The 57,671-nt window shown below is 74.5% G+C and carries 46 protein-coding genes and 1 pseudogene (1 of these 47 running past the window's edge); 23 read left to right on the top strand and 24 right to left on the bottom strand.

What is annotated here, in order from left to right; translation table 11 throughout:
• Together IPL61_06990 and IPL61_06995 are read right to left on the bottom strand one after the other, a co-directional pair.
• The coding region (locus IPL61_06990; protein MBK9031068.1) for a sigma-54-dependent Fis family transcriptional regulator at positions 1-1,745 on the bottom strand (1,745 nt) is incomplete at its 3' end.
• Complete coding sequence (locus IPL61_06995; protein MBK9031069.1) at positions 1,742-3,187, bottom strand: serine/threonine protein kinase; 1,446 nt, start codon at positions 3,185-3,187, stop codon at positions 1,742-1,744. The genes IPL61_06995 and IPL61_06990, both read right to left, overlap by 4 nt.
• Positions 3,188-3,324: 137 nt before the next feature.
• Here IPL61_06995 and IPL61_07000 point away from each other — a divergent pair, with 137 nt between their 5' ends.
• From IPL61_07000 to IPL61_07010, 3 genes are all read left to right on the top strand, one after another.
• Positions 3,325-4,695: a hypothetical protein gene (locus IPL61_07000; protein ID MBK9031070.1), complete on the top strand. Its 1,371-nt coding sequence runs from the start codon at positions 3,325-3,327 to the stop codon at positions 4,693-4,695.
• A 388-nt stretch (positions 4,696-5,083) separates the two neighbouring features.
• A complete protein-coding gene (locus tag IPL61_07005; protein MBK9031071.1) occupies positions 5,084-5,476 on the top strand; it encodes a hypothetical protein in 393 nt (130 codons plus the stop codon).
• A 50-nt stretch (positions 5,477-5,526) separates the two neighbouring features.
• Positions 5,527-7,062 carry a GNAT family N-acetyltransferase gene (locus IPL61_07010; GenBank protein MBK9031072.1) on the top strand — a complete coding sequence of 512 codons (1,536 nt, stop codon included), beginning with the start codon at positions 5,527-5,529 and terminating at the stop codon, positions 7,060-7,062.
• Between the two features lie 225 nt (positions 7,063-7,287).
• Here IPL61_07010 and IPL61_07015 read toward each other — a convergent pair whose 3' ends face one another.
• From IPL61_07015 to IPL61_07035, 5 genes are all read right to left on the bottom strand, one after another.
• Complete coding sequence (locus IPL61_07015; GenBank protein ID MBK9031073.1) at positions 7,288-9,300, bottom strand: PEP/pyruvate-binding domain-containing protein; 2,013 nt, start codon at positions 9,298-9,300, stop codon at positions 7,288-7,290.
• Between the two features lie 47 nt (positions 9,301-9,347).
• Positions 9,348-9,740: an HNH endonuclease gene (locus IPL61_07020; protein ID MBK9031074.1), complete on the bottom strand. Its 393-nt coding sequence runs from the start codon at positions 9,738-9,740 to the stop codon at positions 9,348-9,350.
• Entirely contained in the window at positions 9,737-11,794 is a 2,058-nt protein-coding gene (locus tag IPL61_07025; GenBank protein MBK9031075.1) for a hypothetical protein, read from the bottom strand. The genes IPL61_07020 and IPL61_07025 overlap by 4 nt, the downstream gene beginning before the upstream one ends.
• On the bottom strand, positions 11,791-12,777 hold the full coding sequence (locus IPL61_07030; protein MBK9031076.1) for a hypothetical protein: 987 nt from the start codon (positions 12,775-12,777) through the stop codon (positions 11,791-11,793). Before IPL61_07030 ends, IPL61_07025 begins: the two co-directional genes overlap by 4 nt.
• Positions 12,778-12,849: 72 nt before the next feature.
• Positions 12,850-13,386: a DUF1232 domain-containing protein gene (locus IPL61_07035; protein MBK9031077.1), complete on the bottom strand. Its 537-nt coding sequence runs from the start codon at positions 13,384-13,386 to the stop codon at positions 12,850-12,852.
• A 70-nt stretch (positions 13,387-13,456) separates the two neighbouring features.
• Between IPL61_07035 and IPL61_07040 the strand changes: the two genes are divergently transcribed.
• The 3 genes from IPL61_07040 to IPL61_07050 all read left to right on the top strand — a co-directional run bounded on the left by IPL61_07040 (position 13,457) and on the right by IPL61_07050 (position 19,036).
• The gene (locus IPL61_07040) at positions 13,457-14,395 is read left to right on the top strand and encodes a malate dehydrogenase (protein ID MBK9031078.1); all 939 of its coding nucleotides are present in this window, start codon (positions 13,457-13,459) and stop codon (positions 14,393-14,395) included.
• A gap of 413 nt (positions 14,396-14,808) precedes the next feature.
• Positions 14,809-17,883, top strand: coding sequence for a hypothetical protein (locus IPL61_07045; protein ID MBK9031079.1), 3,075 nt, complete (start codon positions 14,809-14,811; stop codon positions 17,881-17,883).
• A gap of 82 nt (positions 17,884-17,965) precedes the next feature.
• Positions 17,966-19,036, top strand: coding sequence for a hypothetical protein (locus tag IPL61_07050; GenBank protein MBK9031080.1), 1,071 nt, complete (start codon positions 17,966-17,968; stop codon positions 19,034-19,036).
• A gap of 1,291 nt (positions 19,037-20,327) precedes the next feature.
• Here the strand turns inward: IPL61_07050 and IPL61_07055 are convergent.
• Positions 20,328-21,503: pseudogene (locus IPL61_07055) on the bottom strand (NADP-dependent isocitrate dehydrogenase).
• A 296-nt stretch (positions 21,504-21,799) separates the two neighbouring features.
• Between IPL61_07055 and IPL61_07060 the strand changes: the two are divergent.
• A complete protein-coding gene (locus IPL61_07060; GenBank protein ID MBK9031081.1) occupies positions 21,800-22,039 on the top strand; it encodes a VOC family protein in 240 nt (79 codons plus the stop codon).
• 52 nt (positions 22,040-22,091) lie between these two features.
• Complete coding sequence (locus IPL61_07065) at positions 22,092-23,648, top strand: AgmX/PglI C-terminal domain-containing protein (GenBank protein ID MBK9031082.1); 1,557 nt, start codon at positions 22,092-22,094, stop codon at positions 23,646-23,648.
• Positions 23,649-23,705: 57 nt separating this feature from the next.
• Here IPL61_07065 and IPL61_07070 read toward each other — a convergent pair whose 3' ends face one another.
• Positions 23,706-24,401, bottom strand: coding sequence for a VIT family protein (locus tag IPL61_07070; GenBank protein ID MBK9031083.1), 696 nt, complete (start codon positions 24,399-24,401; stop codon positions 23,706-23,708).
• Positions 24,402-24,566: 165 nt separating this feature from the next.
• Here IPL61_07070 and IPL61_07075 point away from each other — a divergent pair, with 165 nt between their 5' ends.
• Positions 24,567-26,420 (top strand): hypothetical protein, encoded by a 1,854-nt coding sequence (locus IPL61_07075; GenBank protein ID MBK9031084.1) that lies wholly within the window; start codon positions 24,567-24,569, stop codon positions 26,418-26,420.
• Between the two features lie 137 nt (positions 26,421-26,557).
• Here the strand turns inward: IPL61_07075 and IPL61_07080 are convergent, their stop codons facing one another.
• Complete coding sequence (locus IPL61_07080; GenBank protein MBK9031085.1) at positions 26,558-28,096, bottom strand: proline--tRNA ligase; 1,539 nt, start codon at positions 28,094-28,096, stop codon at positions 26,558-26,560.
• Positions 28,097-28,186: 90 nt separating this feature from the next.
• Between IPL61_07080 and IPL61_07085 the strand changes: the two genes are divergently transcribed.
• Both IPL61_07085 and IPL61_07090 read left to right on the top strand, forming a co-directional pair.
• On the top strand, positions 28,187-28,732 hold the full coding sequence (locus IPL61_07085; GenBank protein ID MBK9031086.1) for a hypothetical protein: 546 nt from the start codon (positions 28,187-28,189) through the stop codon (positions 28,730-28,732).
• Between the two features lie 64 nt (positions 28,733-28,796).
• Positions 28,797-29,432, top strand: a complete 636-nt coding sequence (locus IPL61_07090) for a hypothetical protein (protein MBK9031087.1) — start codon at positions 28,797-28,799, stop codon at positions 29,430-29,432.
• A gap of 28 nt (positions 29,433-29,460) precedes the next feature.
• On the opposite strand, the gene IPL61_07095 is transcribed toward IPL61_07090, so the two are convergent.
• Positions 29,461-30,381 carry a TonB family protein gene (locus IPL61_07095; GenBank protein ID MBK9031088.1) on the bottom strand — a complete coding sequence of 307 codons (921 nt, stop codon included), beginning with the start codon at positions 30,379-30,381 and terminating at the stop codon, positions 29,461-29,463.
• A 55-nt stretch (positions 30,382-30,436) separates the two neighbouring features.
• Positions 30,437-30,997: a hypothetical protein gene (locus IPL61_07100; GenBank protein ID MBK9031089.1), complete on the bottom strand. Its 561-nt coding sequence runs from the start codon at positions 30,995-30,997 to the stop codon at positions 30,437-30,439.
• A 72-nt stretch (positions 30,998-31,069) separates the two neighbouring features.
• On the opposite strand from IPL61_07100, the gene IPL61_07105 reads away from it, so the two are divergent.
• From IPL61_07105 to sucD, 5 genes are all read left to right on the top strand, one after another.
• Positions 31,070-32,083 (top strand): hypothetical protein, encoded by a 1,014-nt coding sequence (locus tag IPL61_07105; protein ID MBK9031090.1) that lies wholly within the window; start codon positions 31,070-31,072, stop codon positions 32,081-32,083.
• 9 nt (positions 32,084-32,092) lie between these two features.
• The gene (locus IPL61_07110) at positions 32,093-33,235 is read left to right on the top strand and encodes a zinc ribbon domain-containing protein (protein MBK9031091.1); all 1,143 of its coding nucleotides are present in this window, start codon (positions 32,093-32,095) and stop codon (positions 33,233-33,235) included.
• Between the two features lie 145 nt (positions 33,236-33,380).
• A complete protein-coding gene (locus tag IPL61_07115) occupies positions 33,381-33,659 on the top strand; it encodes a hypothetical protein (GenBank protein MBK9031092.1) in 279 nt (92 codons plus the stop codon).
• An 89-nt stretch (positions 33,660-33,748) separates the two neighbouring features.
• Entirely contained in the window at positions 33,749-34,933 is a 1,185-nt protein-coding gene (gene sucC, locus IPL61_07120; protein MBK9031093.1) for an ADP-forming succinate--CoA ligase subunit beta, read from the top strand.
• Entirely contained in the window at positions 34,930-35,814 is an 885-nt protein-coding gene (gene sucD / locus IPL61_07125; GenBank protein ID MBK9031094.1) for a succinate--CoA ligase subunit alpha, read from the top strand. The genes sucC and sucD overlap by 4 nt, the downstream gene beginning before the upstream one ends.
• Before the next feature lie 207 nt (positions 35,815-36,021).
• On the opposite strand, the gene IPL61_07130 is transcribed toward sucD, so the two are convergent.
• Positions 36,022-37,263: an aminotransferase class I/II-fold pyridoxal phosphate-dependent enzyme gene (locus tag IPL61_07130; protein MBK9031095.1), complete on the bottom strand. Its 1,242-nt coding sequence runs from the start codon at positions 37,261-37,263 to the stop codon at positions 36,022-36,024.
• 24 nt (positions 37,264-37,287) lie between these two features.
• Here IPL61_07130 and IPL61_07135 point away from each other — a divergent pair, with 24 nt between their 5' ends.
• The 3 genes from IPL61_07135 (at position 37,288) to IPL61_07145 (ending at position 39,343) form a co-directional block, all read left to right on the top strand.
• Entirely contained in the window at positions 37,288-37,800 is a 513-nt protein-coding gene (locus IPL61_07135; GenBank protein ID MBK9031096.1) for an Lrp/AsnC family transcriptional regulator, read from the top strand.
• Positions 37,801-37,910: 110 nt separating this feature from the next.
• Complete coding sequence (ndk, locus tag IPL61_07140) at positions 37,911-38,342, top strand: nucleoside-diphosphate kinase (GenBank protein MBK9031097.1); 432 nt, start codon at positions 37,911-37,913, stop codon at positions 38,340-38,342.
• A gap of 197 nt (positions 38,343-38,539) precedes the next feature.
• Positions 38,540-39,343: a PD40 domain-containing protein gene (locus tag IPL61_07145; GenBank protein ID MBK9031098.1), complete on the top strand. Its 804-nt coding sequence runs from the start codon at positions 38,540-38,542 to the stop codon at positions 39,341-39,343.
• A gap of 102 nt (positions 39,344-39,445) precedes the next feature.
• Here IPL61_07145 and IPL61_07150 read toward each other — a convergent pair whose 3' ends face one another.
• From IPL61_07150 to IPL61_07190, 9 genes are all read right to left on the bottom strand, one after another.
• On the bottom strand, positions 39,446-39,676 hold the full coding sequence (locus IPL61_07150) for a hypothetical protein (protein ID MBK9031099.1): 231 nt from the start codon (positions 39,674-39,676) through the stop codon (positions 39,446-39,448).
• A gap of 56 nt (positions 39,677-39,732) precedes the next feature.
• On the bottom strand, positions 39,733-40,794 hold the full coding sequence (gene rlmN / locus IPL61_07155; GenBank protein MBK9031100.1) for a 23S rRNA (adenine(2503)-C(2))-methyltransferase RlmN: 1,062 nt from the start codon (positions 40,792-40,794) through the stop codon (positions 39,733-39,735).
• Positions 40,795-40,910: 116 nt separating this feature from the next.
• Positions 40,911-41,873: a hypothetical protein gene (locus IPL61_07160; protein MBK9031101.1), complete on the bottom strand. Its 963-nt coding sequence runs from the start codon at positions 41,871-41,873 to the stop codon at positions 40,911-40,913.
• Between the two features lie 84 nt (positions 41,874-41,957).
• Positions 41,958-43,763 carry a HEAT repeat domain-containing protein gene (locus tag IPL61_07165; protein MBK9031102.1) on the bottom strand — a complete coding sequence of 602 codons (1,806 nt, stop codon included), beginning with the start codon at positions 43,761-43,763 and terminating at the stop codon, positions 41,958-41,960.
• The gene (locus IPL61_07170) at positions 43,760-45,223 is read right to left on the bottom strand and encodes a hypothetical protein (protein MBK9031103.1); all 1,464 of its coding nucleotides are present in this window, start codon (positions 45,221-45,223) and stop codon (positions 43,760-43,762) included. Before IPL61_07170 ends, IPL61_07165 begins: the two co-directional genes overlap by 4 nt.
• 3 nt (positions 45,224-45,226) lie before the next feature.
• Positions 45,227-45,631 carry a hypothetical protein gene (locus IPL61_07175; protein ID MBK9031104.1) on the bottom strand — a complete coding sequence of 135 codons (405 nt, stop codon included), beginning with the start codon at positions 45,629-45,631 and terminating at the stop codon, positions 45,227-45,229.
• A 48-nt stretch (positions 45,632-45,679) separates the two neighbouring features.
• Positions 45,680-46,891, bottom strand: a complete 1,212-nt coding sequence (locus IPL61_07180; GenBank protein MBK9031105.1) for an AAA family ATPase — start codon at positions 46,889-46,891, stop codon at positions 45,680-45,682.
• Positions 46,892-46,911: 20 nt separating this feature from the next.
• A complete protein-coding gene (locus IPL61_07185; GenBank protein ID MBK9031106.1) occupies positions 46,912-48,060 on the bottom strand; it encodes a hypothetical protein in 1,149 nt (382 codons plus the stop codon).
• Positions 48,060-49,580 (bottom strand): hypothetical protein, encoded by a 1,521-nt coding sequence (locus tag IPL61_07190; GenBank protein ID MBK9031107.1) that lies wholly within the window; start codon positions 49,578-49,580, stop codon positions 48,060-48,062. Before IPL61_07190 ends, IPL61_07185 begins: the two co-directional genes overlap by 1 nt.
• Positions 49,581-49,789: 209 nt before the next feature.
• Here IPL61_07190 and IPL61_07195 point away from each other — a divergent pair, with 209 nt between their 5' ends.
• The 4 genes from IPL61_07195 to IPL61_07210 all read left to right on the top strand — a co-directional run bounded on the left by IPL61_07195 (position 49,790) and on the right by IPL61_07210 (position 54,420).
• Positions 49,790-50,986 carry a hypothetical protein gene (locus IPL61_07195; protein MBK9031108.1) on the top strand — a complete coding sequence of 399 codons (1,197 nt, stop codon included), beginning with the start codon at positions 49,790-49,792 and terminating at the stop codon, positions 50,984-50,986.
• Between the two features lie 93 nt (positions 50,987-51,079).
• Entirely contained in the window at positions 51,080-52,585 is a 1,506-nt protein-coding gene (locus IPL61_07200; GenBank protein MBK9031109.1) for a hypothetical protein, read from the top strand.
• Positions 52,586-52,672: 87 nt separating this feature from the next.
• Complete coding sequence (locus IPL61_07205) at positions 52,673-53,266, top strand: DUF615 domain-containing protein (protein MBK9031110.1); 594 nt, start codon at positions 52,673-52,675, stop codon at positions 53,264-53,266.
• Positions 53,267-53,529: 263 nt separating this feature from the next.
• On the top strand, positions 53,530-54,420 hold the full coding sequence (locus IPL61_07210) for a universal stress protein (protein ID MBK9031111.1): 891 nt from the start codon (positions 53,530-53,532) through the stop codon (positions 54,418-54,420).
• 19 nt (positions 54,421-54,439) lie between these two features.
• Here the strand turns inward: IPL61_07210 and IPL61_07215 are convergent, their stop codons facing one another.
• Together IPL61_07215 and IPL61_07220 are read right to left on the bottom strand one after the other, a co-directional pair.
• Complete coding sequence (locus IPL61_07215) at positions 54,440-57,439, bottom strand: hypothetical protein (GenBank protein MBK9031112.1); 3,000 nt, start codon at positions 57,437-57,439, stop codon at positions 54,440-54,442.
• Between the two features lie 226 nt (positions 57,440-57,665).
• Positions 57,666-57,671: the 3' end of a glutamate--cysteine ligase gene (locus IPL61_07220; GenBank protein ID MBK9031113.1), read on the bottom strand. Its footprint extends 1,353 nt past the window's final position; 6 of the gene's 1,359 nt are visible here — the last part of the coding sequence; its start codon lies off the right edge, out of view — the gene reads right to left on this strand; the stop codon is at positions 57,666-57,668.

Below are 57,671 nucleotides of genomic sequence, written 5' to 3' on the forward strand. Positions count from 1 at the left end.
GCCGCCCGTCGATCTACTCGCGCTCGCCGGCGAGGTAGCGGTACAGCGAGCGCGTGCTGATGCCGAGCGCCGCGGCCGCGGCCTCGCGGTTGCCGCCGTGGTGGACCAGCACCGCCGCGCAGTACGCGGCGACGTAGGCGTCGCGGGCCAGGGCCAGCGGACGATCGAGCGGGCCCAGCGCGCCGGCGTCGACCGCCGGCGCCGCGGCGATCACCGCGGCCGGGGCGCTCGGCGGCGGCGGCGCGGTCACCGCGGTCGGCGGCAGGCCCAGGTCGGCGACGCCGATCGTCGGCCCCGCCGCCATCACCGCGGCCCGCCGCATGGCCGCGCGCAGCTCGCGCACGTTGCCGGGCCACCCGTAGGCGGCGAGCGCCGCGCGGGCGTCCGCGCCGAGCAGGTGGCGCGGTCGTGGCGAACGTGGCCTCGGCCTCGGCCAGGAGGCGCTCGGCCAGCAGCAGCACGTCGTCGCCGCGGGCCCGCAGCGGCGGCAGCTCGATCGTCACCTCGCGCACGCGGTACAGCAGATCGGCGCGGAACCGCCCGGCCGCGACCTCGGCGTCGAGATCGCGGTTGGTCGCGCACACCAGCCGGAAGTCGACCGCGCGGGCGACGTCGTCGCCGACCCGCGTGACCTCGCGCTCCTGCAGCACCCGCAAGAGCGCCGCCTGCATCGGCGGCGGCAGCTCGCCGAGCTCGTCGAGGAACAGGGTCGAGCCGGCCGCGGCCTCGATCCGCCCGACCCGATCGCCGTGGGCGCCGGTGAAGCTGCCGCGCTTGTGGCCGAACAGCTCCGACTCGAACAGGTTGGCCGGGATCGCGGCGCAGTTGACCGCGACCAGCGGCCGGCCGGCGCGGCCGCTGGCGGCGTGGAGCGCGCGCGCCACCAGCTCCTTGCCGGTCCCGGTCTCGCCGGTGACCAGCACGCCCAGAGGGGTCGGCCCGACCCGCGCGATCAGCCCGGCCACCGCGGTGATGACCGGCGACGCGCCCAGCGTGGTCGGCGCCGCCGGGCTGCGCCGGAGCTGCGCGATCACCGGCACCGCGAGCGTCGCGGCAACCGCCAGGTCGGCGGCCAGGCGCGCGCCCAGCGGGCGGGTCGGCCGACGTGCGCCCAGGTACAGCGCGCCGGCCACGCGATCGCCCAGCACCATCGGGATCGCGATCACCGAGCGCAGCGCCAGGTTCACCACCGACGGGACGTTGGCCAGGCGCGGATCGTCGTCGGTGTCGGCCACCGCGATCGCCTGGCCGCCGGCCAGGACCTCGGCCAGCACCGTGTCCGACAGGATCGCCGCGCCGTCGGCGACCGCGGCCCCGGTGGCGTCGCGCGCGACCGCGACCGTGTGGCCGCCGCCGTCGCGCAGGACCACCGCGCCGACGTCGCTGCCAGTGGCCGCCACCGCTTGATCCACGAGGCTGGCCAGCGCGCTCGCCGGATCCTCGGCCTGCGCCAGGGCCAGGGCCAGCGCGCCGATCGGCAGCGCGGGGTCGTCGACGCGCATCCGCGTCAGCGTGACGCCGTCGACGACGACCGGCGCGTCGCCGAGCTCGAGCCGCGCGCCGGTGGCCAGCACGGCCACGGTCACCCGCGCGCGATCGCGCTGGACCACCAGCCACTCGTGGGCGACGCCGGCGACGCGCACGTCGGCCGCAGGCGACGAGCCGACGGTCGTGAGCGCGCGCGCGAGCTCGACGGTGCGCGGCGCGGCGCCGGGGACGCGCAGCTCGAGGCGCGGCGCGGTCACGGCCCGCCCGCCGGGCGCGACGGCCGCACGTGGGCCGGCCGGGTCTCGCCGGTGACCGGGGCGGCGCTCGACGTCGGCGCGGCGCGCGCCCCGCCCGCCGCGGCCGCCGGGGCCGGCTGCGACGGCGCCACCGACGCGGGCCGCACGGTCGCCGCGGCCGGATCCGCGGCCGACGCCGACGAGCGCGCGCCGGCCCAGGGCCGCGCCGCGACCAGGCCCACCGCGATCAACAGCGCCAGCGCGCCGGCGGCCAGCCACGGCCAGCGCCGCGCCGGCGCGATCGTCGCCACCGGCGCTGCGCCCGGCGCGCGCGCGTCCGCCGGCGTCGTCACCCGCGCGCCCGCCAGCGCCAGCGCCGGCGCCGGGGCCGCGCCACGGATGGTCCGGGCCTGCGGTCGACCGCCGGCGCTCATCACGCGCTCGAGGATCGCCGCCAGGCGCGGATCGTCGCCGCGATAGCCCAGACCGCGCTCGACCAGGCGCGTGGCCGCGAACCGATCGCCCGCGGCCAGCGCGGCCTCGGCCTGGGTCGCCAGCGCCGCGCAGCGACGGTCGGCGACCTCCGCCGCGTAGCGGATCGGATCGGCCAGCCAGCGCCCGCGCTCGTCGGCCAGCGCCGCGACCGACGTCCAGTCGACCAGGCGCTCGAGCTCCGCCGCCAGCGCCGCACCGTCGGGCGGGCGCCGCGTCGGCTCGGGATCGAGCACGCGCGCGACCAGCGCCGCCAGCGCCTCGCTCACCGCGGGCGCCAGCTCGATCAGGCTGGGCGCGCGCCCGGCCAGGATCGCCGCGACCTCCTCGCTGCCGCGGCGTCGCTGGAACGGACGCCGCCCGGCGATGGCCTCGAACAGCACCACGCCGAGCGCCCACACGTCGCTGGCGGGCGACGGCGTGCGGTCCTCGATCTGCTCGGGTGCCATGTACGGCACCGAGCCGGTCAGCGTGTCCTCGGCGGTGTGGCGGCTGTGCTCGGGCCCGAGCGCGAGGCCCAGGTCGATCACGATCACCGCGCCGTCGCGATCGATCACCAGGTTGTCGGGCTTGAGATCGCGGTGCACCAGGCCAGCGGCGTGGATCGCGCCGACCGCGTGGGCGGCCGCGATCACCAGCGCCAGCGCCGCCTCGGGCACCAGCGGCCCCTGGGCCAGCGCGGTCCGCACCGTCGGGCCGGTCAGCAGCGGCGTCACCAGGTACGGCGCGCCGCCGTCGACGCCGGCGTCGATCAGCCGCACCACGCCGGGGTGCGCGATGCGCCCCAGGCTGGCGACCTCGCGGTGGAACCGCGCGATCGCGTCGCCGCCGAGATCGTCGCGCAGGCGCTTGAGCGCCCAGGGCTGGCCCGCGGCGTCCTTGACCTCGTATACGGTCGACCAGCCGCCCGCGCCGATGGCGCGCGCGATCTGATAGGGCCCGATGCTCGTGCCGGCCGGCGCGGTCGTCACCGCTCGACCCTACCCGATCTGACGCGGCCGAGTCTGGCAGACAATCCTGTCACGACCGCCCCCCCGCCCGCGCAAGTGCGCGAAGCTGGACAGGTCCGCCGTCGGCACGGGCCTTGTAATAGGCGCCCACCACGACCATGAACCGCCTCCGCTTCACCGTGACCCTCCTGGCGATCGCCGCCTGCGACCAGGGCGGCAAGCCCGCCGCGCCGCCGGCCCCAGCCCCCATCGCACCCGTGGCCCCCGCGCCGACCACGCCCACCGCGCCCGCGTCCCCGGCCGAGGCCCCGGCCCCGGCCCCGCCGCCGATCGCCTACACCAGCGCGCCGGGCCCCGCCTACCTCGGCGTCGCCGGCGCCGGGCTCTACCGCCTCGACGGCGGCGCGCTCACCCGGCTGATCGCTCACCGGTACCCCGTCAAGCAGATCGTCGTCGATCGCCAGGGCGCGGTCTACGCCGTGGCCATCGGCGGCATGTGGAAGATCGTCGACGGCAAGCCCCAGCGCCTCGACAGCGACCAGACGACGCTGGTCGATCAGCTCGCGCTCGGCCCCGACGGCGTCCTGTGGGCCACGGACCGCCGCGGGGTGTTGCGCTGGGACGGCGCGTGGACCGAGGAGCCGGCCGAGACCTTCGGCGGCGATCTGATCAACGCGATCGCGGTCGATCACGACGGCCGGGTGTGGGTCGTCCAGAGCGCGGCGCTGTGGCGCCTCGACGGCGACCACTGGAGCAAGCTCGACGTCGGGTTCGCCAGCACCGCCACGCCGTTCTTCTCGGCCATCGCGATCCACGCCGACGGCACGGTCTACGTCGCCGGCAGCGCCGGGACCTTCGCGTTCCGCGACGGCCGCTGGCGCAAGACCGGCCTCGCCACCCGCTACGGCTCGATCGACGAGCTGGTCGCGGGTCCGGCCGGGCACATGGCCGGGACCGGCGGCGTCGGCACGCTCGCGGTCGCCGAGCCCAGCGGCACGACCCGCACCGTCGAGCTCGACGAGGGGCCGGCCCAGGCCCACCGCGGCGACGTGCTCGCGATCGACGGCGGCGGCCGCACCTGGGTCGCCACCGACAACGGCCTGGTGATCTTCGATCGCGACGGCGGCCTGGCCCAGCAGTGGCTGCCGGGCACGGTCGCGGGCGTCACCGGCAAGATCACCGCGCTGGCGGTGGTCGCCGACGGGCCCACGTTGCCGGCGCTGCAGGCCGCCGCCACCGGCGCGATCACCGGCAAGGTCCTGCGCGCGGGCAAGCCGGTCGCGCGCGCGGCGATCGAGCTGTGCGATCAGCCGCTGACGATGTTCAAGGGCACGCCGTGTGAGTCGTCGACCCGCGCCTACCGCGGCACCAGCGCCGCCGACGGCACGTTCCGCATCGACGACGTGCCGGTCGGCACCTACGGCTTCGCGGTCAAGCCAGGCGCGCAGTGGATCATCTTGATCGGCGGCGACTGCTGCACTGCGCTCGAGCCCGGCGCCACGTACGACGTCGGCGCCATCACGCTCTGAGGTCGGTCTCCGGCGCCGGGCTCGGCTCCGGCTCCGACTCCGGCTCCGGCTCCGGTTCCGGCTCCGGTTCCGGCTCCGGCTCCGGCTCCGGCTCCGGTTCCGGCTCCGACTCCGACTCCGGCTCCGGCTCCGGCTCCGGCTCCGGTTCCGACTCCGGCCTCCGGCCCGGCCCGGGGTCGGCTCCGACTCCGGCTCCGGCTCCGGCGCCGGCTCCGGTTCCGACTCCGGCTCCGACTCCGACTCCGGTTCCGGATCCGGCTCCGACTCCGGCTCCGGCTCCTGACTCCGATCCCGATCCCGACCCCGACCCCGCTCCCGATCCCGACTCCGATCCCGATCCCGACTCCCGTTCCCAACCTCGATTCTCCGCTCTCGAAAGGAAACGTCCATGTCCTCGACCGCTCTCGTCGCCACCGCCCCCGCTCCCCTCGCCCTGAGCAACGGCGGCCTCATCGCCGGCAAGCTCAACGTCCGCCTCGGCAAGGTCGAGCTGACCGCCAGCGAGCTGCGGGTCCGCACCATCAGCCGCGTCTACCAGATGTTCGGCCTCATCGGCATGCTGCTGGGCCGCCGGGCCAAGGGCACGCTGGCGCTGACGATCGACCTGGGCCGCGTGCGCACCGTGGCCCGCGGCAAGCACGGCCTCAACAAGAAGATCCTCGACGTCACCGTCGACGATGGCCAGACCCACCGGGTCATCGTCGACGACTTCGATCGCTTCGGCGCCGCGCTGCGCGATCAGCTCGCGCGCCAGGGCGCCGCGGCGTGGCAGGTCGCGTGATCGGTCCGCGCGGCGCGTCCGCGCTGACGATGCGGCTATAGTGGCCGGAGATGGTAGCCAAGACGACCCGCCTCGATGTCCGCCCCCTGCGCAAGACCGACTACGCGGCCGTCGTCGAGCTCCAGCGCCGCTGCTTCCCCGGCATCGAGCCGTGGCTGCGCGAGCAGTTCGAGAGCCAGCTCCAGCTCTTCGGCGAGGGCCAGCTGTGCGTCGAGCTCGACGGCACGGTGGTCGCGACCTCGAGCACGCTGATCGTCGACGAGGAAGACTTCGGCGACTGGCACACGTTCAAGCAGGTCTCCGACGGCGGCTACATCCGCAACCACGACCCGGCCGGCGACACGCTCTACGGCATCGACATCGCGGTCGATCCCAGCAAGCGCGGCCTGCGCCTGGCCCGCCGCCTGTACGACGCGCGCAAGCAGCTCGCGACCGACCACAACCTGCGCGCGATCCTGATCGCCGGCCGCATCCCGGGCTACGGCGCCCACGCCGACCGGATGGCGGCCGACGAGTACGTCGCGAAGGTCGTGTCCAAGGAGCTCAAGGATCCGGTGCTGACGGCCCAGCTCGCCAACGGCTTCGCGATCCGCGCGGTCCTCAACGACTACCTGCCCAGCGACGTCGAGTCGCGCGGCCACGCCGTGTTCATGGAGTGGCTCAACCCCGAGCACCGGCCGTCGAAGGCCCGGGTCCAGGTCCGCTCGGTGCGGGTCAGCGCGGTCCAGTACCAGATGCGCCCGATCCGGACGTTCGACGAGTTCGCCCAGCAGGTCGAGTTCTTCGTCGACACCGCCGGCGAGTACAACATGGACTTCCTGCTGTTCCCGGAGATGGTGACCAACCAGCTCCAGGCCCTGGTCACCGCCGAGCGGCCCGGCCTGACCGCGCGGCGCCTGCACGAGTTCACCGACCGCTACCTCGAGCTGTTCACCAGCATGGCGATCAAGTACGCCGTCAACATCATCGGCGGCAGCCACCTCACCGTCGAGAACGGCAAGCTCTACAACGTCGCGTACCTGTTCCGCCGCGACGGCTCGATCGGCAAGCAGTACAAGCTCCACATCACGCCGTCGGAGGCGCGCTGGTGGGGCGTGTCGCCCGGCAACACCGTCGAGGTGTTCGAGACCGACCGCGGCAAGATCGCGATCCTCATCTGCTACGACGTCGAGTTCCCGGAGGCCGCGCGCATCGCCGCCGCCAAGGGCGCCAACATCCTGTTCGTCCCGTTCAACACCGACATCCGCTCGGGCTACCTGCGGGTGCGCTCGTGCGCGCTGGCCCGGTGCATCGAGAACGGCATGTACGCGGTCCTGGCCGGCCCGGTCGGCAACCTGCCGTTCGTCGAGGGCGCCGACATCCACTACGGCCAGGCGTGCATCCTGACGCCGTCGGATCTGCCGTTCGCGCGCGACGGCGTCGCCGAGGAGGCCACGCCCAACGTCGAGACCATGGTGCTGCACGAGCTCGACGTCGAGGTGCTGCGCCGCAGCCGCCGCACCGGCACCGTCCGCCCCCTGCTCGACCGCCGCGCCGACCTGTACGAGGTCCGGTGGCGCGAGGGCGGCAAGTTCAACAAGATCTGAGTTCCAGAGGGCCTGTCGCCAGGCCCTCCCCCGTCGGGGGCAAGCCCCGACGGGGCCCCCACCCACGACGCGAGACTCCCGGCGCGTCGACCGGTGCTCGACCGAAAAACTTACAAGCGCTGAGGTTCCTGGGAGGCCCGTCGCCAGGTCGCCGCTCCTCGACGCTCGACGCCCGGCGCGTGGACCGGCGCTCGGCCGAACAGGTACGCCCCCGGCGCGGCCACGTCAGCGCACGACGTACGGCCGGGCCTGGACGATGTAGAGCGCGTCGCCGACGAACAGCCACTCGATGTCGAGCGGGGTGTCGGGCGAGAACAGGCCCCAGATCGCGCGCGCGGCCCGGCCCAGCACCTCGGCCCGGGCCTGGGTGATCACCGGCTGGCCCTTCTTCGGGTTCGGCACCTCGCGGACGCCGCCCTGACCGTCGAAGACCAGCATCGTGTCCTCGTCGGAGCGCGACAGGATCCGCAGGCCGCGGTTGTGGACGTCGTAGAGCAGGCTCTCGGGCACCTTCTTGCCCTCGACCACGCGCAGCCCCAGCCCGCTCTTGGCGTTGATCGTGTACGTCGTCGTCTGGCTCGGATCGGTCGGGTGCGCGGTCACGAGCACGCCGGCGGCGGTGGCGTTGACGCCGACCTGCACCAGCACCGCGCCGTAGACCTGGGTGTGGTCGATGCCGAACAGCTGCCGCTCCTCGTAGCCGCGCAGCGTCCAGACGCTGGCCCAGACGTCCTTGATCGCCTGCGCGACCGCGTCGGGCCCCTTGGCGTTGGGGATCGTGTCGTACAGGCCCGCGCCCGAGAACCCGGGCAGATCCTCGGCGTTGGTCGAGCTGCGCACGAACACACCCACCGCCGGATCGCCGCCGGTCAGCTCGCCCAGGCGCCGGCCCAGGAGCGCGGTGAACGCCGGGTCGAGCGGCGCCGCGCTGATCGCCGCGCGCAGGTCGGTCAGGGCCTGCTTGCGGTAGCGCGCGTCGGTGCGGAAGCGATCGTCGGCGAGCAAGGCCGCGATGCGCGCGTCGAGGCCGGCGGCCTCGAGGTGCGCGTCGTAGTACGCGATCGGGACGCCGAACCCGGGCGGCACCGCGAAGCCGGTCAGCTTGCCGGCGACGATCTCGCCGAGGTTCGCCGCCTTGGTGCCGTACGCGCGGGCGTCGACCGCGCGCAGCTGGTCGAGCCCGCGCAGGTCCCTGGCCGCGAGGTCGGCCGGCGGGATCTTGACGGTGCGCGCGGCCTGGGTCCGGGTCGCCCACGCGTCGATCTCGGCCGGCGTGGCCTCGCGCAGCGTGTGGCCGGCGGCGGTGGCCTCGAACACGACGGTCTTGCCGACCAGGGCGGCGTAGGTGACCGCGGCGCCGCGCAGGCCGACGTTGGGGATGCCCCACGCGCGCGCGCGCAGGCTGACGTGGGCCAGCGGCGTCGAGAACGTCTCCGACAGGATGCCGGCCACCGGCGTGATGTCGGGCAGCGACTCGGGCAGGATCACGATCTCGTCGGGCGCGAACGTCAGCTCCTCGAAGTCGGCGCCGGCCGGCACCAGCCGCAGGCGCCCGATCGCCCGGCCCGGGTTGAACGCCTGGTAGGTGGCGCTCTTGTAGAGCTTGTCGTTGGTGATGACCGGCACGCCCTTGAGCTGCTTGGCGACCTGCTCCTGGTAGTCGGAGTCGGGCCGGTACGAGACCTTGTCGCCCAGGTAGAACGTCGCCTTCATCCGGTTGTAGGCGCGGGTGATGTGCGCCGCCGAGGCCTTGTCGCCCTCCCAGAACGCCAGCGTCCACAGGTCCGACGCGAGGTGGTGGACCAGGTAGCACATCATGTAGTTGGGCTTGCCGTACCCGTAGTTGCGGTCGACCTGGCGGTTGAGCGCCTTGGTCTTGGGCGTCTTCAAGAGCTCGCCGAAGATGAAGTCCTTGTGGACCTTGTAGACGTCGACGTCGAAGTAATAGATGGCGTCGGTCTTGGTATCGAGGATGAACTTGGTGAAGCGCTCGCCGCCGATCTCGACCGAGTAGGCCATCATCGTCGCCTCGTCGTCGATCCGATCGGTCCACAGCCGCCGCGGCGCCGGCGCCACCGCGGCCTCGCCGGCGTCGACCTCGGGCGGCGCCGCGTCGACCAGCGCGACCTGCGGGCCGGCGTCGATCACCTGGGGCGGCGGCGGCGCTTGCTTGGTCTTGCACCCGGCGCCGACCACCCACGACAGCACGACCAGCGCGGCCCACGCGATCCTCGACATCGGCCCAGGCTACCCCAACGCCCCGGCGTCCGGATCGAGCGCGCGCCTCAGCCCGGGTGGGCCTCGGCCCAGGCCACGTGGGTCGCCAGCGCGTCGGGCGGCTCGCGCCAACGCTCCTGCCGTCGGGCCCGGAGCGCGTCGACGATCGCGAGCAGGCGCGGGTCGCGCTTGCTGCGGGTGTCGTGGCGCACGCCCTTGCCGCGGTTGCACTGGCCGCACGCCAGCGCCAGGTTGGCCAGCTGGTCGTCGCCGCCGTGGCGCTGCGGCCAGATGTGCTCGATCGTCGCCGCCGAGATCGGCGTGCCGTCGTCGGCGATCGTCAGCGGGCTCTTGCAGTGGATGCAGGCGCCGACCCAGACCGCGGCGGTGCCGTGGCGGCTGGGCTCGAACGTGCGATCGGTCGCGACGATCGCCAGCACCCGCCGCTGCTTGCCGGTCACGGGAAGAAGCAGCCGGGCGGGACCGCCGAGCGGGCGTGGACCGCGTTGTCGGCCATGATCAGCTCGCGCTGCCAGAAGCACAGGTCGTGGGCGAAGCGCAGGTACCCGTACTGGTAGATCGTGCGGTTGGCGTTGCCCTCGATCAGGCGCTGGTCGCGGTCGTGGCGATCCGCGTGGCGGCGGGCCACGACCACCTGGGCCGCGGCCATCGTCGCGGTGGCCTCGTCGAGGGCGGCGGTCGCGGGCGCGGCGTCGCCGCGGGCCGCCAGCACGACGGTCCGGTAGATCGCGGCCACGAACTGGGCCCGCAGCCGCGCCATCGCGACGCCGTCGATGACCTCGGCCGCCCAGCGATCGGTCGCCGGCAGGCGCTCGGTCCGGGCCGCGACCTCGGCCAGCCGGGCCGCGTACGCCTCGAGCTTGGCGCCGACGTCGGCGGCGAACTGCTCGCGCTCGGTCGCCGACAGCGCGGCCACGTCGTCGACGTCGATCCGATCGGGCGCGGCGATGATGCCGGCCGCCGCGCCGCGATCGATCAGCGCGTCGCGCCCGGCCTGGTAGGCGGCCAGGCGGTCGACGATCAGACCGTCGTGCTGGGCCTCGGCCAGCTCGACGATCCGCGCCGGCAGCTCGGGGTGATCGGGCCGGTAGGTGTCCTCGAGTTGGGCCAGCACCGACGTCGGCGGCTCGAAGTCAGCGCGCAGGCCGGCGGCGTCGTTCTGCCAGTAGCCCCACTCCCAGCCGGTCGAGAACAGGAGCTCCTCGCGCAGCGGGCCGTAGCCGCCGGCGGTGGCCGCCGCCGCGATCCGATCGCGATCGAGCTGGCGCGACCGCAGGTACAGCGGCAGGTACGCCGGCACCGAGTTGTCGAACGCGACCCAGTACGCGGTCTCGGGCTTGTACTGGACCCGCAGGCCGGCGCGCAGGCGGTCGAGCAGGAACGTGCGGTGCTCGGCGAAGGTCTGGTGGTGGTAGGCCCCGCCCGCGTCCTCGAACAGGTCGTAGTACATGACCGTGTGCACCTGCGGCACGATCCGCGGGTCGGCGAACTTGACCAGGAAGTAGTAGATCAGGTCCTCGCCCATGTACGTGACCCGCTGCTCGGGCGAGTCGCCGACGTGGATGACCGCCGTGACGTCGGCCTGGGGGCTGCGCGCGTGGAGCTGGGCGTACGCCTCGTCGATCGTCGCGATGAAGGTCGCGGGATCGGCGCCGAAGAACTCGCCGAACGACAGCTCGTAGGTGTCGAACGGCAGCCCGTCGGTCAGGCGCGGCAGGCGCTCGGCGATCTGCTCGGCCGCCGGCCGATCGGGATCGTCGATCAGATCGTAGCCGGCCTGGAGGCTCGACGCGCCGAACAGCTGCAGGCCGATGCCGACCTTGAGCCCGCGCCGGTGCGCGGCGTCGAGCAGCGCGGCGGTGTCGGCCTGCCAGGCGGCGCCGCGGGTCGGCTCGAGGATGTCGTCGAGCGCGACCCACTGGACGAAGTTGCCCCGGTTCTTGACGATCCAGTCGAAGATCCGGCGCGCGCGCACGCCGTCGTCGGTCGGCTCCCACAGCGCGTACAGCGCCTCGATCGGGTGGAGCGTGTGCAGGTGCAGCCCGCGCACGGCCATGGCCGGCTCGCGCACCACGCTCAGCCGCGCCAGCGCCTCGGGATCCGGCGTCGGGCGCGTCGGCGCGTAGGTGTCGAACGGGTGCCGGAACCGGTAGCCGAGGAGCTCGAACACCTCGGCGACGCCGTACTGCGCCCCCAGCCGATCGCTGGCGCGCACGGACCAGCCGCGGTCGTCGCCGGCGATCGGATCGATCCGGTAGCACTCGGCGCAGCCGGCCAGATCGGTCGTGACCTGGATGCGGTACATCGCCGCAGGGGCGGCCTCGCCGGACGCGACCACGGCCAGCCCGTCGGTCGGGATGAAGCCGACGAACTCGTCGAAGGTGGTGACGAGCTCGGGCGGCGCGGCGATCGCGACGACCGCCCGGGTGCCGTCGCTGCACCCCGCCACCAGCGCGAGCGCGACGGCGACCAGGCCAGCGACGCGCGCGGTCACTGGACGTTGATCGGGTAGGTGAAGGAGAAGCTGGCCTTCTTGACCGCCGGGAACGAGACCGCCTTCGCGGCCTTGTCGATGCAGCGGCCGGTGGGCGTGTCGACGAAGTCGCCGGTCTGCTCGTAGGCGGTGATCGCGCCGGCGCCCGAGACCGTGTAGACCAGCTTGGCCTTGCCCGGCACGCCGTAGTCGTCGAAGCAGGTGCGCGCGGCCGCGGCCACGGGCTTGAGCGCCTCCTTGAGATCGTCGGGCGTCAGCCGGGCCGGCAGCGCCGCCTGGGGGTCGACCGGCGTCGGGGCGGTGTCCTCGACGATCTTGCCGCACGCGGCCTGATCGGCGGCGACCGGATCGGCCTTGGGGCTGGCGCACACGATCGCGCCGTCGCACGGCTGGTAGACCCGGTAGCCGAGCACGTCGACCGCGAGCACGCGGTGGCCATCGATCTCGGACAGGCCGGCCTTATCACCCCCGAGCCGCACCACGAACTGGGTGCGGGCCTCGGCGGCGATCCGGGCCCAGCGATCGGCCGCGGCCTGGGTCGGGAACGAGCGCGCCGCCTGGTGCAGGCCGGCGGCGATCGCCACCTCGCCGTTGAAGCGCGGCGCGGCCTTGCTCGCGACCACGTACATGCCGGCGATCGGCCGGACGCACGCGACGCAGCCGGTCAGCGCGAGCAGCGTGGCCTTGGCGTCGGGATCCCAGGGGCTGACGGTGAACGCGCCGGGCTCGGCGTCGACGAGCCAGGTGCCGCTGCGCAGGGCCGCCGCCCGCTGATCGCGCACCGCGCGGCACAGGCGCAGGAGCGGCCCGTCACCCTGGTCGCACGCCGACGTCAGCGCCCAGGCCGCACCCTCGAGGTCGGCCCGGGTCAGCCGCTGGGCGGTCGTGGCCAGCTCGTCGAACGTCTGGTCGGCCCGGGCCGGCGTCGCCGCGAGGGCGACGGCGACGGCAGCAGTAGCGAGTGCGAGTCCCCGAGTGCGCATGGCCGGGTGGTACCGCGGACGGCCGGACCGTGCAACCGACCGCGCGACGGCGCGGCGGCCCGCACCCGGCGGTCACTTGAGCTTGTGGGACAGGTACGCCTTGAGCCGCAGCTCGGCGTCCTCGGCGTCGGTGATCTGCACCGGGACCGCCCTCTTGATCTCGTCCTCGACCTCGGCGTAGAGGGCGACCCGGGCGTCCGCGTCGCTGAGGATCGTGGCCGGCGCCCGCCCGCGCACCGCCGTGTCCGAGAGCTTGCTGGCGTAGCCGCGCAGCTTGTCGAAGGCGGCCTCGCCCAGGAAGTCGCGGATCGCGTCGGCCTCGTTGGCCATGCGCGCCAGGGAGATCTCGTGATCGGCGGCCACCTCGGCGGCGCCGTGGGTCGCCGCGAGCTGCGCGCACACCCGCAGGATCATGACGTCATCGAGGGCGCCGATGCCACCCTCCCAGTCGGGGACGAGGTCCATCCGGGTCACCAGGTAGCCCAGCGCCCCCGCCGCCAGCTTCCGGGCCTCGAGCGGGGCCTCGGACTCGACCAGCGCCTTGAGGGCGGCGACGTCTGCGACGATGGTGTCGGACCACGACTTGAAGGTGTCGATGTGCTTGGCCACGTCCCGACGGTATCCCCTGGCCTCTGGCTTGCCAAGTCGGCGCGGCCGGGGGTATGCACCGACCATCATGATCAAGCGTCCCAAGATCGCCATCGTTGGTGCCGGCGGCAACGTCGGCGCGGCCGTCGCCCAGTGGGCAGTGCAGAAGGAGCTCGGTGACCTGGTCCTCATCGATCTCAAGGCCAACGCCGCCGAAGGGCGCGCGCTCGACCTGACCCAGTGCGGCCCGTGGGAGGGCTTCAACAACTCCTTCGTCGCCACCTCCGAGGCCTCGGCGATGGCCGGCGCCGACGTGGTCGTGATGACCGCCGGCGTCCCGCGCAAGCCCGGGCAGTCGCGCGAGGAGCTCATCAACATCAACGCCGGGATCGTCCGTGACATCTGCAAGAGCGTGAAGGAGCACGCGCCCGACGCGATCCTGATCGTCGTGTCGAACCCGCTCGACGCGATGGTCTTCGTCGCCAAGCAGGTGACCGGCTTCCCGCGCGAGCGCGTGATCGGCTCGGCCGGCGTGCTCGACAGCGCCCGCTTTCGCACCAACCTGGCGCGCGCCGCCGGGGTCTCGGTCGAGGACGTCCAGGCGATCGTGCTCGGCGCCCACACCGACAAGGACATGGTCCCGGTGCTCTCGACCGCGATGATCGGCAACGTCCCGGTCAGCAAGTTCCTGTCCGACGAGCAGCAGGCCGCCGTGGTCGACGCCACCAAGAAGGGCGGCGCGACGCTGACCGGCCTGATCGGCACGTCGGCCTGGCTGGCGCCGGGCGCCGGCACCTGCCTGATGGTCGAGGCGATCGTCCGCAACCAGGGCCGCGTGCTGCCGTGCTCGGTCGAGCTCAACGGCGAGTTCGGCGTGACCGGCGCGTTCGTCGGCGTGCCGGTGAAGCTGACGGCGAAGGGCGCCGAGGCGGTCTACGAGTTCGAGCTGTCGGCGGCGGAGAAGGACGCGTTCGCGAAGTCGGTCGCGGCCAACGTCGAGCTGATGGGCATCGCGAAGAGCTTCCTGTAGCAGCGGGTTCCGGTTCCTGGTCCGACTCCGGTTCCTGGTCCGGATCCGACTCCGGCTCCGGCTCCGGCTCCGGCTCCGACTCCGGTTCCGACTCCGGTTCCGACTCCGGCTCCGGCTCCGACTCCGACTCCGACCCCGGTTCCGGTTCCGGCTCCGGTTCCGACTCCGGTTCCGCCCCCGGCTCCGGCTCCGGCTCCGGCTCCGGCTCCGACTCCGGTTCCGGCTCCGACTCCGGTTCCGACTCCGGCTCCGGCTCCGACTCCGGTTCCGACTCCGGTTCCGGCTCCGGTTCCGGCTCCGGCTCCGGCTTCCGCCGGCGTGCGACAGCCGGCGCGGCTGTCGGCTCGCAGCGCTGCCAGCGGTGGTCGGCGGCGCGGGCAGCGCCGACCGACGGGTCGAGCGTGGACCGATCCATGCGCCGACCGATCGCTGTCACCACGCTGATCCTGGCCGCTCACTGCGGCCCCGCGCCGTCCGCGACCGTCGACCGGTTCGGCTATCGTCGACCGCCAGCGGGGGCCGGAGCCGGGGCGTCGTTCGACGCGCTCGACCGCGCGCTGACGGCCGCGGTGGCCAGGAGCGAGCGGCCGCGGGCCGAGGCGCCGGCGACGCCGCCGATCGCGCTGACGACCTCGGACGGCGCCGGCCTGGCGCTCACGGCGCTGCACGTCGAGACCGCGGTCGTCGGCCCGCTGGCGCTGACCGAGCTGCACCTGACCTTCCACAACCCCGAGCCGCGGGTGCGCGAGGGCCGCTTCACGATCGCGCTGCCGACCGACGCGGCGATCAGCCGGTTCGCGATGAAGAACGAGGCGTGGCTCGAGGCCGAGGCGGTGCCGCGGGCCGAGGCGCGCCGGGTCTACGAGGCCTTCCTCGAGCAGCGGGTCGATCCGGCCCTGCTCGAGCAGGACGCCGGCAACACGTTCTCGGCGCGGGTGTTCCCGATCCCAGCGTCGAGCGACAAGGAGCTGATCATCGCCTACGGCCACGCGCTCACCGACGCGGCGGCGCGGCGGATCGCGCTGGCCGGCCTGCCCGAGGTCGGCGCGCTGACCTGGGCGATCACCGTCGACGGGCACACCGAGCGCGGCCACGCCGAGCGGACCGCGCCCGCCGACCTGCTGCTGCCGCTCGGCGGTGACGGCTCCCCGGCGGTCGCTGGCGCCGACGGCACGTTCGTGGCGCAGCTCGCGCTGCCGACCGCGACCGCGCCCGACCCGCTCGAGGCGGTGACGCTCCTGATCGACACCAGCGCCTCGCGCGCGTCGCTGCTGCGCCGTCAAGCCGACCTCGCGCGCGCGCTCGTCGCCGCCATCGCCCGCGCCACCCCGGCGGCGCCGGTGCGCGTGCTGGCGTTCGATCAGTCGGCCGAGCCGCTGGCGGACGGCCGCGCCGACGAGATCGCCGACACGATCGCGCCGGCGCTGTTCGCCCGCGGCGCGCTCGGGGCCTCGGACCTCGGCGCAGCGCTGGCCGCCGCAAGCGGCGCCGAGCGGGTGATCGTCATCGGCGACGGCGTCGCCACGGCGGGTCGCCGCGCGCCCGACGCGCTCGTGGCCCAGGCCCGCGGGGCCGGGATCGGTCGGCTCGACGCGCTCGTCGTCGGCGACCTCGAGGATCGCGACCTGCTGACGGCCCTGGTCGGCGCCGGCGCGCGCCCGGGCGCGGTCCTCGACGGCGAGGCGCCCGACGCCCTCACGGCGCTGACCGAGCAGCGCACGCGCGACCTGACCGTGACCGTGACCGGCGCGACCGCGTGGTGGCCGACCACTGTCCGGGGCGGCGGCCCCGGCGCGGCCGTGGTGATCGCCGGGCGCCGCGCCCGCGGCGACGACGGCCCCCTGACGATCGCCCTCGGCGACGGCCCGCCCGTGACCGTGCCGGTGATCGCCGCGCCGACGCCGCTGGTCGCGCGCGCGGTGGCGCGGGCGGAGATCGCCGCGCTCGAGCAGCGCCTCGCCGCCCCGGGCGCCACCGACACGGCGCGCGCGGCCGACCGCGCGACCATCGAGCGGCTCGGGCTCGCGCACCGGCTGGTCACCCGCGCCACCTCGCTGCTGGTGCTCGAGTCCGACCAGGACTACGCGCGCTTCTGCCTGCGCCGCGACGCCCTCGCCGACATCCTCACCGTCGAGCGCGGCGCGATCCGGGTGATCGATCGCAGCCCCGGCCGCGCGCCGCCGCCCACCCCCTGCGCCGCGCCGGCGGCGCCCGACCCGCTCGCGGCCACGCTCGGCGCCGCCGCCGGCGCGCAGTTCGACAAGGCCGGCGTGTCGTTCAGCGGCTCCAGCTCGGTCGAGAACACCTACGTCGTCGAGGGCATCAACGCGTCGGGCAACGAGGTGATCGTGATCAGCGACCGCGCGCCGACGATCGACGCCGCGTCGACCCGGACGGGCGTGACGATCACCCAGGAGTACACGCGCAACATCCCGACCGGCCGCACGTTCGGCGCGGTCTACGGCGCGGCCGCCGGCGCGCAGGCCGACGCGCTCGGCAACGTCCACGCGCCGCGCGGGGCCCACCCCGGCCCGACGGTGTTCCCTGAGCCACAGGCGCCGCAGCCGCCACAAGCGCCGCAGCCGCCGCCGTACGAAGGCCGGCTGCTGACGGTGATGACCGACGTGGCCGCGCGCCGCCCGGGCCGGGCGCTGACCGAAGCCCTGGCCTGGTACCTGACCGCCCCCGCGGAGCTCGCGGCGATCGTGGCGCTGGGCGAGGCGCTCGAGGCCCGCGGTGCCCGCGCGTTGGCCGCGCGCGCGTACGGCTCGCTGCTCGATCGCTTCACCGGGCGGGCCGAGCTGGCGCGGTTCGCCGGCGAGCGCCTCGACCGGCTCGGCCCCGTCGGCCGCGCGCTGGCGATCGACGCCTACCGCCAGGCCACGACCGATCGCCCCGACCAGGTGGGCGGTCACCGGCTGCTCGCGCTGGCCCTCGCGCGCGCCGGCCGCCACGCCGAGGCCATCGACGCGCTGATCGCCGCCCTGCCCCACGCGCAGCTCCCGTCGATCGCCACGATCCTGCGGGCCGATCTCGCCGACGTCGCCGCCGCGGCGATCGCGATCGCGCCCGACCAGCGCGCGGCCGTCACCGCGCGGCTCGCCGCGGTCGGCGCCGGGGTCGCGACCGCGCCGTCGCTGCGGATCGTCCTGCACTGGGAGACCGACGCCAACGACGTCGACCTGCACGTCCGCGACCGCGTCGGCGGCCACGCGTTCTTCTCCGACCGCGCGCTGCCGTCGGGCGGCGCCCTGCTCGACGACATCACCACCGGTTTCGGCCCCGAGCAGTTCGCGATCGCCGGCCGCGCCACCGCCGGGCCCTATCGGATCGGCGTCCACTACTACGCGCGCGGGCCGATGGGCCTGGGCCTGGGCACGGTCCAGATCATCCGCCACGACGGCGCCGGCCACCTGGCGATCGACGATCGGCCGTTCGTGCTCGGCGCTGACGGCGTCACGCTCGACCTCGGCGAGGTCGAGCCATGAGCGCGAGCCCGACCGTGACCGAACCGGCGCACGCCGATGATGGCGGTTGTACGGCCTGGTCCTCGGGTGTATCTCACGCGCCATGCGCTCCCCCGCCCTCGCGCTCGCGCTCGTCACCGCCGTCGCGGCCGCCTGCGGCTCGACGCCGGCGTCCGACGACATCGACTTCACCGACGCGCGCGTCGATCGCCCCGACGGCGGCGGCGGGGACACCGACGCGACGCCCGATGGCGGCACCAACGGCGCGCAGTTCCGCCGCTGCGTCGGCCGCTCGTACACGCCCCCGGCCGCGACCGGCTTCACCGCGCTCGGCAGCATCCTGACCGCCGCCAACGGCGCCGCGGTCCACTCGGGCGAGGATCCGATCGGCGCGCCCGGCTCGGCGCCGCACCTGATCGCGCGCTTCCAGTACGGCTCGCTGGCCGCGAACCTCGCCGACGAGCCGGTCGAGGTGGTGATCGACGACTGCGCCGGCTGGCAGGCCCTGGGCACCCACACCACCGCCGCCGACGGCACCGTCGACGTGCCGGTGACGCTGCCGCTGGGCCCCGGCCAGTACGAGGCCCGCTTCACGGTCCTGGGCGACGCCTCGACCACCGTCGGCTACCTGTGGATCCTGCCCGCCGCGACCCACCTCGTCGCGACCGACATCGACGGCACGCTCACCACCAGCGACACCGAGCTGTTCGTCCAGATCCTGTTCGGCAGCTACGTGCCGGCCGCGTACCCGGACGCGACCGCGCTGACCACCGCGCACGCCGCGAAGCACCACGTCATGGTCTACGTCACCGGTCGCCCGGCGTACCTGACCGCGAAGTCGCGCGAGTGGCTGACCGACCTCGGGTTCGCGCCCGGCCCGCTGCGCCTGGCCCCGACCGCCACCGACACGCTGCCGTTCGACGCCAACGTCGGCACGTACAAGCGCGACTACCTCGCCGGCCTGGCCAGCAAGGGCTACCTGCTCGACCTCGCCTACGGCAACGCCACCACCGACATCTTCGCGTACACCGGCGCCGGCCTCCCTGGCGAGCGCCAGTGGATCATCGGCACCAACGGCGGCACGAGCGGCACCCACGCGGTGACCGACTCCTGGACCGCGCGCGTGGCCGAGGTCGGCGCGCTGGCCCCGGTCGTCCAGCCGTTCCAGTTCTGACCCTGGAGCGCGCGTGGCCGAGGTCGGCGCGCTGGCCCCGGTCGTCCAGCCGTTCCAGCTCTGACCCTGGAGCGCGCGTGGCCGAGGTCGGCGCCCAGGCCCCGGTCGTCCCGCCGTTCCAGCGCTGACCCTGGAGCGCGCGTGGCCGAGGTCGGCGCGCTGGCCCCGGTCGTCCCGCCGTTCCAGCGCTGACCCTGGAGCGCGCGTGGCCGAGGTCGGCGCGCTGGCCCCGGTCGTCCCGCCGTTCCAGCGCTGACCCTGGAGCGCGCGTGGCCGAGGCCGGCGCGCTGGCCCCGGTCGTCCCGCCGTTCCACGGCTGCCCCTGGACCGCCCGCGTGGACGCGCCCACGCACGATGCCGGGCAGTTCGGGTCCGCCCCAGGTCAGCCCTGGGGTTAGATCGGATGATGGACACGACGATCGTGGCGGGCTACGCGCTCGCGGCCGGCGGCAACCTGGCGGCCGCGATCTCGGTCCGGTCGCTGGTCGCGATGCAGATCAGCGCCCGGGCGGCCAACGCCGCGCTGACCAAGCTCGCGCGCGCCGACAACCTCGATCGCCTCATCAAGCTCTGCCACGCCGCGCCGGGCTCGTACCTCGACGCGGTCCAGGCCGGCGCCCGGGCCGGCCGCGACGGCGGCGCCACCGACGAGGCCCAGGTCGAGGTCGCGGTGCTCGAGGCGTACGACGCCCGCGGCGCCACGCTGGCGCAGCGCTGGCGACGCCTGACCGAGCGCGGCCTGATGGGCGGCCTGGTCGCGGGCGCCGGCGTCGCCCTGGCCGTCACGTCGGGGCCGTTCACGTCGGCCATCGGGGTCCTGGCGGGCCTGGCCGCGCTCCTCGGGCTGTACCTGGTGGCGCGCGGCGGCGCGCTCGACGTGGCGCTCGCTGGCTGCCGCGCCGACGTGATGCCGGCGGTCGTGCAAGCGGCCGTCCGCGCCATGCCCGGCGCCCGCGCCCCGACGCCGACGCCCTCGCCCTCGACGCCGGCGCGTGAACCCTCGACGCCGGCGCCGCCCGCCCGCGCGTTCGACGCCGACGCCGCGCGCCCGTCGACGGAACGGGCCAGCGCGCGCACGCTCCGGGACGGCGCCTGCCCGCTGTGCGCCCACACGACCGTCCGGACCCTGACCCGCGACGACGCGCGCTTCACGACCTACGTGTGCGCGGCGTGCGGCTTCACGCAGGAGTTCGCCGACCTCACCCGCCTCGCGCCGGCCCCGGGCCCGGTGCCCCCGGGGGGGCCCGGGCCGGGCCGGGCGGGGGCCCGGGGCGGCGGGCGTCCGCCGCCTCGCCATCTCGGCCTTGAGGTTGGTGTCGAGCTGATCGAGGAACTCCTCGGTGGTCTGCCAGGGCTGGTCCTTGCCGATCAGGACGGCCAGGTCCTTGGTCATCTTGCCGCTCTCGACCGTCGCGACGCACACGCGCTCGAGCGCGTCCGCGAACCGGACCACGTCGGGCGTGCCGTCGAACTGGCCGCGGTACTTGAGGCCCTGGGTCCACGCGAAGATCGACGCGATCGGGTTGGTCGAGGTCGGGCGGCCCTTCTGGTGCTCGCGGTAGTGGCGGGTGACCGTGCCGTGGGCGGCCTCGGCCTCGACGGTCTTGCCGTCGGGCGTGAGCAGCACGCTGGTCATCAGGCCGAGCGAGCCGAAGCCCTGGGCGACCGAGTCCGACTGCACGTCCCCGTCGTAGTTCTTGCAGGCCCAGACGAACCCGCCGTCCCACTTCATCGCCGAGGCGACCATGTCGTCGATCAGGCGGTGCTCGTAGGTCACGCCGGCGGCCTTGAACTTGTCGGCGAACTCCTCGTCGAAGACCTTCTGGAACAGGTCCTTGAACCGGCCGTCGTACTTCTTGAGGATCGTGTTCTTGGTCGACAGGTACACCGGCCAGCCGCGGTTGAGCGCGTAGTTCATGCAGCTGCGCGCGAAGCCGATGATCTGCTCGTCGAGGTTGTACATGCCCATCGCGACGCCGCCGCCCGGGAAGTCGAACACCTTGTACTCGACCGGCTTGCCGCCGTCGGCCGGGGTGAAGGTCATCGTCAGCGTGCCGGCGCCGGGCACGAGGAAGTCGGTCGCGCGGTACTGGTCGCCGAACGCGTGGCGGCCGACGACGATCGGCCGGGTCCAGCCCGGCACCAGCCGCGGCACGTTGGCGCAGATGATCGGCTCGCGGAAGATCGTGCCGCCGACGATGTTGCGGATCGTGCCGTTGGGCGACCGCCACATCTCCTTGAGGCCGAACTCCTTCACGCGGGCCTCGTCGGGGGTGATCGTCGCGCACTTGACCGCGACCCCGTACTCCTTGGTCGCGTTGGCGCTGTCGATCGTCACCTGATCGTTGGTGGCGTCGCGGTGCTCGATGCCGAGATCGAAGTACTTGAGGTCGATCTCCAGGTACGGGAGGATCAGCTTGTCCTTGATGAACTGCCAGATGATGCGGGTCATCTCGTCGCCGTCCATCTCGACGACAGGGTTGGTCACCTGATCCGGCCGGCCCCCGGCGGCGTTCCTTTCCCCGCCCCCCCCCCCCCGCGCCCCCCCCCCCCTCCTCCCCCCCCACCCCCCACCCCCCCCCCCCCCCCCGGGCCTCCCCGCCACGGCGCCCCCCCCCCCCGCCCGCGACGGCCGGCCGCTTGCCCGCCGCCTGGGCCCCCGGCGGCGCCCCCCGCCCGCCCGGCCCGCCCCCCCCCCCCCCCGCCGAGCCCGGCCCCGACGAGGATCACCTCGAGGTGACGACCGCGTCGGGCGTGCGGGTCATGCTCGACCGCGAGGCGCTGGTGCGCGGCTTCAGCGACGACTGGGTCGAGCCGCGCGGCCAGCGGGTCGGCCTGGCGCTCCGGTGCGCGACGCCGGCCGAGGTCGACGCGACCTTCGCCGCGGTGGTCGCGGCCGGCTTCACCGGCGCCAAGGCGCCGTGGGACGCGTTCTGGGGCCAGCGCTACGCCCAGGTCGCCGACCCCGACGGCACCAAGGTCGATCTGTTCGCGCCGCTGTGACCGCGCCGCGGCCGAGCGAGCCCGCGTGCTAGCCTCGACGAGGGAGGACTCGATGCCTGGACGCGGCGCGCTGGTCATGACCGTGGTCGCCGCGCTGGCGGCCTGCAAGAGCGACGCCCCGTCGGGCCCGCCCGGCCTCGGCGACCGCGCCGACGCCGCGGCGCTCACCCGGGCGCTGGTCGCGGTCGCCGAGCGGCCACCGACCGAGCGCGCCGCCGCGCTGACCGCCGCGGTGCTGGCGGTGTGCGGCCCCGCGTGCGGGTGCCTCAGCACCACCCCCGGCGCCGCGGCGTGCCCCGCCGCCAACGCCTCGGTCCCGGCCGGCTGGCCCGCGCTCGAGCTCAGCGGCCGCTACCTCGCCGAGCAGCTCGCCGCCGCGCCGACGCGCGCGCGGGGCCCGCTCGCCAGCGCGCTGGCCGGGCTGACGGTGCCGCTGGCCCGCCTCGATCCCGGCGCGATCCACCTGCCGACCGCGGACCACGTCCGGCCGCTGAGCCTGGGGCCGGTGCTCGCCCTCGACGCTCAGGCCCGGTTCACCGTCGGCCGCCACCCGCTGGTCGCGTTCGGCGCCGACGGCGCCCGGGTGCTCGACCCGCCGGCCCCGACGGCGCTCGACGCTGGCGCGATCGCCGACACCGTCGGGCGGGTCGCGCTCGAGCTCGGCGATCCGCCGCCGCCGCCGCCGCCGCTCGACGCCGGCACCGACGACGACCTGCTGGGCGGGTTCGGCCTGAGCGGCACCGGCCCGATGGGCGGCACCGGGTTCGGCACGATCGGCGTCGGCGGCTACGGCCGGATCGGCGGCACCGGGATGGCGCCCATCGAGCGGTTCGCGTTCTCGGCCGATCGCGCGCCCCTGGCCTTCGACCAGCCGGTGGTCGCGGCCGCTGGCGCGCTCGCAGATCACACGCTGATCATGGCGCTCAGCCCGCGCGGCGGCGCGCTGGCGATCGCCACCGCCGCGCGCGTCGACGAGCTGCCGTGGACCTTCCGCCCCGGCGCGCCGATCGCCGTCGTGACCGGCCCCGTGCTGCGCCGCGAGGCCGGCCGGTTCGTGCTCGAGCGCGACGGCGCCGTGCAGGCGATGTGGATGGCGCCGCTGTCCCCCGCGGATCGCGCCGCGCTCCTGGCGGACCTCGCGCCGGTGGCGACCACGCTCACCGTCGAGATCGCCGATCTGACCGTCGCCGACGTGGTCGCGACCCTGGATCTGGTCGCCGACACCACGCCCACCGTGCGGCTGATCCTGCGGCGCCCGTCGTCGCGCGGCTACGGCGGCGGCAGCGGCCCGCAGGTTCGCATGGGGCAGCCGTCGACGGTCGGCGATCTCGACAAGGCGATCATCCGCCGGTACATCAGGCGCAACTTCGCCAAGATCCGGTACTGCTACGAGCGCGAGCTGCTCACCAAGCCCGGGCTCGAGGGCACGATCGCGGCGCGGTTCTTCATCAGCACGACCGGCGCGGTCGCGTCCGTCAGCGCCAGCGGCGTCGATCCCGCGGTCGCGAGCTGCATCGCCCAGGTGATCAAGGGCATCACGTTCCCGCGCCCGAAAGGCGGCGGCGGCGTGCAGGTGGACTACCCGTTCGAGGTCCACCCGACACCCTGACCAGCGCTGGCGCCGACGGTCCGACGACGGTCAGCCCAGGCGACGGTCAGGCGACGGTCACACCACCGTGCCGAACCACGCGCCGATCGCCGCCGACGCGGCCATCGCGACCGCGCCCAGCACGCCGACCCGCGCCGCGCCCCGGAGCATCGGCGCGCCGCCGACCCGCGCGGCCAGGGCGCCGAGCCCCACCAGCGCCGCCAGCGACGCGCCGGTGACGATCACCACCGCCGCGTCCATCGGCACGGCCGCGGCCAGGCCCAGCGGCCAGGCCGCGCCGACCGCGAACGCCGCCGCCGACGAGCCCGCCGCTTGCACCGGCCGGGCCGCCCTGGTGTCGGTCAGACCCAGCTCGTCGCGGGCGTGGGCGCCGAGCGCGTCGTGGGCCATGAGCTGGATCGCGACCTGATCGGCCAGCGCCGGATCGAGGCCGCGGCCGACGTAGATGCCGGCCAGCTCGGCGCGCTCGTGGTCCGGCGCCGCCGCCAGCTCGCGGCGCTCGCGGGCCAGGTCCGCGCGCTCGGTGTCGGCCTGGGAGCTGACCGACACGTACTCGCCCGCCGCCATCGACAGCGCGCCGCCGACCAGCCCCGCCATCCCCGCGACCAGCACCGCGCTGCGCCCCGCGTCCGCCGCCGCCACGCCCGCGACCAGGCTCGCCGTCGACAGGAGCCCGTCGTTGGCGCCCAGCACCGCGGCGCGCAGCCAGCCGGTGTGCTGGCTCTTGTGGACCTCGTGATGGCGCGGCGGCATCGCCATCACTTGCCACGGTCCGCCGCCGCTGTCCGCTCCGACCGCCGCGATCCGGACCGCGGCGCCGTGGTATCCTCCAGACGTCTGTGCGCAGCGGGCCCCCCGGCGCGCTGACTGCCCGCGAATCGAGCCCCGCCGCTGCGGCGCGTGGACTACCATCGCGGGATGACGCATGTCGCCCGCTTCGCGGTGTTCGTTCTTCTCGTCGTCGTCGCCGCGTGCGGATCGGTCGGCACCGAGCCCGACGCCGGCGGAGCCATCGACGCGCCCGCCCCGACCGACGCGCCGATCGACGGCACGCCGACCGCGACCCTGCAGGTCGCGCTCGGCGGCAACGGCACCGGCACCGTCACCTCGGCCCCGGCCGGCATCAACTGCGGCGCCGACTGCACCGAGGCGTACCCGATCGGGACCACCGTCGTGCTGACGGCGGTCGCGAGCGGCGGCGGCGCCTTCGTCAGCTGGAGCGGCGGCGGGTGCAGCGGCACCGACACCTGCACCGTGACGCTCACGGCCGACACCAACGTCACCGCCAACTTCGCCCTCAACAACTCACTGGTGGTGGCGCTGGCCGGCACTGGCAGCGGCGTCGTCACCTCGACGCCGGCCGGGATCAACTGCGGCGCCGACTGCGCCGAGGCGTACCCGCCGGCGACCGTCGTCGCGCTCACCGCCGTCCCGGCGGCCGGCTCGACCTTCACCGGCTGGGGCGGCGCGTGCGCGGGCACGGGCGCCTGCATGGTGTCGGTGACGGCCCCGACCGCGGTCACGGCCACCTTCACGCTCAACCAGTACACCCTGACCGTGACCCGCGCGGGGACCGGCACCGGCACGGTGACCTCGACCCCGGCCGGCATCACCTGCGGCGCCGACTGCTCGGAGCTCTATGACCACGGCACCAGCGTGACCTTGACCGCGACCCCGGCCGTGGGCTCGACCTTCACCGGCTGGAGCGGCGCGTGCGCGGGCGTCGGCACCTGCGCCGTCGCGGTGACGGCCGCGACCTCGGTCACCGCTACCTTCGCGCTCAACCAGTACACCCTGACGGTGAGCCGCGGCGGCAACGGCACCGGCACGGTCACCTCGGCCCCGGCCGGCATCACCTGCGGCGGCGACTGCACCGAGATCTACAACCACGGCACCACGGTGGTGCTCACCGCGACGCCGGCGACCGGCTCGACCTTCACCGGCTGGTCGGGCGCGTGCACCGGCATCGGCACCTGCTCGATCGCGATGACCGCCGCCGCCACCGCCACCGCCACGTTCACGCTCAACACCTACACGCTGACCGTGGCCCGGGCCGGCATGGGCAGCGGCACCGTCACCTCGAGCCCGGCCGGCATCACCTGCGGCGCTGACTGCACCGAGGTCTACGCCTACGGCACCAGCGTGGTGCTGACGGCGACGCCGGCGACGGGCTCGACCTTCACCGGCTGGTCGGGCGCGTGCGCCGGCACCGGCCCCTGCAACCTGACCATCACCGCCGCCGCGACCGCGACCGCGACCTTCAGCGCCGGCTGCGTCACCCAGACGGTCGACATCCTCGGCGCGCAGCACGTGACGTTGAACTACGCCAGCACCCAGGCGTGGCGCGACGACTACTTCCGGGCCTACGAAGACACCGGCTACGACCTCACCGGCTGGGTCGGGTTCGATCTGTCGAGCATCCCCGACACCGCCACGATCTCGGCGATGACGCTCTACGCCTACGCGTTCACCGTGGTCAACGCCCCGACCGTGCGGGTCCAGTACAGCGCCGCCAACAGCTGGAGCTCGGCGACGGTCACCACCGCTCAGCTGGTCCGGACCAACGCCCAGGTCGCCAACGCGATCGCGCCGACCGTCAACGCCTGGAACGCCTTCCCCATCATCATCACCAGCCAGAACTGGGCCGCCGACCTGGCGGACAACTGGCTGTCGCTCGGCGTCGACAACACCAACGCGATGTACTCGTACGCGTACTTCCGCGGCGTCACCAACGTCGAGCGCCCGTACGTGCGCATCACCTACTGCAACTGATCGGGCCGCGCCTCGACCGGCCGCCGGCGTAGCGCCGGCCACCCACCGGAACCGCCGCGAGATGCCCCCGCGGGCGAGACCGGAGGCCCGGTCTCGCCCGGGCGACCGGGGTGGCCCCGCCGCGCCGCGCCCCGTCGTCAGTACGCCTTGGCCCAGATGACGCGCTTGGCGCTGGGCTGCCCGGTGAACGGGCACGTGCCGGGCTCGCCGTCGGCGAGCGGGATGCACCGGACGGTGACGCCCAGCTCGTCCTTGATGGTCTTCTCGAGCGCGACGTCGCCGGAGAAGTGGGTCAGCGCGAAGCCGCCGTGGATCGGCGTCGGCGCGTTGGGATCCTGCTGCGCCGGCGGCGTGAAGAACGCGTAGAACTCGTCCTTGGTGTCGATCACGCGGGTGTGCTCGGCCTGGAACGCGCGGGCCCGGGCCAGCAGGCCGTCCTGGATCTCCTGCAGCGTCGCGGCCACGGTCGCGACGAACTCGCCGCGCCCGACCGAGGCCTTGTCCTTGGGCGCCTTGTCGCGGCGGCCGACGAACACCGCGTCCTTGTCGATGTCGCGCGGGCCGACCTCGAGGCGGATCGGCACGCCCTTCTTGATCCACTGCCAGACCTTGTCGCCGCCGCGCAGATCGCGATCGTCGACCTCGACCCGCAGGGTCTGGCCGGCGAAGACCACGCCGCGCAGCTCGGTGCGCAGGGCCTTGCAGTAGTCGAGCACGCGCGGCCGGTCCTCGGGCTTGTGCGCGACCGGCAGGATCACGACGTGGGTCGGCGCCAGCTTGGGCGGGCACACCATGCCGTCGTCGTCGGCGTGGGTCATGATCATCGAGCCGACCAGGCGGGTCGACACGCCCCACGACGTGGTCCAGGCGTGGCCGAGCACGCCCTTGTCGTCGAGGAACTGGATGCCCGAGGCCTTGGCGAAGTTCTGGCCGAGGAAGTGCGAGGTGCCCGCCTGCAGCGCCTTGCGGTCCTGCATCATCGCCTCGATGCAGAAGGTCTGGACCGCGCCGGGGAACCGCTCGCCCGCGGTCTTCTCGCCCTGGATCACCGGCGTCGCCATCCAGTGCTCGGCGAAGTCGGCGTAGACCGCGAGCATCTTCATCGTCTCGTCGACCGCCTCGGCCGGCGTGGCGTGGGCGGTGTGCCCCTCCTGCCACAGGAACTCGGCGGTGCGCAGGAACAGGCGGGTGCGCATCTCCCAGCGGACGACGTTGGCCCACTGGTTGATGAGCAGCGGCAGGTCGCGGTAGCTCTGCACCCACTTCGCGAACATCTCGCCGATGATCGTCTCGGACGTCGGCCGCACCACCAGCGGCTCCTCGAGCTTCGACGCAGGATCCGGCACCAGCCGGCCGTCCTTGGCCACGAGGCGGTGGTGGGTGACGACCGCGCACTCCTTGGCGAAGCCCTCGACGTGCGCGGCCTCCTTCTCGAGGAACGACAGCGGGATGAACAGCGGGAAGTACGCGTTGACGTGGCCGGTGTCCTTGAACATGCCGTCGAGGACGCGCTGCATGTTCTCCCACAGCGCGTAGCCCCACGGCTTGATCACCATGCAGCCGCGGACCGGCGAGTTCTCGGCGAGGTCGGCGGCCTTGACGACCTGCTGGTACCACTCGGCGTAGTCGTCGGAGCGGGTGGGGACGATCGCGGTAGCGGCTTTGGCGGACGACATTGCCGCCATTGCCTACCGCGCCTGCGCCCGGCGCGAAAGGCCCCGGCGGCCCCGGTTGCCGCGCCGGGCCGGCCACGGTACCAACGGTGGGTGCCCTCCGCACCGCCCCCGGGCTGGTTCCGCCCCGCCGCGCCGCGCACGCTCGGCATGCTGGCGATCGTCTTCGGCGTGGTCATCGCGACGTTCAACCTGATGAGCCTGGCCAGCGGCGGCCGGATGTCGGCCGACGACAGCTCGTACCCGGCCGAGGCCGCCGCGGCGTTCAGCGACGCGACCCGCTCGGCCACGACCGGGGTCAGCGTGATCCTGATCGCGATGTCCCTGACCCTGGCCTACGTCGGCGCCGGCCTGCGTCGCTACGAGCGCTGGACCGTGGCCGCGACCGTGCGCTGGAGCGTCGGCGCGATGTGGATCGTCGCGGCGCTGGCGTACGTGTACGGGACGGTCGTCGGCCCGGCCGCCGAGGTGCTGTTCGCCGCGTCGAGCGATCCCGAGCTGGTCAAGATGGAGCCGCTGATGCGCTGGGCCGGGGTGTTCATCGCCCTGGTCTACGCACCGTTCCCGCTGGTGCTGCTGGCCCAGATGCGCCGGCCCGAGGTCGTCAGGGCGATGGATCAGCCGGCGCGACGGCGCTGATCGCCGGGACCAGGCCCGCGCGATCGTCGTTGAGTGTGGGTGCGCAGTGCGCTACCCCTTGGGCATGCACCCCGGTTACCCACCCCCTCCGCCTGGCTACGGCTATCCCCCTGGCTACGGCCCGGCCCCGGGCTACGGCTATCCCGCGGGCCCGACCAAGTCGAACACGCCGCGCACCCTCGGCACGCTGTCGATGGTGTTCGGGGGCATCGTCGCCGCGATCAGCCTGTTCGGCCTGCTGGCCGGCAAGCAGTTCGGCCAGATGGTCAACACCAACCAGGTCGGGCGCGCGGCGTTCGACCGCTACATGGCCGACATCCACAGCGCGTCGATGGCCATGTCGGCGGCGATGCTCGTGATGTCGGTGGCGCTGATCTACATCGGCACCGGCCAGCGCAGCTACCAGCGCTGGGCCGTGCGCGCGTCGGTGTGGTGGGGCGTCGCGGCGCTGGTCTACCTGGGCGTGCAGATGATCGTGCAGTTCACGGTGATCCTGCCGGCCATGGACCGGCTGCTCGACGCCATCTCCAACAGCCGCATCCGCGGCTCGATGGGCGCGATCATGAAGGTCAGCGTGTTCAGCGGCATCCTGTTCTACGCGCCGTTCCCGATCGTCCTGATCTCGTCGTTCCGCAAGCAGGTCAACGTCGACGCGATGGACCAGCCGCCGCTGCCGACCGCCGAGATCCACAAGGGCTGAGCGGCGGCGGCGCCGCCGAGGCCGCCGTTCAGTGGTGCGTGTAGACGAAGTTCACGACCGAGCAGATCGCGACCGCGGTGCCGTTGACGATGTACGGGCGGTAGCGCCAGGCCCCGACGCCCGCGCGCAGGGTCTGGTCGTAGGCCGGGAAGCCCGACGACCTCAGCACGGTCACCGACGACACGCCGCCGGTCGGGTCGACGCACAGCTTCACCGGGACGAGCAGCCTGGTCTTGCCCGACGCGGCGATCTGCGCCTGGGTCGCGGCGTCGGGCAGCAGGTTGCGCTCGCCGCTGATCTGCTGCTGTTGCAGCGCGGTCGGTGGGACGCGCTGGGGCGGCGCCGGCGGCGGCACCACGCCACCGACCACGCCACCGACCACCCCACCGACCACCCCACCGACCACCCCACCCTCGAGGCCACCCTCGACGCCGCCCTCGACGCCGTACTCGAAGTCGCCGTCGGGGCGGATCTCCTTGTCGGGGATGGGCCGCGACAGGTCGACGCGCGTGATCACCAGGTCGCCGCGCCGCGCGCGGAGCTCGAGCGCGACCTGCACGGGGTCGTCATCCAGGTCGCGCACGGTCAGGACGATCGTCCACGCGCGGCGGCCGCCGCGCACGATGGGGGCGCGCGCGCCGTGGAGCTGGACCAGGCACCGGGCCAGGGCCAGCCGCCTGCCTGCGCGCACCTTGCCCTTGCGGCGCACCGCCTTCCCACACACACCGTCGCGCACGTCGTGGACCACGGTCGCGTCCATCAGCGCCACCAGGGCGCCAGGCTCGCCGTGGTCGATCGCCCGCATGACCAGACCGCCCAGCGCGGCGACCTCGGTGGCGGGCGACGGCGGCGGTGGCGGCGGTGGTGGCGGCGCTGGCGCCGGCTGCCCCATCGACGTCGCGGCGGTCGTGGTCACCACGAGCGCCATCATCCATCCGCGGCTGATCATGCCGCGACGATGCCACGCGGCTCCCGGGCGATCCATCCGAACCGCCCCGCCGGGCTCACGGCGACGGACACGGGCGCGCGCCCAGCCGCGCGATCAGCCGGGCCTGCGCTCGATGCTCGGCGGCGACCGCGGCCGGATCGACCAGCACCTCGTCGTCGACGGTGATCGCCCGCAGCACCACGCCGCGATCGGGATCGAGGCGGAAGTGCAGGTGCACGGCCGGGTCCCACGCCATCGAGCCTCCGAACGTGCAGCCCGGCGGCCCGGGGCGGTTGTGGCATCGAGGCGCACCGACCTCGGGGTCGCCGTGCAGCGCCGCGAACATCCAGCCCTTGACCTTGCGCAGCTGGCGGTCGAGCGCGCGCCCGCACAGCCGCCGCTCGATCACCGGCTGCGGATCGCCGGCGCCGTCGAAGTGATCGATGAACACCACGCCGGCGGCGCGGTCGACCAGGCTCGCGAACGGACGCGTGCCCGCGGCCAGCTCGCGCATGAGCGCGCGGGTCACGACCGTCGGCGGCGTCGGCACGTCCGCGGTCGCCGGCGCCGCGCCCGCGAGCACGGCCGCGATCGCGCTCGCGCTCGTCGCCAGCGCAGCTCGGGATCGCGTCGCCATCGTGCCGCTGCAACGCGCGGGTCGCGCGCGCGATTCCCGCGCGGCCGCGGGCGCGTCCTGTACGCTCGGCCCATGGGTCGTGCCGCCGTGCTCGTGTGCTGTCTGGTCGGCTGCGGCCCGTCGTCGCCCGGGGATGGCGATGGCGGCGGCGCCGACGCCCGCGCCGACGCCGCGATCGACGCCGGCGGCGGCGGCGACGGGCTCGAGTGCACGCCACCGCCGGTGGTGCCGGGTCCCGAGGTCCGGCTGGCGCCGCCGTTCGACGCGCTGTACTCGGTCTACGACCTCGGCCCGGTGCCGGGCGTGCCCAACCCGCTCGGCGGCGCGGTCGTCAAGGCCGGCGATCCGTCGAAGCTCTTGATCGCCGGCGCGTCCGAGCGGCCCGAGGGCGCCATCTACGAGATCGGCGTCACCCGCGATCCGTGCGGGCACATCGTCGGCTGGAGCGGCACCGCGACGATGGTCGCCGCGACCCCGTACGTCGACGCCAACCTGCTCTACGTGCGCAGCGATCTGCTGGTCTACACCGAGTGGCCGCAGTTCACCTTCAGCCAGCTCCCCGTCGGCGCCAGCGCGCCGGCGCAGCGCACCGACCTGCGCACGGTCGGCCTGCCGTCGGCGGGCGATCAGGGCCCGGGCGGCGTCGGGCTGGTGCCGCCGGGTCTGGCCGCCGCTGGCGAGCTGCGCCTGGTGACCTGGCCGGCGGGCGCCTGGGTCCACGCCGCCACCACCCCCGCCGGCAACTTGCTGTCGGTGACCGCGATCACCCAGACGGTGACCGTGCCCAACAACCCCGGCGGCTTCGCGTACGTGCCGGCCGGCTCGCCCGGGTTCACGGGCCAGGCGATCATCGTCGCCGAGTGGCGCCAGTCCGGCGTCGCCGACGATCGGGTCGCGGTCTACGACGCCGACGCCGCCGGCGATCCGATCCTCGCGACCCGGCGCGAGTTCATGAGCGCGTTCCCGCGGCCCTGGGGCGCGTACTTCGAGCCGGTCACCGGCGACTACCTGTTCCTGTCGTGGGGCCTCGGCACCGACCGCGTCTACGTCGTGCAGGGCTTCGTGCCGCCGCCGCCGGTGTTGTAGCCTCGGGCCATGGACGCGAGCGCGGCGTGGCCGCCGACCGGGGCCCGGGCCGAGGTGCTGGGGCGGCTGGCCTTGTTGATCGAGCGCGGCGGCGCCGCCCATCTCCTCGACGCGCCGATCGCCCACGCCGGACCGCGCGACTTCCCCGAGCCGTGGCAGCCGAGCGCGGTCGCGGTCGAGCGCGTGCTGGTGCGCCTGCTGTGGCTGGCCCACGTCGATCTCGACGTCGCCCTCGACGACCTACGCCGCTACGAGGTCGCCGATCAGCTGCTGCGCCGCAGCGGGATCTCCTGGGTCGAGACCACCGACGGGGTCGCGCACTTCCAGATCGAGACGATCGGCAACGACGACGTCGCCGGGCTGCTGTGCCACGAGGTCGGCCTGGCCTACGCCGCGTGGATCGCCGGCGCCGCCGCGTACCGCGACGCCGCGCCGACGCCGCCGAGCGAGCGCGACGGCTCGATCGCCGCGATCTACCTGGGCCTGGGCGTCGTCGCCACCAACGCCGCGCTCTACAACCGGGTCGCGAGCAAGCTGGTCGGCCAGGTGTCGGTGTCCGAGACCGACGTCGTCGCCACCGGCGGCCTGGCGCCGGACGAGGCGCTCTACCTGCTCGCGGTCCAGGCCGTGCTGCGCGGCGGCGTCGACGACGCCCACGCCACCCTGCGCGAGGACCTGCGCGCGCGCCTGGCCGCCGACGTGAGCGCGCTGCGCGCCCACCGCGACGAGCTGGCCGAACACCTCGGGCTCGACCTCGGCGCCCCCCGCGCCGCGCTCGCCCGCGACGCCGAGCCGCCGCTGGTCGGTGATCGCCCGGAGCCGTCGAAGGCTCAGCGCCACGCCGGCGAGCGCACCTACCGCATGCGCGAGTCCCAGGTCGGCGTCGGCCTCGGCCAGGGGTTCATGGCCGGCATGGGCTTCGGCGCGGTCGGGTGGTTGGTCGGCCTGGTCGCGCCGGTCGTCGGGGTGATGGTCGCGGTGCCGGTGGTCATCGGCGGCCTGCTCCACCGTCGGGCGGTCGATCGCTGCCCGCGCTGTGCCCACGTGATCCCCGAGGTGGCCACGACCTGCCCCGGCTGCGGCGCCACGGTCGCCGGCCGGGTCGCCAGCGAGCGCGAGATGGCGGTGCGCGAGCTCGAGCGCGACGACTGACCGGCAGCTCGACCGTGAGCGCCGCGCGCGCGGCCCGGTGACGACGCGGTCGATCGCACGCAACCGGCGAGCGGAGCGGTCGATAGCAGGCGTGAACGCGAGGTCATGCCGACCGCGCGCACCCGTAACCGACTGGAGTCACGTCATGTCCAAGCTCACCCTCGTCGCGTCCCTCGCCCTCGCCGCCGTCGTCGCCGCCGCGGTCCCGGCCCTCGCCGGCTCGGCGCCCACCCTCAAGAACGAGGATTCGAGCGACTACAGCTACGATCTCGAGTGCGGCGCCGCGACCACCCACAGCAGCGTCGATCACAACACGACCGTCACGCTCCGCGACGGCTGCACGCTCAAGGTCGCCGGCTCGTCGAAGGAGCTCAAGAGCGGCATGACCTGCACGATCAAGGACGGCGCCCTGAGCTGCCGCTGACCGCGCAATCGGTCCGATCGCGCCCTTGCGCCACCCGCCGCCAGGGCGTTACACCCGCGGCGCGCGGCCGCTCGGCCCGTGAGGACCCGATGAAGATCCACGAGTACCAAGGCAAAGAGCTGTTCCGGAAGTACGGCGTCCCGGTGCCCATCGGCATCGCGGCGCACTCGGTCGAGGAGGCCCTCGCGGCCATCCCCCGGGTCCAAGAGCAGGCCAAGACCGACGTGGTCGTGGTCAAGGCCCAGATCCACGCCGGCGGGCGCGGCAAGGGCGGCGGCGTCAAGGTCGCCAAGACCCGCGCCGACGCCGAGGACGCGGTCAAGCGCATCTTCGGGATGCAGCTGGTCACCCCGCAGACCGGCCCCGCCGGCAAGAAGGTCCAGCGCCTGCTCGTCGAGCAGGGCCTCGCCATCGACCACGAGTACTACCTGGGCATGCTGCTCGATCGCGCCACCGGCCGGGTCACGGTCATGGCGTCGTACGAGGGCGGCATGGACATCGAGGAGGTCGCCGCGACCCACCCCGAAAAGATCCTCAAGGAGTCGGTCGACCCGGGCCTGGGCTGGCAGGACTACCAGTCGCGCAACCTGGCCAAGCGCCTGGGCATGAACGCCACCGCCACCGTGGCGCTGACCAAGTTCCTGCGCGCGCTGACCCGCTGCTACGACGAGACCGACTGCTCGCTGCTCGAGATCAACCCGCTGGTCACGACCACCGACGGCCGGGTGCTGGCGCTCGACGCCAAGATCAACTTCGACGACAACGCCCTGTACCGCCACCCCGAGCTCAGCGACTGGCGCGACCCCAGCGAGGAGGATCCGCAGGAGACCGAGGCCAAGAAGTGGGACCTCAGCTTCATCGCGCTCGAGGGCAACATCGGCTGCATGGTCAACGGCGCCGGCCTGGCGATGTCGACGATGGACATCATCAAGTACTACGGCGGCCAGCCGGCCAACTTCCTCGACGTCGGCGGCGGCGCCACCGCCGAGAAGGTGACCGCGGCCTTCAAGATCATCACCAGCGACCCCGAGGTGAAGGCGATCTTCGTCAACATCTTCGGCGGCATCATGAAGTGCGACACGATCGCGACCGGCGTGATCACCGCGGTCAAGGAGGTCGGGCTCAAGGTGCCGCTGGTGGTCCGGCTCGAGGGCACCAACGTCGACCTCGGCAAGAAGATCCTGGCCGAGAGCGGCCTCGACATCGTGGCGGCGGCCGACATGGCCGACGGCGCTCAGAAGGTGGTCGCGGCCGCCAAGGGAGGTGCGCAGTGAGCGTCCTCGTCGGATACGACACCCGCCTCGTGGTCCAGGGCATGTCCGGCTCGACCGGCGCCTTCCACACCAAGCAGGCGATCGAGTACGGCACCCGCGTGGTCGCCGGCGTCACCCCGGGCAAGGGCGGCGCCAAGGTCGCCGGGCTCGAGCAGGTGCCGATGTACGACACCGTCGAGGAGGCCGTGCAGCACGCCGGGGCCAACGCCTCGGTGATCTACGTGCCGCCGCCGTTCGCCGCCGACGCGATCCTCGAGGCCGCCGCCGCGGGCGTCGACCTGATCATCGCGATCACCGAGGGCATCCCGGTCCGCGACATGATCCGCGTCAAGGCGATCCTCGAGCGCGACCACCCGTACGTCACGCTGGTCGGCCCCAACTGCCCCGGCGTGATCACGCCGGGCCAGTGCAAGATCGGCATCATGCCCGGCTACATCCACAAGGCCGGCGGCGTCGGCGTGGTGTCGCGCTCGGGCACCCTGACCTACGAGATCGTGCACCAGCTGACCAGCCTCGGGCTCGGCCAGTCGACCGCGATCGGCATCGGCGGCGATCCGGTCAAGGGCACCGACTTCATCGACGCGCTGGCGCTGTTCGCCGACGACCCCGGCACCAGCTCGATCTTCATGATCGGCGAGATCGGCGGCGACTCCGAGGAGCGCGCCGCGCAGTTCATCAAGGACAACGTCAAGAAGCCGGTCGGCGCCTTCATCGGCGGCCAGACCGCGCCTCCGGGCAAGCGCATGGGCCACGCCGGCGCGATCATCTCGGGCGGCAAGGGCGCCGCGGCCGACAAGATCGCCGCGCTCAAGGCGGCGGGCATCGCGGTGGCGCCGACCCCGGCCGAGATGGGCACGACGATGGCGGCGCTGATCCGCTGATCCGCTGATCGCGGAGCTCGGCCGCGCGCTGAGCCGACGGCGGTCCGGCGCACGCGCCGGCGGCGATCGCCCCGACGGTCGCCCCGGCGCACGCGCCGGCGGCGATCGCCCCGACGGTCGTCCCGGCGCACGCGCCGGCGGCGATCGCCCCGACGGGTCGTCCCGGCGCACGCGCCGGCGGCGATCGCCCCGACGGGGCGTCCCGGCTCACGCGCCGGCGGCGATCGCCCCGACCTCGAGCAGCGCCGCGTGCAGCGCGGCCCAGCGCGCCTCGAGCGCGCCGGTGATGCCGACCGACATGCGCACCAGCCCCGGTCCGATGCCCGCGGTCGCGAGCGCGTCGTCGGTCAGCTCGCTCGAGGTCGAGCTGGCCGAGGCCGACATCAGGGTCTCGGCGTAGCCGAGGCTGACCGCCATGAAGCCGAACCGGTGCTGGTTCTGGAGCAGCTCCATGAACCGGTACGCCCGGTCGCGGGTCCCCAGGTCGATCGTCAGCAGCCCGCCCGCGCCCTGGCCGGCGTTGAGCTGCTGGCACATGAGCGCGTGCTGCGGGTGCGACGGCAGCCCCGGGTACGTGACCGCGACCCCGTGCTCGTACATCCGGGTCGCCAGGACCAGCGCGCGCCGGCCGTGCTCGGCCATGCGCAGCGGCAGGTGCGGCAGCCGCATCGACACCTCGAACGCCGCGCGCGGATCCATCGTCGGCCCGAGCAGCATCAGCGTGCCGGTGTGGAGGTCCATCAACCGGCTGACGAACTCGGTGGTCCCCAGGATCGCGCCGGCGACCAGATCGGACGCGCCGTTGACGAACTTGGTGAGCGAGTGGACCACGACGTCGGCGCCGAACCGCGCCGGCGTGATGATCACCGGGCAGAAGGTGTTGTCGACCACCAGCGCCGCGCCGTGGCGGTGCGCGATCGCCGCCAGCGCCTCGAGGTCGGCGACCTCGAGCGTCGGGTTCGACAGGGTCTCGGTGAACAGGATGCGCGTGCGCGGCGTGAACGCGGCCTCGACCGCGGCCAGATCGGTGATCGCCACGAACGTGGTCGTGACGCCGGTCTTGGCCGGGAACAGCTCGCCCAGGAGCGCCCGGGTGCCGCCGTAGATCGCCCGCGACGCCACGACGTGGTCGCCGGCGTCGGCGAGCTGCATGACCGTGGCCGCGATCGCCGCGATGCCGCTGGCGCAGCAGTAGCCGCTGGCGGTGCCCTCGAGCGCGGCCAGCTCGCGCCCGAGCGTGTAGACGGTCGGGTTGAAGTGGCGCGCGTACAGGAAGCAGCCGTCGCGATCGGCGGTGCGGTGGCCGGCGAAGATCTCCGGCATCGTGTCGGCGGTGAGCACCGTGAACGTCGTCGACGCCTCGATGCTCATGTTGACGCCGCCGTGCTCGCCGAAGGTGTGCTTGGCCGCGGCCAGGGCGTGGACCGGATCAAAGTCTGCCTTGTCCATGTATGTCCGTATATCGTGAGGCTCATGAAACCGCGACCGAATAGAATACGGAAGGAGCCGGCGCCCGGGCCCCTGGACCGAATCGATCGCGCGATCGTGGCCGCCCTGCAGCAGGATGTGCGGCGCTCGAACAAGGAGCTGGCGTCGCGAGTCGGGCTGTCGCCGTCGAGCTGCCTCGAGCGGGTCCGGCGCCTGCGCGCCCGCGGCGTGATCCGCGGCGCCTGGGCCGAGATCGAGCCGCGCGCGCTTGGGATCGGGCTGATGGCGATGATCGCGGTGCAGCTGCGCCAGCACGCCCGGCGCGAGGTCGACGCGTTCCGCGCCCACGCGCTGGCGCTGCCCGAGGTGATCGCGCTCCACCACGTCGCCGGGCGCGTCGACTTCCTGGTGCAGGTCGCGGTCCGCGACACCAGCCACCTGCGCAACCTGGCGCTCGACCAGCTCTCGACCCGGCGCGAGGTCGCGCGGCTCGAGACCTCGATCATCTTCGAGACCTCCTGGGCCCCGCGCCTGCCCGACTTCCTCGACGACGCCTGACCGCGCCCCCTTGCCCCCGGCTGGCGCCTTGACGCCCCCGGCTGGGTCGACTAGCTTGCGCGCGCCCGCCACCCCCCCGGTGGTGGCCCCTACCCCCTCGGAGACTCCCCATGGCCATCGAACGCACCTTCTCGATCATCAAGCCCGACGCCGTCGCCAACAACGCGATCGGCGGCGTCACCGCCAAGCTCGAGGCCGCGGGCCTCCGCGTCCTGGCCTCGAAGATGGTCCGGCTGTCCGAGACCCAGGCCAAGGCCTTCTACGCGGTCCACAAGGAGCGCGGCTTCTACAACGACCTGGTCAAGTTCATGACCGAGGGCCCGGTGGTGGTCCAGGTGCTCGAGGGCGAGGACGCGGTCGCCAAGAACCGCGCGGTCATGGGCGCGACCAACCCGGAGAAGGCCGAGCCCGGCACGATCCGCAAGGAGTTCGCGACCAACATCGAGCGCAACGCCGTCCACGGCTCCGACGCGCCCGACACCGCCCGCGAGGAGATCGCGTTCTTCTTCTCGACCGCCGAGCTCGCCGCCCTCGCGCGCTGAGCCTGACCGACGCGCCTGAGCGCGCGTCCTTCTGCTCGACCGCCGAGCTCGCCGCCCTCGCGCGCTGAGCCCCGACCAAGGGGCCCGGACACGGGGCCCGATCCGCTATGCTCGGGCGATGCTCCGCCGTGTCATCGCCTGCGCGAGCCTGCTGAGCGGCGGGTGCAACCAGGTGTTCGGGCTCGACGAGGTCGGCCGTGACGACGCGAGCGTCCGACGCGAGCGCCGACGGCGGGCTCGGCCGCTGGGGCTTCCCCACGTCGGTCGAGCCGTTCAGCACCGACGACGCCGAAACCGATCCGACGATGAGCGGCTCGGAGGTCGAGCTCTACGCCGCGGTCCAGTCGATGATGAAGCTCAACGGCTTCGAGCTCATGAGGGCCCGGCGCGGCAGCCCGAGCGCGCCCTGGGAGCCCGCGGAGCTCGTCTCCGAGCTCAACAGCAGCGCCCACGACGTCACGCCCCGGCTCACCGCCGACGGCCTGGCCCTGTACCTGGGCTCCGCCCGCGCCGGCACGGTCGGCGGCCAGGACGTCTGGCGGGCAACGCGGCCGTCGCTGACCGCGCCGTGGTCGGCCCCGGCCCACCTCGACCTGCCGGCGCTCAACGGCGCCGCCAACGATCGCGCCGCGAGCCCGTGCCTCGACGAGGGCCGCCTGGTGTTCGCGTCCGATCGCAACGGCGGCGACGATCTGTTCGAGCTGGTGGGCGCGAGCGCGACCGCGATCAGCGGGGCCAGCGATCCGAACACCGCCGAGAGCGCGCCGTTCATCACCGCGGACTGCCTGACGGTGTACTTCGCGTCGGACCGGGCCGGCACCTTCGATCTGTACGTCATGACGCGCCCGACGCCGACGAGCGGGTTCGGCGCGCCGGTGCGGATCGACGAGCTGTCGACGCCCGCCGACGAGCTCGATCCGTGGGTCTCGCCCGACGGCCGTCACATCGTCTTCGCGTCCAACGCCGCCGGGAACTTCGACCTGCTCGAGGCGTCCCGCTGACGACCGCGCGCGGCCGGCTACACCGCCAGCGACCCCAGCGCCGCGGGTGACCACCCGAGCCCCCAAACGCGAGCGCTGCGGCCAGGGGATCGAACGGCTCGGTCATGGCCGCGCCCCGCGCTTGCGGGCCCGCAGCCGGGCCAGCGTCGCCTCGGCCTCGGCCGACAGCGGCTCGCGCAGGGTCAGGACCCGCTCGCGGTTGTCGTTGACCGCCAGCAGCTGCGCGGCCGCGCGCATCACGCCGACCAGGGCCGCCGCGCGCTCGTCGTCGGTCATGGCCCGCAGGCGCGCGCGGTCGTCCGGGGCGTCCGGCACCGGCAAGATCGGCCGCATCGCCATACGGCACGCGGGACCAGGGACGACCGTCGCGCGCCGCCGGGTCCGCGCGGTCACTCGACCGCGGCGACCGGCGCTGCCGCGCCGGGGCGCTTGCGCAGCGGCACCAGCAGCGCGCCGTTGGTGCGGTTGGCGAGCTGGCCGCACGCCGCGTCGATGTCGTCGCCGCGGGGCGTGCGCAGGTAGGTCGGCAGCCCGCTGCGCTTGCACTCGGCCTGGAACGCGTCGATGACCGCGTCGGCCGGGCGCTGGTACGCGGCCTCGGGGTGCGGGTTCCACGGGATGATGTTGACCTTGCACTTGATGCCGCGCAGGAGCCGGGCGAGCTCGCGCGCGTCGTCGGCGCTGTCGTTGACGCCGGCCAGCAGCACGTACTCGAAGGTCACGCGCCGGCGGTGCTCGAGCGGGTACGCCCGGATCGCGCCCAGCAGCTTGCCGATGTTCCACTTCTTGTTGATCGGCATGATCGCGTCGCGCACGCGATCGTTGGGCGCGTTGAGCGACACCGCCAGGTTGGGCCGGACGTCCTCGACGCCCAGCTTCTCGAGCCGCGGCACCAGCCCGGCGGTCGACAGGGTGATCCGCCGCTGCGACAGCCCGGCGCCGAGATCGTGGGTCAGGATCCGCAGCGACCGCATGACGTTGTCGTAGTTGTGCAGCGGCTCGCCCATGCCCATGTAGACCAGGTTCGAGATCCGGCGCTCGGGCTCCTCGCGCGCGAGCAGCTCCTTGGCCCGGTAGACCTGATCGGCGATCTCGCCGGCGTCGAGGTTGCGGGTCAGGCCCAGCTTGGCCGTCGCGCAGAACTGGCAGTCGACCGCGCACCCGACCTGCGACGAGATGCACTGCGTGGTCTTGTCGCCGTCGGGGATGAGCACGCTCTCGATGGCGTAGCCGTCCCGGGTCGTGAAGCGCAGCTTCTTGGTGCCGTCGCTCGACCGCTGGATCTCGGCCACCTCGAGCGTGCCGATCCGGGCGCCCGCGGCCAGCACCTCGCGCACCGACGGCCCGATGTTGGACATCTCGGCCCAGTCCCGGGCGCCCTTGCCGTGGACCCAGCGCCAGGCCTGCTCGCCGCGGAACTTCGGCAGGCCCAGGCGCACGGCCAGGGCCATGGCCTCGTCCAGCGTGAGCGCCCGCAGGTCGGGGCGCTCCTCCGGGGGCGCGGGGCGGGCCTCGGGGGCGAGCTCGGTCACGCCTCCCGGTATCACGCCCGCCGCCGGCCGCCAACCTACTTGATCGTGACCACCAGCGTGGTGTCGATCTTGTCCCGCAGGCCCTTGATCGCGGTGACCGCCGCCGCCGCGACGACCTGGACGCAGGCGCTGCCGGGCTCGGGCACCGGATCCATCGCGATCTTGTACACGCCGGGCTCGTCGTCGAACTCGCTGGGCCGGTACGTGACCTTGAGCGGGAACCGCGCGGTCAGCGCGCCGCTGGCCTGGTGCTGCTCCCAGCAGCTGATCAGCTGGCCGCGCAGGTCGGCGCCGCTCAGGCGCTCGGTCACGACCGGAAAGGACTTGCCCGCGACCGGCGGGTCGGCGGTGATCGTGATCATCAGGCCGTCGGTGGCGGGCTTCTCGGGGGCCCGGGTCAGGTACAGGTCGGCCAGCGCCGGCTTGGCGATCTGCTTGGGGTCGAGGCCGCTGCCGTCGAGCTCGGTCAGCGCCGCCAGCGCCTCGCGCCGCAGGCTCGAGCCCACCGGGGCCGCGAGCAGGCACCGGTGCAGCACCCGCGCCGCCAGCTCGGCCTTGTCGGGCTTGGCCTTGGCCGCGCTCAGCGCCCGGCCGTAGGCGCAGTCGAGATCGGCCGGCACCGCGAGCTGCTCGCTCTCGTAGGTGGCCAGCGCCTCGGCGAGGTCGGCGATGGCGGCGTCGACCGACGCGGCCCGGGCGCCGCGCGCCGCCAGGTAGTCGCCCAGGGTCGAGCGGGCCTCGCGGACACAGGTCTGGTCGAAGCACCGCAGGCCGGCGGCGCAGTGGACGGTGGCGCCGCAGCTCTCGAGCTCGGTCGACAGCCGCTCGGGCGCGACCTGGCCCGAGTTCGACGCGGTGGCGCGGGTGTCGCAACCGGCCAGCGAGGCCAGCGAGGCCAGCGAGGCCAGCGAGGCCAGCGAGGCCAGCGTGCGGGCCGAGGCCAGCGTGCGGGCCGAGGCGGGCGCGGCGACGCGCGCAGGTGACGACGTGGATGGCATGGTCCCTCCGCGGGCGCGGGCCCGCGCCGGCAGCGTACCGCAATCCCGATCGGCGCGTCCGCCGCCGGCCCCCTCGCCTGCCGGTCACACCCGGCGCAGGATGTCGCCGAGCACGTCGCGGATCCCGGGGTCGCTCTCGATCTCGTAGTGGGCCCGCAGGATCGGGACGATGTCGGGGTTGTCGAGCGAGATCAGCGCCGAGCGCGCGGCGTCGCGCAGGATGCCCGCCTCCTGGCGCAGCACGCCGATCAGCACCTCGCCGGCCTCGACCGTCTGGATCTTGCCCATCGCGTCGATCGTCGCGCCCCGGACCCGCTGCTCGGTGGCGTCCTGGTAGATCCGGGCGAGCGGCCCCAGCGCGTGCGGGAAGTGCAGCCCGGTGATGGCCAGGAGCGCGGCCTCGCGCACGGTCGGGTCGGGATCGGCCAGGGCCCGGCGGACCGTCGAGAACGAGCGCTTGAAGTACAGGTAGCGCAGCGCCTTGACCGCGGCCCGCCGGACCGCCGGGTCGGGGTGGCGGAACATGAGCTCGAGCGGCGCCAGCGCGGCGTAGCTCTGCAGCTCGCCGAGCTGCTCGGCCAGGAGCACGAGGTTGTCGGGATCGCCGACCGCGCCGCGGGCGCCGGCGTCGGCGGTGGTCAGCATCACCACCAGCGCGCGCCGGCGGATGCCGTTGGGGTAGCGCAGGTCGCCGACCATCGCGGCGGCCACCGCCAGCGGGTCGCCGGCCAGCTCCCACTCGAGCAGGTCCGCGAACCAGATGTCGGCGTAGGCGTGCTGCTGCTTGAGGTAGTCGGGGAACGCCGGCGCGTCGGCGGCGCCGCCGGTGGCGCCCTCGTAGCGGCGCGCGACCGTGGCGTAGCGCGCGCGCTTGTCCTCGGCCAGCTCGAGCTTGGACAGGCGCTCGAACCCGCGCCGCACCCCGACGTAGTCGCCGACCGACGAGTACTGCTGGACCGCGGCCAGCAGCGCGTTCTCGACCATCTCGATCGGCAGGCCGTCGGCGGCGTACTTCTCGGCGCAGCGCTGCCAGGTGTCGGCGCTCTTGGCCTGGTAGCGCCGGTCGTACGGCAGGTGGACGTGCTGCGCGTACTGCGCCGCCTCCTGGTAGATCGTCGCGGCCGCGTGCAGCTCGCCGCGCTCGAGGGCGAGCCGCACGAAGTCCTCGTAGTACTGCAGCACGTAGAACTTGAGGTTGTCGCCGGCCAGCACCCGGATGCAGTTGACGTAGCCGAGCGCGATGTTCTCGAACTGGCCCGAGTCCTTGCCCAGCTTGAGCACGATCTGGAAGCAGTCGAAGGCGCGCTCGAGCTCGCCGGCCAGCTCGAAGTCGTCGGCGACCTGCTCGAGCCGGCGCTGGGCCTCGACCAGCGCGCGCCGGGCGTCGGGCGAGGTCGGATCGATGCGCCCGATCGCCGTGCCGATGTTGAAGTGCACCAGCGCCTGCTCGTACGGTCGCTCGCGCAGGCCGGCGTGGTTGGCCAGGCCCTCCCAGCCGGCCCGGGCCTTGTCGTGGGCCTTGGCCTTGTCCCACGCCACCGCCGCGTGCACCGGCCGGCCCGACTCGGCCCAGGCCGCGGCCGCCTCGGCCCAGCGCTTCTCGACCTCGGCCAGCCGCGCGCGCAGCTCGGGCGCGGCCGCGAAGCAGGCCTTGGCCTGATCGAAGTAGTGCAGGTACAGGTAGACGAACCCGGCCTCGCGGGCGCGGTTGAGGTGGCGGTAGCAGTCGGCCAGGCCCCGCAACCAGTCGTCGTACTCGTAGTCGACGACGTGGGTCTGGCCGATCAGGTCGCGGTAGGCGCGCTCGGCCTCGTCGTAGCGGCCCGAGGCCACGGCCTGCTGCGCCGCCGACGCTGCGCTCTCGATCGAGTGGAACGCGCGCCGGCTCACGCCCGCCCCCGGCCGTCGCCGCGCCGCCGCCCAGCGTCGCTGACGATGTCGAGCGCGCGGCCGCGCCGGCCCTGCCGCGACGCGAAGATCTCCGGCGACACGACCTGGCTGCGCTGGAGCGTGGCCACGAAGTCGGGCAGCTCGTCGGTCGACGGGCTGATGATGATGCCGTACAGGAACGCGTGGCTGGCCAGCTCGGCGACGACGTCGGGCGGCAGGTGGCACTGGCCGTGGGTGACGATGTAGAGCACGGTCTGGCGCCGGTGATCGCGGCTGGCGCGGGCCAGCTCGGCGCCGAGCTGCCGGAACACCTTGCCGTAGTTGCGCCCGCGCTCGCTCTTGAACGACAGCAGGTACGGCACCGGCACCTGGCCCGAGCGCGCGATCTTGACGGTCTCGTGCAGCCGCGAGTCGAAGAACCGCAGCCAGACCTCGTCGCCCTGCAGGGTCAGCTTCTTGAGCAGCGCCACGACCAGGCCGCGCGCGAACACCTGGCGCTGGCCGCGCATCGACGCCGACGAGTCGATCAGCACGTACTGCAGCCGGCGGTCCTCCTCGCGCTGGCGCTCACGACCGTAGTAGAGCAGCTCGTGGTCGACGACCTTCTGCTCGAAGATCTCGCGGTCGTAGGCCAGCTCGGACAGCACCAGCGAGTCGACGTTGCCCTTGCGCTCGATCGACGCGTAGCCGTCGACGGCGAAGGTCTGGACCGCGGTCGCGCGTCGGGTCTCGAGCACGCTGGGCAGGAGCTCGAGCGAGAAGTTGGCGACGTCGTGGGCCTCGGGCGAGCCCAGCGCCGCGAACAGGTCGACCAGGTCGACCGCGCCGCCCAGCGCGTCGCCGCCGGCGCCGTCCTTGAACATCCCGAGCAGGCGCACGGTGTCGAGATCGATCAGCTCGACCGAGGTCAGCACGTGCAGCGCGTGCTCGCCGAGGTGGGCCAGCAGGCTCCACAGCGGCTTGGCGTCGAAGTCCTTCCAGTGATCGAGCGGATCGACGTCGGCGTAGAGGCCCAGATCGAGCGGCAGCGGCGCCGCGGTCGTGCGCTCGCGCTCGCGCCAGCGGTGGAACGTGTCGCCGAGGATCCGGGTCAGGAGCACGCCGACCAGCTCGTCGCGCAGGCGCATGCCCGCCAGCTTCTCGACCACGTCCGAGGCGGCCACGGTCGTGACCAGGCGCCGGTACGAGTCGGTCAGGGCCTTGGCCTCGCGCGGGCCGCCCAGCTTGGCCAGATCGTCGCCGGTGCGCAGCACCCAGCCGCTGCCGCGCGGCGCGGTCAGGAGCACGCCCAGGTCGTGGATCACGAACAGCGGCAGCTGCACGCCCAGGCGGCTCAGCGCGTTGGACCACACCGCCGCGCGCACCCGCGCCATCGGGTTGTCGACCTGCACGCACGACAGCGCCAGCGAGGCCAGCTCGCGGGCCACCTGGCTTCGTCGTCGGTCGGCCGGGATCGCCATGGGTCAGGTCGGTCGGGCGCGCGCCGCCGCGCTCAGCGATCCGGGCCGGTGGGGGGGCGTGCCGGCGCCCTCGAGCGCGCGCGCGCCGAGGTTGACCAGGTAGCTGCGCAGGTGGGCCTTGGTCGTCAGCGCGGTGTCGGCGCCGGCCGCGCGGATCGCGGCGTTCGCGGCCGGGTCGCTCGAGATCGCGACGACGCGCCCGGCGAAGCCGCCGGCCCGCAGCGCGCGCGTGACCTCGGTGCCCGACTTGCGGCCGGGCCCGAGCGCGTAGTCCATGAACACCACGTCGAAGCCGGCGGTCAGGCACTGCGCGACCGCGTCGTCGGCGTGGGCGAACACCGCCACCGCCAGCCCCGGGATGCGGAACTGCTCGCCGCGCGCGGCCACGACGTCGTCGTAGATCGCCACCCCGGAGCGGCGGCACGACGTCGGCGGGCGCGGACGCGGCGGTCATGGTCACAGCCCAAACTTCGACGACGCGAACACGGTCTCGAGCAGCTGATCGACCTCGCGCAGCATCCGGGTCGAGGTGTCGCTGGGCATGGCCGCGAGCGCCGCCTTGATCTCCGACAGGTTCTTCAGCTGCGAGAACATCTGGATGTCGGACAGCTCGGTGCCCGAGGTCAGGAGCTCCCGGATCAGGTTGAGCTCGGCCAGCAGATCCTCGAGCGAGGCCTGGGGCCCGATGAACCGGCGCTCGGCCGGGTGCTCGCGGTAGTAGGCGTCGACCACCGGGTTGACGATCTCGGCCAGCAGCTCGACCTGATCGAGGTTGTTCCAGATGTGGCGCAGGACGAAGAAGTCGCCGTCGTGGACCCGGGTCCGGCCGTCGAACACCGCCGAGGCCGCGAACAGCTTGAGCATCTTGACGGCGCGCCGGTCCGACACGCTCACGCCCTCGCTGCGGATCTGGAAGATCAGCCCCTTGTACTTGGCCAGGAAGTCGTCGGGGAAGACCATGAACCGGTCGAACGACTGCTGGAGCGTGCGCAGCTCGACGGCGCTGACGATCGGCTTGAGCTTGTCGCCCTTGCCGGTCATGCGCGCGACCTCGAGCGCGATGCCCTTCTGCATCAGCTCGCCGAAATGGTAGCTGTCGAGGTTGTCCGACAGCACCCGCAGGAGGAAGCGATCGAACATCGCGCCGAGGCTGTCGTCGTTGGGCACCTCGTTCGAGGCCGCGAACAGCGAGATCAGCGGCACCTGGACCAGGTTGGGGCCGTTGCTGAACTTGCGCTCGTTGATGACGTGCAGGAGCGAGTTCAAGATCGCCGAGCTCGACTTGAAGATCTCGTCGAGGAAGACGATCTCCGCCGACGGCAGCATGTTCTCGATCCGGCGGGTGTAGCGGCCCTCGCGGAACGCGGCGATGTCGACCGGGCCGAACAGCTCGTTGGGCTCGGTGAAGCGCGTCAGCAGGTACTCGAAGTAGCGGGCGTCGACCAGCTTCGCGAACATGCCGATCATCGCGCTCTTGGCGGTGCCGGGCGGCCCGACGATGACCATGTGCTCGCCGGCGATCGCCGACACCAGCATCAGCCGAATGATCTCTTGCTTGTCGAGGAAGGCCGCGCCCAGGACCCGGGCCACCTCCTGCACGCTGGCGCTGGCGCGGGCGACGTCGACGAGAGCGGGGCCAGACGGGGGCGGATGCGAGGGCGAGGCCATGCGGGGGTCCCGAGTGTATATCATCCACCGACGGCGGCGGACGGCCCGGGCGCGGCCGGGTCGAGGTGGCGGAGCAGGCGGTCGGCGACCCCCGCGATCACCGCGTCGCCGAGCAGATCACCGACGGCGGCGCGCTCGAGGTCCCAGCGCCGGTGCCAGTCGGGCTCGTCGGCCAGCCCCGGCGGCTGCGCCAGCGCCGACGCGACCACGGCCAGCGCCGCCGGCAGCGCCGCGTAGGTCACCAGCCCGCGCGGCCGGCTCTGGCCCTGGCCCAGGGCGGTGACCAAGGGCGAGGCCTTGTCGTCGGCCGCGCCGACCGCGTGCAGGCCAGCCAGGTGGACCAGGAACGCCGCGACCGCGCGCACGTCCTCGCCCGGCGGCGTCCGCTCGACCAGCTGCTCGAACGCCGCCGCCAGCCGCGCGCACGCGGCCACCGAGCCGCCCGGCGCGGTCATCGTCGCGTAGGCGATCGCGCGCGCCAGCTCGGCGTCGCGCAACAGGAACACGGCGTCCTCCCAGTGCAGCGGCGGGCCGTTGGGCGCCGGCGCCACCAGCTGGGTCAGCGGGCTGCGCCGCGACAGCGCCGCCGCCACCGGCGCGACCTCGGGCCCGCCGAGCAGCTCGTCGAAGCCGGCCCGGCTCTGGTCCTCGCGCACGCGCCGGACGCCGCGCCAGGCGATCAACCGGGCCGGCGGGCGCTGGCCGAAGAAGCTGGCCTTGCCGGTCCACCACGTCACCTGCACGTCGGTGCGGCCCAGCCGGGCCAGGTTGTGGAGCAGGCCGTGGCGCGCCAGCACGCGCGTGCGATCGCGCGTGATCGGCTGCGACACCTGCCCGAGCGCGGCCCCGGCGATCCGGCGGCGCATGCGCTCGGTGATGAACGCCCCGTCGGCGTCGGGGTGGGCCAGCACCAGCGCGTTGTGCAGGCCGACCGCCAGCGCCAGCTCGTCGTCGCCGAACACCAGCGCCGGCGGCCGCGCGCACAGGGTCGCGAGCGCGTCGGTGCGAGCGTCGTCGACCGCGACCAGCGGCACGGTCGCCCCGTCGAGCTCGCCGCGCAGGCGATCGAGCTCGTCGTCGGTGAGCGGTCGGCCGACGTGGACCTCGCCGCCCGCGACCAGCGGCAGGACGAAGCGCTCGAGGAACGCGTGCGCGGTGATGCGCGCCATCAGCCGCTCGTGAGCTGCTTCTGCTCGGTGTCGGGGAAGCCCCACAGCGCGAACCGGCCCAGGGGATCGTTGACGACGGTCGGGTCGCCGGCGGCCGCGACCGCGACGTCGCGCACCTCGACCCGATCGGTCTCGAGCTTGGCGATCGCCCGGCGCTCGAGCGGGCCCAGCGCGCTGTCGGCGATCTGGAACGGCGCGCCGTCGCCGGTGAAGACCGTCCACTGGCCGCTGCCGTGATCGAGCGCGGCCGCGAGCACATCGGGCGACACCCGGGGCACGATCTCGAGGCCCAGCGGCACCAGGATGCCCGGCGCCTGCGCGGTCAGGAGCGTGCCCAGCGGCACCACGTCGATGCCGGTCGGCGCGACCACCAGGATGCCGCGATCGGTCACGACCGCGCGCAGGCCGCGCAGGCTCGCCGGCGGCAGCGCGAACACCAGCCGCTTGAAGTGGCCGGCCTGCGTCGTCGGGATCAGCGTCGCGGTGACCCGGCGCGCGCCGCCGACCGCGGGCGCCAGGCGCAGGTCGACGCCGATGACCTCGGGGCTGCGCAGGCCGTACGCGACCGGCGGGGCCGCGTCCTCGACCCCGAGATCGATCCGGGTCAGGTCGGCCAGGCGCGACAGCTCGAGCGGCCCCGGCACGACGTCGACCCGGTCGCCGGGCCAGAACAGGTGGAAGCTGTCCTCGGGCAGGATCGTCGCGCACGCCGACAGCTCGACCGGGTGGTTCCACCCGACCGCGACCGCGACGTTGGCGCCGGCCGGGGCGAACACGTCGATGCCGGGGGTGCCGACGCACAGCCCCAGGATGCGCTCGGGCAGCTCGCGCACGCGCAGCAGCAGGTAGCTGGGATCGGCGCCGCGCTCGAGGCCGGCGGTCGGCGCCCGCGGGGTCACCAGGCCGACCGTGGCGTCGACCTTGTTGCGCCACAGGTAGCGGATGACGCCGTCGCCCAGGCCGCGCGCCACCGCCAGGTACAGATCGCTGCGCTGCTCGGGCGACAGCCGGATCGAGCCGGGCGCGCGCCGGAGCGACAGCCGGAACAGCAGCCGATCGAGCGGCAGCGCCCCCTCGCGGACGTAGGCCTGCGTGAAGTCGTCGTCGTGGACCATGAACTCGACGCCGGCCGCCAGCGCGCCGATGTCGACCGCGTCGTAGCCGTAGGGCGCGCGATCGTCGCGGTACTTGACGAAGTGCTTCGACGTGCCGGTGTAGATCGCGCCGCCGACCAGCCGCGCCATCCGGGCCGCGCGATCCGCCGCGTACGACGACACCGCCGGGATCTTGAGGATCATCTCGCGGCTCATCAGCGGCGTCCGCACCCGCAGGATCTCGAGGCCGGCCACCAGCTCGTCGACCGAGGCCTCGTGCGAGTAGACCCGCAGCCACGACACCACGCCCTCGAGCGACGGGAACACCAGCAGGCAGAACCGGCCCAGGACCACGCCGCGCGTGTCGGGAGCGACCCCGGGCGTGACCATGCGGGTCTGACCGTGCGCGACGTGCTCGAGCGCCATCGCCGGCGACGGTAGCATCGGAGCCACACCGCGGGACACCCGCGCGCCGCCCGATCCCAGGTCGACGTCAGCGCGACCGCCGCGCGCGTCCCGTCCGGCGCCGGGCACCGTCGCCGTCGCCGTCGCCGTCGCCGTCGGCGGGCCGGCGGTTGCCCCGCCGCGCGCAGACGCACCGGGCGCGCCGCGCCGGCTGGGGGTAGAATACCGGGGTGGACGACGCGCCCCGCGAAGCGGCCGCGGCCCGGCCGGCCGGGCTGTCGAGCTACACGTGCCGCGCGTGCGGCGCGGCGCAGGCGCTCGCGCCCGGCGCCGAGGCCCTGACCTGCGGCCACTGCGGCGCGACCACGCCGATCGCGCCGGTCGCCCGGGCCATCGTCGAGCACGACTTCGAGACCGCGCGCACGCGCGTCCGGCGCGGCCCCGCCGCCGGGCTCACCGTCGGCGCCCGCGAGGTCCAGTGCCGGACCTGCGGCGCGCGCTCGGTCACGGCCCGACACGCCGACCGCTGCCCGTTCTGCGACGCCGCGCTGGTCGTCGAGCTGCCGCCGTCGGCGGACACGATCTTGCCCGACGCGGTCGTGCCGTTCGCGGTCGCCCAGGCCGACGCCGACGCCATCTTCCAGGCGTGGCTGCGCGCGCGCTGGTTCGCGCCCGGCGACCTCAAGCGCCGGGCCGAGCGCGGCGGCCTCGACGGCATCTACGTGCCGTACTGGCTGTACGACGCCGACAGCACCACCCGCTACACCGGCGCGCGCGGCGAGCACTACTGGGTCGAGGAGGCCTACACCGATCGCGATCGCCAGCGGCGGACCCGGCAGGTGCGCAGGACCCGCTGGCACGCGACCTCGGGCACGGTCCGGCTGCGCTTCGACGACGTCGCCGTGTGCGCGTCGAGCGGGATGCCGCGCAACCGCATGGCCCAGCTCGAGCCGTGGAAGCTCGACGGCCTGCGCCCGTTCGACAACGCCTACCTGGCCGGGTTCGTGGCCGAGCGCTACTCGGTCGATCTCGAGGACGGCTGGACCCGGGCCCAGGGGGTCATGGAGGGCCGGATCGCCACCGCCGTGCGCCGCGACATCGGCGGCGACGAGCAGCGCGTCCACAACCTCGACGTGCGCCACCGCGCGGTGACGTTCAAGCACGTGCTCTTGCCGGTGTGGGTGTCGAGCTTCCGCTACCGCGGCCAGGTCTACCGCGTCGTCGTCAACGCCCAGACCCGTGAGGTCGCCGGCGATCGACCGTGGAGCGTCTGGAAGATCGCGCTCACCGTCCTCGCGATCGCCGCGCTGATCGTCGGCGTCGTCCTGCTGGTGCACCGGCGGCCGGCGCCGGCCCCACCCGCGCCACCCGCGCCGATCAAGCCCGGCCCGGGGCTGACCGCGCCGCTGCCCGCGCCGGCCCCGTAGCCCCGGTCCGCCCGGCGGACACCGTCGATCGACGCCGGTCGACGCGCGCGCGGTTTGCATTTCGCCGCGCCGCGCCCGATGATCGCGGGTGCGATGGTCCCGGACGACGGCAAGCCGACCGCGACGACGTTGCGCATCAAGGTCCGGCACCCCGACCTCGATACGTTCGTCGAGCGGTTCGCGTCGCAGGTGACCCGCAGCGGGGTGTTCATCCCGACGCGCGCGCCCAAGCCGATCGGCACCGAGATCCGGTTCGAGATCCGCACCGCCGACGACCACCCGGCGCTGGTCGGCCAGGGGCTGGTGCGCCTGGTGCGCCAGCACGATCCCGCGCACCCGCGCGTGGTCGCGGGCATGGCGGTCGAGCTACGGCGGGTCGGGCGCGACAGCAAGGGCGTGCTCTTGCGCATGCTCGAGGTCCGCAAGCGCCTCGGGCTCGTCGACGGGCCCGGCGGGATGCCGCTGCCGGGCGAGCACGACCACGACGAGCCCAAGGACGACGTCACGGTCGCGCGCGCGCCGCGGCCGCGCCCGGTCGCCCCCGCGCCGCCGCCCGAGGAGCCGCTGCCGATCGCGCCGCCCCCGCCCCCGCCCCCAGCCGCGCCGACGCTGGCGCCGGCGGCGGTCCGGGCCCGCCCCCAGCTCGACCTGGACGCGGTCGCGGCGCCGGCGGTGGCCGTCGACGACGACCTCGAGTCCTGGCCCGAGGCCGCGCGCCCGCTCGCCGACGTGATCGCGCGGGCCCGGGCGCTGGTCGGTGACGACCTCGACGCCGAGCTGGCCGACGCCGCCGGGCCCACCCCGGTGGTCGACCTGGCGACCGCTCGCGCGGCCGCGGTCGCGGCGCTCGGACGACCGCTGCGCGCGTTGACCGGCGACGCGCGCGCCGCGCCGCTGCCGGTGCCGGCCGCGCCGGTGTCCGCGGCGGTCGTGACCGCGGTGGCGGCGGCGGTGGCCCCGCCAGCCTTCGATGACGCGACGGCGATCGAGACCCCGACGTTCCCGACCCCGGCCGAGCCGTCGCCGGCCGCGGCGGCGATCGCGGCGGCGATCGGCGCGCGCGAACCCGCCGCCGGCACCGACGCCAAGGCGCGGACCAGGGCCGCCACGGCCGAGGCCGCGGGCGCCGCGACCCAGGCCCGGGCCGCGCGCGCCCAGCGGGAGCGCGCCAAGCGCGAGGCCAACGACCGCGCGCTGCGCGAGCGCAGCACACGCATCCAGCGCGAGCTCGACGCGCGCGCGCGGGCCCAGCGCGATCGCCCGCCGGCGCCGCCGATCGATCCGCTCGCCGCCCTCGATCTCGACGACGGCCCGCGCCCGGCGCCGACGGGCGACACCACCCGCAAGGTCGACGCGGCCAGCCTCGCCGCCGAGGCCCTCGGCGCCGCCGACCTGCGCTCGTCGCTGTCCGGCGCCGGCGCCGATCTGCAGTTCCTGGAGGCGCTCGTGCTCGACGAGGCCCCGGCGCCCCCGCGCCGGCGCGCCGCCCACACGGTCCCGCGCACCACGCCGCCGACCCGGCCGCCGCCTGCCGCGGCGGCGCCGCCCGCCCCGGACGACGACGACGGGATCGAGATCTCGATCGACGTCGACGATTGACCGCCCGCGACCCGGCGGCCAGGCTTCGACAGGTCCGGCAGGTCTCGGGGCCCGGCGGGCACGGTTGTCCTGCTATATGAGCCGTCCGTGACCAACGACAGCGACGACCGAGGCGAGACCCGCCGCCAGATCGCCCGCCGCGCCCGCCGCCAGAGCGGCGACCGGTCGGCCCGGGCCGCGCACGCGCTGATGGAGATGTCCCCCTCGGCCCTGGGCCGGCTCGGGCTCGACGGCGATCTGCGCGTCGAGGTCGACCGCGCCCGGAAGATCACCTCGCTGATCGCGCGCCGGCGCGAGGAGCGGCGTCTGGCCGGGGCGCTGCGCAAGCTCGACACCGACGAGCTCGAGGCCCGACTGGCCAAGGTCGCGCAGGGCGGCAGCGGCGACCCGCGGCCGTTCCAGCTGGCGGAGGCCTGGCGCACCCGCCTCCTGGACGGCGGCCCGGCCGCGACCGAGGCGTTCATCGCCGAGCACGCGCCGCCGCCGGCGCCGGCCCTGGCGGCGCTGGTCGAGCAGGCGGTGACCGAGCGCGCCACCGGCAAGCCCCGCGGCGCCGGCCGGGCGCTGTTCCGGCACGTGCTCGCGGCGCTGACCCAGGCCGCGGCCGACCCCGACGCCGACGCGGACGACGCGGACGACGTGGACGGCGCGGACGGCGCGGACGCCGACGACGAGGCGTAGGCCGCGGCCGACGGCGCGGACGGCGACGACGAGGCGGAGGCCGCGGCCGACGACGCGGACGGCGGCGACGAGGCGGAGGCCGCGGCCGACGGCGCGGACGGCGGCGACGAGGCGGAGGCCGCGGCCGACGGCGCGGACGGCGGCGACGAGGCGGAGGCCGCGGCCGACGACGACGACGCGGACCGCGACGACGAGGCGGAGGCCGCGGCCCGATCGCCCGGCGCCCGCCTTCCGATCGCGCGCTTCGTGGTTACCGTGTCGGCATGCCCCTTACCCGCCTGGTCGTCGGAGTCGATTTCTCACCCTCGTCCGAGGTCGCGGTCAACCGGGCCGCCGAGATCGCCGCCCACCACGGCGCCGAGCTGGTGCTGATCCACGCCGGCACAGTGCCCGAGCGCCCCGAGGTGCCCGCCTCGATGCGGGCCGCGCGCGACGCCTACGTCGAGGTCCTCCGCGTCCAGCTCGCCCACGATCGCGAGCGCCTGGCCGCGATGCGGGAGCGGCTGGTCCGGTCCGGGATCTCCGTGTCCCAGCTGATCGTCGATCGGTTCCCCGACGACGCGCTGGTCGAGGCGGCCACCGAGCTGGGCGCCGATCTGATCCTGACCGGCGCCCGGGAGCGCGGCGCCGCCGCGCGCTGGCTGCTCGGCTCGGTCGCCGCCAAGGTGGTGCGGGCGGCGCCGTGCAGCGTCCTGTGCGCGCGCCCGGGCGATCCCGATCGGGGCTTCTCGCGCATCGTCGTCGGCACCGACTTCTCCGAGGGCGCCGACGCGGCCCTGGCGCGCGCGGTCGACGTCGCCGAGCCCGGCGCCACGATCGACGTGGTCCACGCGTTCGAGCTCGGCTGGGGCGCGGCGGTGTCGCCATCGGATCTCGTGGTCGGCGAGCAGGTCGTGCGCGACGACGTCCGCGCGGAGGTGCTCGAGCGCGGCGCGGCGCTGCTGACGCCGTGGCGCGACGCCGGCGTGACGATCCGCTTCCACGCCCACGACGCGCGCCCGCGCGACCTGCTCCGCGCCCAGGCCACGGAGCTCGAGGCCGACCTGATCGTCGTCGGCGGCGTCGGCCACCGGGGCCTGCGCCGGTGGCTGCTCGGCAGCGTCGCCGAGGACATCGTCAACGACGCGCCGTGCTCGGTGATGGTCGCGCGCTAGTCCGCGCGGCCGGACGCCGTCAGCGCGCGAGGGTCGCGACCGGCGCCAGCGGCGCGGTCCGCGCGTCGACGGTGCCGAGCTCGACGAACGCGCCGTCGACCATGACCACGTACGGCCGGTGCTCGAACGCCAGGTGGCCGGCGCCGTCGTGGCGCACCACCTCGAGCAGGCCCATGCCGTAGCCCATCGGGCCGCGGGCGTAGTAGTGGATCTGCAGCGTGTAGGGCGCGGCGGTGGCGCGGCCGCGGATCGTGAAGCACTCCGGGCCGTAGCCGGTGGTCACGTCCTCGTACAGCGATCCGCCCGAGGCCAGGTCCTTGTGCTGGTAGTACGCGTGGTCGCCGCGCGCGTCGGTGATGTGGAAGTCGACGTCGTTGGCGTCGGTCTCCCAGTACAGGACGAAGCGCAGCGTCGGGTCGGTGGCGACCCGCGCGCCGGCCTTGGCGACCCGCGCGGTGATCGCGGCGCGCTCGGCCGGGGCCCGGGCGATCCACGCCGCCGCGACGATGCCGAGATCCTCGGACAGGATGCGGGTGCCGCCCCGGAAGCGATCGGCCGGGTACGACTGCGCCAGGCCGCGCTCGAGCGCGGCGAACGCGCCGGCCAGATCGTCGGCGCGCACCAGCTCCCACGCCAGCAGCCGGTGCCCGGTCAGGTGATCGGGGCGCTGCTCGACCGCGGTGCGCAGGGCGTCGATCGCCAGGGCGCGGCCGACCGCGCCGACCCGGGCCAGGCGCTCGGCGGCGAAGCGCCGCAGATCGGCGCGGGCCGGGAACAGGTCGATGATCGAGCCGTAGGCGCGGGCCGCGAGCTCGAGCTGCTTGCCGCCCTCGGCGACCTCGCCCAGGGCGAGCAACGCCAGCACGTCGCCGGGATCGCGGTCGCGCCAGGCCCGCGCCGCCGCCAGCGCGTCGTCGACGCGCCCGGTCGCCAGGGTCGCCATCACCTGCGCGAACTCGCCCTGCAGCGGCGGCGGTCCGCTCGGCTTCTCGGCCGGGCCAGGAGCGGCGTCCGCGCCGCTCGCGACCGCGCCGCTGGCGCCGCGGCCCGCGCTCGACGTCGCCTGGGTCCGCGCCTGAGGTGCGGGCGGCGGCGGTGGCTCCGCGGCCGGGCGCCGCTCCTCGGCCTCGCGACCGGGCGCGCGCGCCGGCTGGTCGTTGCGGTCCGCGACCGCGTCGTGGTCGACGTCGGGCTCCGCGCTGGTCTCGTCGAGGTCGGTCGCGCCGTCGCCGTCCTCGGCCTCCCCGGCCTTGTCGGCGATCTTCTGCAGCTCCTTCTTGAGCCCGTCGCGCTCGACCTGCTTGGTCGCGACCACCGGCTGGGCCAGGAACACCAGCTCGCGGCGCTGCTCGACGGTCAGCCCGGCCGGGCCGACCGTCAGGATGTCGGCCAGCGCGGTGCGCGCGATGCCGAAGCGCGCGTAGTCGGCCTCGGTCTCGAGCACCAGGAACGCGGTCAGGTCCGACATCACGCGGTGCTTGGTCGACAGCGCGACGATCCGCTTGGCCAGGGTCGCGCGCTCGGCGGGCACGGTCGCGGCCACGCGCTCGGCGGTCAGCCGCGCGATCTCGACGCCGACCGCGGCCCGGGCCAGGAGCGGCGCCGGCACGGCGACGGGCGTCACGGTGATCGCGCTGGCGCCCGCGCTGACCCGCACCGCGCCGGTGGCGCCGCTGCCGAGCTGCGCGAGGATCACGGTCTCGTCGCCCGGCTGGACACCGTCGAGGGTCCGCGGCCACACCCAGCGCGCGCCCGCGACCGCGACCGTCAGGCCCGAGCGCGTCGTCAGGCCGAGCCGGCGCGCGACCTCGACCGGGCCGCGGCCGCCGTCGATGATCGCGCCGTCGTCGCGCAGCGCGCCGCGGGTCAAGCGCGCGGCGCTGGCGCGATCGCGGATGCCGCCGACCAGGACCACGTCGAGGCGCTGGCTCGCGGCGGCCAGCGCGGCCAGCGCGCCGGTGAGCGCGGCGTCGTCGCCGACCGTCGCGACCGCGTCGCCGATCACGACCACGCGCGGCGATCGCTGGGCCGCGGCCCAGCGCAGGGCCCCGGCCAGATCCGACGCGCCGAGCGCCGCGCGGGCCATGAGCGGCGCCCGGGCCGCCGCGACCCCGCGCGCCGGGCCGCGGTAGACCTCGACCACCTGCTGGTCGAACGCGGCGATCGTCACCGGCACCGCGTCGCCGTGGGTCCGCGCCAGCTCCGCCACCGTCGCCATCAGGCCGTCGACCTGGGCCGCGTAGCCGAGCGCGCGCGACGCGCTGGTGTCGAACAGGATCGTCAGGCCGGCGATCGGCGCCGGGCTGGCGGTCGCGAGCGGATCGATCGTGACCGCGATCAGGTCCCCGGCGCGGATCGCCGCCGGCGCGGCGCCGAGGCTCACCGTGAGATCGCGATCCGGCGTCCACGCGCGCTCCGCGAACGTCGTCCGATCGTAGGCGGCGCCGACGCGGTCGGGGCGCGCCACCGAGACCTCGGCCGAGATCGAGCCCAGCGCCGGCAGGCCGCGCAGCGGCAGCACGTAGCTGCCGTGGACCTCGTGGGCGTACGCGATGATCAGCTCCTTGTCGCCGTGGGCGGGGATCGGGAACACCCGGGCCGAGAACTGGTTGCCGGCCTCGTTCTCGAGCAGCGCCGGATCCTGGCGGCGGTGGAGGAAGTCCTCGTAGGCGCGGCGCGCGGCCATGCGCTCGACCACCTCGGCCTCCATCCAGCCGCGCTCCTGCCGCATCGCGAACCGCGACAGCGCGGCGCCGTCCGGCAGGGTGATCGCGAACCGGCCCTCGAGCGTGCGATCGAGCGGGTTCGTGAACCGCAGGTGCAGCTCGGTGAACGCCAGCGGCCCCTCGACCACGGCCTTGGCCTCGAGCTGCGTCAGCTGCAGGCCGGTGCCGTCGGCGGCGGTCAGCGAGATCGGCGGCCCGTCGGTCGCCAGGAGCGAGCCGCCCGAGGTCGCCGCGATCAGCGCCACCGGCGCGGCGCCCGCGGCCACCGCGGGCACCGGCGCGACCGTGGCCACGTTCGGGGCTCGGGCCGCGGTCGGTTCCGGCGTGGTCCCGCCGCAGGAGATCGCGCAGCACACCAGCAACGCACGTCGGGTTCGAGCCATGCTGCTACCACGCGCCAGCCGGCCGAAGGTTCTGCGCCGCGGCCGATGGGCGCACGCGACGGGCCGACGACGGGCCGCACGGGTCGCGACCGCTCCCCAGGCACCGAATGATCGCGGCGACTTGGTCGGTCCGCGGTCAGGT

The organism is Myxococcales bacterium, assembly GCA_016717005.1.
GTDB lineage: Bacteria > Myxococcota_A > Polyangia > Haliangiales > Haliangiaceae > UBA2376.

Coding starts and splice junctions, on each gene's coding strand:
- IPL61_07000 (MBK9031070.1), top strand. CDS start 3,325: ATGAACCGCCTCCGCTTCACCGTGACCCTCCTGGCGATCGCCGCCTGC.
- IPL61_07005 (MBK9031071.1), top strand. CDS start 5,084: ATGTCCTCGACCGCTCTCGTCGCCACCGCCCCCGCTCCCCTCGCCCTG.
- IPL61_07010 (MBK9031072.1), top strand. CDS start 5,527: ATGGTAGCCAAGACGACCCGCCTCGATGTCCGCCCCCTGCGCAAGACC.
- IPL61_07015 (MBK9031073.1), bottom strand. CDS start 9,300: ATGTCGAGGATCGCGTGGGCCGCGCTGGTCGTGCTGTCGTGGGTGGTC.
- IPL61_07030 (MBK9031076.1), bottom strand. CDS start 12,777: ATGCGCACTCGGGGACTCGCACTCGCTACTGCTGCCGTCGCCGTCGCC.
- IPL61_07045 (MBK9031079.1), top strand. CDS start 14,809: ATGCGCCGACCGATCGCTGTCACCACGCTGATCCTGGCCGCTCACTGC.
- IPL61_07050 (MBK9031080.1), top strand. CDS start 17,966: ATGCGCTCCCCCGCCCTCGCGCTCGCGCTCGTCACCGCCGTCGCGGCC.
- IPL61_07060 (MBK9031081.1), top strand. CDS start 21,800: ATGCTCGACCGCGAGGCGCTGGTGCGCGGCTTCAGCGACGACTGGGTC.
- IPL61_07065 (MBK9031082.1), top strand. CDS start 22,092: ATGCCTGGACGCGGCGCGCTGGTCATGACCGTGGTCGCCGCGCTGGCG.
- IPL61_07070 (MBK9031083.1), bottom strand. CDS start 24,401: ATGCCGCCGCGCCATCACGAGGTCCACAAGAGCCAGCACACCGGCTGG.
- IPL61_07075 (MBK9031084.1), top strand. CDS start 24,567: ATGACGCATGTCGCCCGCTTCGCGGTGTTCGTTCTTCTCGTCGTCGTC.
- IPL61_07080 (MBK9031085.1), bottom strand. CDS start 28,096: ATGTCGTCCGCCAAAGCCGCTACCGCGATCGTCCCCACCCGCTCCGAC.
- IPL61_07090 (MBK9031087.1), top strand. CDS start 28,797: ATGCACCCCGGTTACCCACCCCCTCCGCCTGGCTACGGCTATCCCCCT.
- IPL61_07095 (MBK9031088.1), bottom strand. CDS start 30,381: ATGATCAGCCGCGGATGGATGATGGCGCTCGTGGTGACCACGACCGCC.
- IPL61_07100 (MBK9031089.1), bottom strand. CDS start 30,997: ATGGCGACGCGATCCCGAGCTGCGCTGGCGACGAGCGCGAGCGCGATC.
- IPL61_07105 (MBK9031090.1), top strand. CDS start 31,070: ATGGGTCGTGCCGCCGTGCTCGTGTGCTGTCTGGTCGGCTGCGGCCCG.
- IPL61_07110 (MBK9031091.1), top strand. CDS start 32,093: ATGGACGCGAGCGCGGCGTGGCCGCCGACCGGGGCCCGGGCCGAGGTG.
- IPL61_07115 (MBK9031092.1), top strand. CDS start 33,381: ATGTCCAAGCTCACCCTCGTCGCGTCCCTCGCCCTCGCCGCCGTCGTC.
- sucC (MBK9031093.1), top strand. CDS start 33,749: ATGAAGATCCACGAGTACCAAGGCAAAGAGCTGTTCCGGAAGTACGGC.
- IPL61_07130 (MBK9031095.1), bottom strand. CDS start 37,263: ATGGACAAGGCAGACTTTGATCCGGTCCACGCCCTGGCCGCGGCCAAG.
- IPL61_07135 (MBK9031096.1), top strand. CDS start 37,288: ATGAAACCGCGACCGAATAGAATACGGAAGGAGCCGGCGCCCGGGCCC.
- ndk (MBK9031097.1), top strand. CDS start 37,911: ATGGCCATCGAACGCACCTTCTCGATCATCAAGCCCGACGCCGTCGCC.
- IPL61_07150 (MBK9031099.1), bottom strand. CDS start 39,676: ATGCGGCCGATCTTGCCGGTGCCGGACGCCCCGGACGACCGCGCGCGC.
- rlmN (MBK9031100.1), bottom strand. CDS start 40,794: ATGGCCCTGGCCGTGCGCCTGGGCCTGCCGAAGTTCCGCGGCGAGCAG.
- IPL61_07160 (MBK9031101.1), bottom strand. CDS start 41,873: ATGCCATCCACGTCGTCACCTGCGCGCGTCGCCGCGCCCGCCTCGGCC.
- IPL61_07170 (MBK9031103.1), bottom strand. CDS start 45,223: ATGGCGATCCCGGCCGACCGACGACGAAGCCAGGTGGCCCGCGAGCTG.
- IPL61_07180 (MBK9031105.1), bottom strand. CDS start 46,891: ATGGCCTCGCCCTCGCATCCGCCCCCGTCTGGCCCCGCTCTCGTCGAC.
- IPL61_07185 (MBK9031106.1), bottom strand. CDS start 48,060: ATGGCGCGCATCACCGCGCACGCGTTCCTCGAGCGCTTCGTCCTGCCG.
- IPL61_07190 (MBK9031107.1), bottom strand. CDS start 49,580: ATGGCGCTCGAGCACGTCGCGCACGGTCAGACCCGCATGGTCACGCCC.
- IPL61_07200 (MBK9031109.1), top strand. CDS start 51,080: ATGGTCCCGGACGACGGCAAGCCGACCGCGACGACGTTGCGCATCAAG.
- IPL61_07210 (MBK9031111.1), top strand. CDS start 53,530: ATGCCCCTTACCCGCCTGGTCGTCGGAGTCGATTTCTCACCCTCGTCC.